Here is a 57,671-nt window from a genome sequence, read left to right on the forward strand (position 1 = left end):
AACCAGATGCTATTCCTTTATTAATGGGATTAGGATTAGATGCTTATTCAATGTCAGCAACAAGTATTTTAAAAGCAAGAAGCATTATGTCAAAACTTACTTTAAAAGAAACACAAGATTTAGCTAATAAAGCACTTGAATGTGAAACATCAGATCAAGTATTAAAATTAGTTAAAGAATTAATGCAAGATAAATAATTTTTAAAAGAAATGATTACTCATTTCTTTTTTTATTGGTTGAAAAAATACAATAATACTATATTTTTATTGTAAAATAGAATTGAGGAGAAAATAATATTATGGGATTATTTACAAAAAATAAAAACTTAGACGTATTCGCACCAGTTGATGGTGAAGTAATCGATCTATCAAAAGTTGAAGACGAAGTGTTTTCAGAAAAAATGTTAGGGGACGGATTGGCTATTGTTCCTGAAAACGGAGAATTTGTAGCTCCAATAGATGGTAAATTAGTAACTGTTTTTCCAAGTGGTCACGCATATGGGATTGCTAATTCAAATGGTGTAGAAATTTTATTACACATTGGTTTAGACACAGTTTCACTAAATGGTGAAGGATTTGATATTAATGTTAAACAAGGTCAAAATGTTAAACAAGGAGACTTATTGGTTGAAGTTGATATTGAAAATGTTTCAAAAAAAGTTCCTTCAATGCAAACACCATTAATTTTCACTACTGATTCAATGAGTGGAAGAAGTTTTGAAATTGTTAAAACTGGAAAAGTTAAAAAAGGTGACTTAATAGCTCAAGTTAAATAAAGGTTAAAAAACCCTACAAAGGGTTTTTTATTTTTTTTATATCTAAATTTAGTAGTAAAATTAAATAAGGTGATTTTATGGAAACAAACTCAAAGAGTTTAAAACAAAAACATAACGAATTAAGAAGTAAAGCCTTTGATTTAAGTGAAGAAAATAAATTTAGATTTGATATATTAAATTATAAGACTGATGGAATGATTTTTGTTGCATCAACCATAATAGTTCCTTTAATATTATCTGTATTTATAGCATTTATAATACCAACATCAACTTCAGAAATAGGTGAGACGGTATTTTTCTCAACTTACACAATTTCTATTTTAGTAGGGTTAGTTTTCAATTGCATTAGAAATAAAGCTGGATTTTTTAAAAATGGATATTCATGAATATATATGTTCATTTTAGCCCCGACGGTTGTGGCTACATTTGTTGGTATTTTTGCAAACCTTATTTTTAAAATAGAAATAAGCAATTCTGAAAATGTAGGGACTCAGTTTGTTAACGTTATTTCAATGCTTATTACAGAAATTGTGATAATAATTTTAGCTTTAAAGTACGATAGAAAATTATTTGGAAGAATAAAAGAGACTTTAAAAAATAAATGAAAAGAACTTATTATAATTACTATTTTAGGCTTTATAATAATGTTTTTAATAGTCAATATATTTTTCTCAGCTTTCATTGAAGGTTATTTAATTGGTGCAAGCCAAAGCGACAATCAAAATACATTAGTTTCAATTATAAAAGGTGAGCACGGTAGTTCGATCAAAATATCATATGCAATACTTCTTTTTGTATTTTCTGTATTGGTAGCTCCTTTATGTGAAGAAATAAGTATGAGAAATAGTTATAATCTAAATGCATCAAATAGATGACTAGGCTTTGTTGCAAGTTCAATGTTTTTTGGATTCGTCCACTATGGTCAATCATTTGATTTTGAACATATGTTAAGTTATACAGCAGCTGGTTTCGTGCTTTCTGGAATATTCTTGTATACTAAAGGTAATATGACTTATTCATGAATTGTTCATACTTTAAATAATTTAGTTGCCTTCATATTGTTGTTTGTAACTACAAAATAAGAAAAGAGGTCACTTATGACAAAAATAAAAGTCAATCAAAATGACGTAGATCAAACAGTTTTTAATTTTATTAAAAAGAACTTTAAATCAACAAACCTATCAATAATCTATAAGTGATTCAGAAAAGGGAAAATCAAAATAAATGAGGTTAGAATAAAAGACACTAAAGTTAAGATAAAATTTGGTGATGAAATAACAATTTATGATAGTAGTCAAGCAGAAAAAAGAGACCAGTTTGAAGAGGTTGATTTTTCTGATTTAGAGATTATTTATGAAGATGAAAACTTATTAATTGTAGATAAACAACCAAATTTAGAAGTGCACTCACCAATAAATGTAAACTTAGATCAGATGGTAAAAAGTTATTTAAAAGACAAAGGTGAATACAAACCAGAAGAAGAAAACAGTTTTGTAATAAGTCATGTACATAGAATAGATAAGTTAACAAAAGGTTTGGTTGTTTATGCTAAAAACAAAATAACTTTAGATATATTATTAAAGGAATTAAATAACAAAAGTAAGTTTGTGAAGCTTTACTTAGCTAAAACAGAAAACCAAAACCTTCAAACAGGAAAAATAAATGGTTATATAAAATATGACAATGATAATCAAAAGGCTAGATTTAGAATTGAAAAATTCAATAATACTAAAAAAGTAGAGCAAATTAATACTTTAATAGATCCTGAAAATAATATATATGAAATACAAATATTAACTGGTAGAAAACACCAAATAAGAGCTGTTTGTGACTTTTACAAAGCTCCAATATGTAAAGATTTTAGATATGGAGCAAAAAGAAGTCATTTAAGAGAAATAGATCTTATTGCATATAAAATAATTTTAGATGGATTTGAAGACCATTTAGCCTACTTAAATGGTAATGAATACAAATCAAAATATACTTTTTAATGTTAAAATAAAAATAATGTAATAAGGGGGTTGGAAAATGGTATCTACAAGACAAGGCATATTTAGTGTAATTGTTGGTACAACAATCTCTACTCTAAATGCCATAATTCAATTTTTAACTATGTACTGAGTTTTAGAAAAATTCGGAACAGAGTTTAACGGGTTTGTGCGTTTGGTAACATCTTTTTCTGCAATTATTGCAACAGCTGAAGGGGCTCTTGGAATAGCAGCATCAATTTTACTTGTAAAACCGCTTGTAAACAATGATTGAATTAGTGCAAATGAAATATACTCAACAGCAAAAAAAAGTTTTAAAAGATCAGCTGTTGTGGGTCTTATATTAGTTACTTTAACAGCTGTAGGATATCCTCTATATGCAGGTATTAATTCAGGTGGTGGAAATTTAATGGACCCTGGTTCATGACATAACCCAGGAATAGGTTTATCTGGAACTGCAAATGGGTTTGCTCCATATTGACAACTAATACTTGTTGCTCTAATCTTTGGTACAAAAAACTTTGTATCAGCATACTGATTTAGTGTTTATGAAACAATAATTGTGGCAGACAATAAAAACGTTATAAGAAGAATAACTATTTTATTTACTGACTTATTGGTTAGTGGTTTAACATTCTTCTTACTTGCTAAGGTAAATAATCCAATTATTCCTTTCATACCAACTCTTTTATATTCACCTGTAAAAGGACTTTTAATATACTTATATGTTAAGAAAAAATACCTATGATTAAAATATTATAAGGACTTTAATAGTTTTAAACTTAATACAACACAAAGTAAAATATCTTGATCAACATTGGGTGGTACACTTCTTTTAAATTCAGATATAGCAATAGTTTCTGTTATTTTAGGATTGAACGTCTCTTCTGCTCTTTCTTTATATCTTGTTGTGGCCTTAAATGTTAGGTTGATAATGACAAATTTCGTTGTTTCATTTAGAGAATTCTTTGTAACTTTAGTTGCAAAAAGAGGAAGAATAAACTGAGATAGTTATGCAAAATATGAGCTTTATACATATTTGATAGCTGCATTTACTTTTATTAATATGGCGATTCTTTCTCCTTATTTTGTTAGTGCCTTATATTGAAAAAATATTGTTCCTCCTGAAAATTATGCAGGTTCAACAATAGACCTACCAAGTTTAAATGCATTTAAATTTATGTTCCATACGCCTAAATTTTCAATATTATATGCTGCTGTAACTGCTTTTGCTATATTATGTGATGGTCAAATGACATTAATTCAGGCAAAAGGAAGGTATGGAGAAGTATCTAAGTTCCAAAATATAATAGGAATAATATATGTAATAACAGCCCCTTTAGTAACTTTCATATTAGTTACAACAGGTGTTGGTGGAGAAATGAAACTTGTTATAGGTATCATTGCTATGTATACAATTAAATTGTTATGTCTAGTTATCAGATATGGATATTTATGAGTTTATGTATGAAAATATGTAACCTATAATTCAAATAAAAAACATGTTTTAAACAACTTCATGATATTGATTGTTCCAACCGTTATGGCAGCTATATTGAATGTTTTATTAATATCTAAAAAAATGGATATTGAACAATCAACAATGGGGACAAATATTGCGCCTCTAGTAGCATTGTTCTTCGGTTCTATTTTTGTATCAATGTTTGTTCTTATCTTATTTTCTTATATATTAAATGCAAAAGCATTTAATGGATTGATAAAAAATCTACCAATAGTGCAAAAAATAATTTTAAAAAGATCAACAGAAGCAAGACAAAAACGTTTTGAAGAATACGGAATAGATGTTGAAGAAATTGTTGATAAAGGTGATCAAATTTCTCAGGCAATGTATGGAATTGAAGAACCAACGCTTTCAAGTGAGATATTAAATGAATCAACAGAAATTAATATAAATCCAAAAAACGAAAAAATATATGTTTTAAAAGGTAAATAAATCAGCAATAGCTGATTTTTTATTTGGTTTTTAAGAATATTTAAAGTGGTGCAAGATGCTATAATTTATAAAGGTGAGAATATGTTAGTAAGTTCGTTATTTATAGCAATTGGAATTTCAATGTTATATCTATTTATGTTTTATACATCTGGTTTGATTACTTTGGAATTATTCAAATTTAAGATAAAAAACTACTTTGTGGCAATTGCTACAGGTTTTTTCAGTTACTTTACATTTTTATCAGTTTGTACATTTCCTTTACAACTTATTTCTGTTTTACCTTATGTTTTCTTCATCTATTATATATTTGCTATATCTGTAATATACTTACTTTTCTGTTTTGTGTTTATGAGATTTTGATTAAATACAAACTTCTTTAAAATGGACTCTTTATTGTTTCTGGGTGTTGTAGCTATTTTCATAACTATAGATTATGTTTCGATGAATTATATTTCAAATGAAAATTTCAGTAGACATAAAAATACACTTGCAATATTATATTGATTGAAAGATAACCCGGTTTCTTTCTTCAATGACTCTACTTTATTTAACTTTTTGGGATTTAGACCTTTCCAAGGATGATATAGTTTTCAATTATCAACAATAATGATGGTAAATGCACAACCTTATCAGTATAAAGATTTACTTGTTCCTATGACTTTGATCTTAGATGCTTTTGTGCTATCTTCTATTTTTGCAACTTTTTATGAATCATTTTGTCAAAAAGATAAGTTTAAAAATAAATCACTTATTTTTGTTTCAAGTTTATTATTATTTGTAATAACAAGAATAGTTCTTTGAAGAATGGACTACTCAATATTTAGTGGTGAAATAATGTTGTTATACTTAATATTGTATGCAACAACTATGCTGTTAAGGTATACAACGTTTAATAACAGGGAAAGATACAATCCTATATTAGTTGGTATTATTTTAGGTGGGTACATATCTTTTTCATGAGACAGTTCATATCAAATTTTATTCTTGCTTTACGCTTTTATTTTTACAATACAAAGAAGATTCACTCAAAACTTCACTAAAGATATTTTGAAAATAGCTTTATTCCCAATGTTTGGATTTATATTCTATAACATTATTTTAAGCTTGTATCTGCAGGTAGTTATATTTGGTGGAATCTTATTTGTTATGATAATAACCACATACCTAATGAATAAAAATTATAGTTTTGTAGTTAAGTTTGAAACATTTTTGGAAAACAGAAATACATTCACTGTATTGTTTGTACCAATTTTCTTTATGACTATATCAACAGCATTCATTTTAGCTTTTAATGAAAACATAATGTCAGAAAGTTATAACTCATTAAATATTTTATACATGTGATTATCTTTTATTAAAAATAATATTGCAAAGCAACTAATTACATTTATTATATCGATGTCATTATTGGCAGCATCTATAGTTTGAGTTTTCTTTAGAAAAAAAATCAAACATGATTTACTTTCAAATATAGTAGACTTATTTTTAATAAGTTATTTAACTTTTTATAATCCAATTTCTGTTAGATTCATAAATACCTTTTATCCAAAAATGTTTGAAACAAATGGTATAGTTCTTCTGGTATTGTTGTTTGTAATGATAAACTCAGTTCCTTATGTGATTAAGACAAAGAAAGAAAAACAAAATACTAGCGAAGTTGTTGTTATAAAAAAATATTCAAGATTAATTTTTTAGTAAGGAGTTCTTATGAAAGACATACAAATTAAAATCAACAAGTTAAAAGAAGATTTAAATAAGTGAGGACACGCTTATTATGTTTTGGATAACCCAATTGTAGATGATGCAGAGTATGATAAAAGTTTGAATGAACTTATAAATTTAGAAAAACAATATCCAGAACTACTTACACAAGATTCTCCATCTCAAAAAGTTGGTGGAATTGTAATGGATAAGTTTGAAAAGTACAAACATAAACAACCTATGTTAAGTTTATCTAACGCATTTAATAAAAATGACTTAATTAATTTTGACGATCAAATTCTAAAAGAAATTGAGAATAAAAATTATAATTTTTTTGTTGAACCAAAAATAGATGGACTATCTATTTCTTTAATTTATAAAAAAGGAAATCTTTTTAAAGGTGTTACTAGAGGTGATGGTGTTTATGGAGAAGATGTTACTTCAAATGTTAAGACAATTAAAAGTATTCCATTATCTATTTCTGATAAAAGAGATTATGTTGAAATTAGAGGAGAAGTTTTCCTTTCAAAAAATGAATTTGAAAAAATAAACAAGCAAAGACAAAATAATGATGAAGAAATTTTTGCTAACCCAAGAAACGCAGCTGCAGGAACTTTAAGACAACTTGACTCATCTATTGCTGCATCTAGAAAGTTGGATGCATATCTATATTATTTTATGGACAGAGAACAATTCCATACACACAGTGAGTCTTTAGATTATTTAGACAAAATGAATTTTAAAGTTAACAAGCTTGGTAAAATATGTAACAACATAGATGAGGTTTATGAACACATTGAATTCATTCAATCACAAAGAGAACTTCTAGATTATGAGATTGACGGAGTTGTAATAAAGGTAAATGATTTTGATCTTTATGAAAAAGTTGGTTACACTGCAAAATCTCCAAAGTGAGCTATTGCTTTTAAGTTTCCTGCAGAAGTAAAAGAAACAAAACTTAATAATATATTTGCAACGGTAGGTAGAACAGGAAGAATTACATATAATGCTTCTTTAGAACCTGTGCAAATCGCTGGAACCACAGTTCAAGCAGCCACACTTCACAATGCTGATTTTATATTACAAAGAGACATAAGAGTTGGTGGTAAAGTAAAAATAAAAAAAGCAGGAGATATAATTCCAGAAGTGATTGCTCCAGTGCAAAATGAAGATTTTTCTAAACTTAAAAAATGAGTTGAGGAAAAAAATTGTCCTGAATGTAATTCAGAATTAGAGAGAGTTGATGGAGAAGTTGATCAATATTGTATTAACTCTCAATGTCCTAGAAAAATAGTTAGAGGTTTAGAACATTTTGTATCAAGAGATGCTATGAACATAGAGGGTTTAAGTATAAAAATAATTGAAAAGCTTTATGAAAATAAATTTATTAATAATGTTGGAGATATTTATAAATTAAACTTACATAAAGAAAAACTAATCCAACTTGATAAGATGGGTGAAAAGTCAGTTAATAATTTATTGGACTCTATAGAGAAATCAAAAAACAATTCATTTGATAAATTATTCTTTGGTTTAGGTATTAGACATGTTGGTAAAAAAACAGCAAAAACTCTAGCTATAAATTTTAAAACAATCGATAATATAGAAAAAGTAGGATTCGAAGAATTAGAACAGATTAACGATGTCGGTCCAATAGTTGCTAAATCTGTATGTGATTGATTTTCAATAAAACAAAATTTACAACTTATAAATGATTTAAAAAATGAAAAAGTGAATATGAATTATTTAGGTAATGAAGGTACAAAAAATAATGATAAAATTACTTTGAAAAGTTTTGTTATAACGGGTACTTTAAGTAAACCAAGAAATTACTTTAAAGATTTATTAGAAGAATATGGAGCTAAAGTAATTGATACTGTTAGCAAGAAAACAGATTTTCTTTTAGCTGGTAAAGAAGCTGGAAGCAAATTAGAAAAAGCTGAGAAGTTAGGAATTAAAATTCTTTCAGAAGAAGAGTTTTTAGAAATGATAGGTGAATAAGAAATGAAAATAAATTTAGAATTATTAAAAGAACTTCAAGAAGATGCAATGTTAAATCTAACTGAAGAAGAATTGAAAAATATTCTTAAGTATGAGAATGATATATTACATAAATTTGAAAAAGTTTTATCAATCAACACTGATGGTGTAGAAGAATTGCATTATCCATTTGATATCCACAACACACACTTAAGAGAAGATGGCGAAGTTAAAGTTTTAGCACAAGAAGATGTTTTAAGAAATGCTCCTAGTGTTGAAGGTGACTTCGTAACAATTACAAAGGTGGTTAAATAAAATGAATTTTAAAAATATTACATTAAAGCAGTTACATGAAAAAATTTCAAAAAAAGAAATAACATTAGTGGATTTAGTAAAAAGTGTTATAGATAATTCTAAAAAAGAAATGGAAAGTAATTTTTTAATTACCTTATCGGATAAAGAGGCTTTAGAAAAAGCAAAAGAACTTGATTTAAATATTGATTCAAATAATGTTTTATATGGTGTTCCTTTTATTCACAAAGACAACATTTCAACAAAAAATATTTTGACTACAGCTGGATCAAAAATTTTATCAAACTATGTTCCTTCTTTTGATGCAACTATTGCTGAAAAATTTAATGAAACTAATTCTATACTTGTTGGTAAAGCCGCTCTTGATGAATTATCAATGGGAGGAACAGGATTATTTTCTTTTAATGGAGAAGTTAGAAACCCACATGATAACAATAGAATAGTTGGGGGTAGTTCAAGTGGTAGTGCCTATGCTGTGGCAAAGGGGATTGTTCCATTTGCAACTGGTGGTGACACTGGTGACTCAATAAGAAAACCAGCAAGTCTTAATGGTATAGTTGGTTTCAAACCAACTTATGGTTCTATATCAAGATATGGAGCAATTCCTTATGCACCAAGTTTAGACCATTTGGGATTCTTTACAAATAATGTAGAAGATCTTGCTTACTTGTGTGAAGCAACTTTTGGATATGATCAAAAAGATTTTACATCAATAAATAATCAACAAAATTTTGTTGAAAACATATCAAGTACAGACAAAAAAATAAAATTCGGTTATATAAAATCTATTGAAGAAATTTTAACTGGTAAGTTAAAAGAAGATTATAAAAAACTTTATGAATTAATAAAAGAAGCTGGCCATGAAGTTGTTGAATATGATTTTGATAAAAAATTATTAGAAGCAATACCTGCAGCTTACATGATGATTTCCTTTGCTGAAGGTGTATCAACACATTCAAACTTAGATGGTATTAAGTTTGGAATAAGAGCAAAAGGAAATGATTACAAAGAAATAATAAAAAATTCTAGAACAGAAGGTTTTGGAGAAACTGTAAAGAGAAGATTTATAATTGGTAGTTACCAATTGAAATCTGAAAATCAAGAATTGCTTTTAGCTAAATCAAAAAAAGTTAGAAGATTAATAGTTGAAGAATTAGATAAACTTTACAAAGAGGTGGATATATTAATTCTTCCACCAACAATCTCTCCAGCTCCTACAGTAAAAAGTGTTTATGGTTTTGATGTAGAACAAAAAGAAGATAATGAAACTGCTTTTATAGAAGATGTTTTAATTCTTGCTAACTTTAATGGAATGCCTTCTGTCACAATTCCTTTTGTAACAGAAGATAATATGCCAATAGGTATAAACTTAAACGCAAAACCAAAATCTGATCTTAAAGTTTTACAAGCAGCTAAATTGTTAGAAGATATAATTTCAAAAAATTTTAGACAAGTAGGTGATGTAAATGAATAACTTTGAAGTAATTATTGGAATTGAAAATCACGTTGAATTAAAAACTAATTCAAAAATGTTTGGAGTTGGTCCTGTAAGTTATGGAGAAACACCTAACTCAAAAGTTTCTGAAGTTGATATGGGTTATCCAGGAGCATTGCCCTCAGTTAACAAAGAAGGTGTTAAACTTGCAATACTTGCATGTAATGCTTTACAAATGGAAATAGATCCCTTACTTAGATTTGATAGAAAAAATTATTTTTATCCAGACTTGGTTAAGGGTTTCCAAATCACTCAACAATTTTTCCCAATAGGTAAAGAAGGAAAAATAAATATTACTTTAGAAGATGGCACAACTAAAACTATAGAAATTGAAAGACTTCATATTGAAGAGGATACAGCAAAACAAACCCACAAAGGAGATCTGACTTATATAGATTTCAACAGAAGTGGTGTTGGTTTAGTTGAGATAGTTTCTAAACCATTTATAAGAAGTGCCAGTGAAGCTGTGGAATATGTAAATCAGCTTAGAGAGATTTTGTTGTTCCTTGGTATAAGTGATGTTAAAATGAACGAAGGTTCATTAAGATGTGATGTAAACATTTCTTTGAGACCATATGGTTATCCAGAGTTTGGTTCAAAAGTTGAAATAAAAAACTTAAACTCACTAAATAATGTTAAGAAATCAATTGAATTTGAAATTAAAAGACAATCAAAAATTCTTCTATCTGGTGGTAAAGTAGATCAAGAGACAAGAAGATTTGATGAATCAATTCAAGAGACTGTGTTGATGAGAAAAAAGGATAATGCAGTTGATTATAAATATTTTAGAGAACCAAATATATTCCCAATAAAATTAGATGAGAATTGAATTAAAGAAGTTATATCTTCATCTCCTGAACTTGCTTCAGAAAAAAGAAAAAAATATTTAGATAATTATCAATTATCTTCAGATGATGCAAATTATATTTTATCTGATTTATCTTTGGTAAAGTTTTTTGAAGAAAGTATTTCTCTTGGATCTGATCCTAAAAAAGTTGCAAACTATTTAATTACAGATATTAAGGCTTTACTAAATAAAGATGGAATTGAGTTAACCCAATCTAAATTGCAACCAAAAGACATTAGTGAAATTATAAAAATGATGGATGAAGGAGTTATTTCTTCTAAACACGTTAAGACAATTTTACCAATAGCTTTTGAAACTGAAAAATCAGTTCAACAAATAGCTGATGAAAATAATTTAAAGTTAATTTCTGATATAAATGAAATCAAAAAAATATTACAACCTATAGTTGAACAAAATATTGAATTGATTAAAGAACAATACGAACAAAGACCAGAAAGGGTAGAAAAAACTCTTATGGGACAACTTATGAAAGAAACTGGGGGTAATGTAAATCCAACAGTGGCGACAGAAGTTATAATAGAAATGATCAAACAAAACAAAAACTAGCATGAGCTAGTTTTTTTAATCTTCTAATTCTTGTTCTCCTCTAATTTTTAGAACAAGATCATTTACTATATTATTTTTTGCATATACTCCAAGAATGTCTCCTTCTTTAAGGACTGTATATTCATCTGGAAGTATTGTTTTACCATTTCTTTTAATTTGGATTATATTAAAGTCTTTGTTTGAAGTTAATCCTGCATCAAAAATTGACTTATCAATTATTTCTTCTTCATTTACTACAATACTTGTAAATACATATTCGTTATCGATTGATTGAACTTCACTTTCAATATCAAATAATGATTTAGTTGCAACCATTTTTCCTGTAATAACGTCGGGAATGATAACTTTGTCTTCTTCTAACCCTAGAGCTAATAGAATTCTTTTATGTCTTTCATCTCTTGCTTTAACTATTATGTTTTCAACACCCAAGTCTAAAAGGTTTAAAACTGTTAAAATACTTGACTCCATGTTTCCACCAAAACAAACAATAACTCCATCATATTGGTTAATACCATTTTTCTCTAAAGCGTTTTTATTAGTTGCATCTAAAACAACTCCTTCAACAGATTCAAATTGGTTTATGTGTAAGTTTAATTTTTCTTCGTCATAATCAAATATTTTAATTAATTGCTTTTTCTCATCTAATGTTTGAGCAACAGATAATCCAAAGTAATTTGCACCAAATATAGCAAAACTTTTCTTTCTAGCCATATGAGCACCAACTTTCTAACTCTTTAAATTATACAACTCTTTTCAGGTTTAATGTATAATTTAATGTAGATTTGAAAGAGGTAGTTTTTTTATGAAAAATTCTTCAGGCGACGAAAAAGAGATTTTAAATACTAAATCTAAAAAACCTAAAAAAGAGCCTAAAAAACCAAATGAAAAATTCTTTTATAAATTAAAGAACTGATGACCTTTTTCTAGAGTTAGTGGAAGGATTATTTCTGCATATCTTTTAGCTATTATTATTGGTGGATTTTTATTATCAATTCCAGGTGTTGTTGTAGATAAAGAAAATCATTGAGACTTTATAACAGGAATGTTTACAGCATCAAGTGCTATATCAGATACTGGTATAACTATGATTCAAACAAACACTGGTTATTCATTCACAGGACAACTTTTAATTATAATAATGTGTCAAATTGGTGGTATTGGAATACTTACTATTAAAATTTCTCTTTTGGTTATGATTGGTAGAAAAGTATCTTTAGACGACCAAAACATAGCTTCTTCTGAAAGAGGTAATAACAGTTTATCAAATACAGTTGAAATGATTAAGGATGCTTTCATATTCTTGATTGGATTGGAATTGGCTGGATCAATAGTTTTATTCTTTGGATTTTATTTCACTCCAATTGGAATCACAGAAGAAAATGCAGTAGGAATAACAAGTCCTTATAATGACTTTGGTAAATCACTATGATTTTCAATTTTTCACTCAATAAGTGCTACAAACAATGCTGGTTTTGATATTTTAAGTGGAAACTCTTTAGTTCCTTATAACCAACCAGGATCTTATGGATATTTAATTCAAATGACATTTTTAATGCAATGAGTTATTGGAGGATTGGGTTATCCAACTTACCATGATATTAAGAAAAAAATTAAAGCTAGAAGACAAGGAAAAACAGTTAAGTTTTCTTTATTTACTAAATTAAACTTTATTACTTATGTGGTTTTATTTGTTTTAGGACCAATTTTAGTTTTCTTAACAGAATGATTAACTGTTGAAGATAGTCGTATTTTATTAAATGGTCATTTTCAAGAAGTAATTTATATCCCTAAACCAGAAAAAAATACTGGCGAAATAATAATTAACAAGTGGGTTACTGACGGAACTTGAAAACCTACACATGTATGGATGATGGATTTAATTTTCAACGTTTCTTCAACTAGAAATGCTGGTTTTGCAACAGTTGATGTTAATAACTTTACTGCAGGAAGTAAGTTTATATTATCTATTTGAATGTTTATTGGTGCAGCTCCTTCATCAACTGCCGGGGGAATTAGAACCACTACATTTGCAATATGTATTTTAGCTATTTTCTCAATTATGAGAAATAAAAAATCGGTTGAAGCATTTAAAAGAAAAATACCAGACGAAACAGTTAAAAGATCATTTGCAGTAGTTTTAATTTCATTCTTTATTGTTGTTACAAGTATATTTGTAGTTTATTTAGATAGCAATGAAATGCTATTCGGAACAGACAATACAGATCACACAGATGCTACAATAATAAAACTTATAATGTATGTATGTAGTGCCTTTGGTACTGTTGGTTTCCAACCATTCCCAAATAGTCAAATAATACAACTGGGTGTTATAAGTAAAATAATGTTGGTTATTACAATGTTTATTGGACAACTTGGAATTTCAAATACCTTATTGGCTTTTGTTAAACCAAAAAATAAACAAAATTATGCCTATTTAGAAGAAGAAGTAACTATAGGATAGAAGAATTTTTAAAATTCTTCTATTTTTGTTTAAAGTCAGTATTTAAGGGTTTATAAACTATTCAAAATTAAAGTTTGTTTGACTTATACTTTTAAAGGAGTAAGATTAGGTGGTTAAGATTTTTAAATCTTTAGAGGTGAAAAAATGAATCTAAATGATAACAAAAAAGAGTTAACTGACTCCGAGACTCTGTCTTCACACGAAGGATGATATAAATTATCAAATAAAAAAATATGCTCAATATTAGAGGTTAATCCCGAAACTGGATTAAGCAATAAAGAAGCGAAGTTAAGATTAGAAAAATACGGTAGAAATAATCTACCAAAATCAAAAAAACCAAACTGATTTATGATTTTTTTAAAGAGTTTTTTAGACCCTTTAAGTTTAATTATGATTTTATCGGGTCTACTATCTGGGTTGGTTTCTATAATTTCGAAAAAAATTGAAGTTGTTGATATAACAGGTATGGTTATTATTGCCATTATTGTATTTACAAATTCAATTATAGCAACAGTTCAAGAAGTTAAGTCTTTAAATCAAGTTTCAAATTTAAATGAAAATAAACAAACAGCAATTGTTCTTAGAGATTCAAAAAAAATTGAAATTGATATTGAAGAACTTGTACCTGGTGATGTAATATTCGTTAACTCTGGTGGTTTTGTACCAGCTGATACAAGAATTATAGATAATCAATTATTAAAAATTGATGAATCAGCTCTTACAGGTGAAAATGAACCAGTAAAAAAAATATCTGATTCTATTAAAGAAAAAAATTTAATGTTAGGTGATCAAAAAAATATTGCTTTCATGTCAACTTTAGTAATTGAAGGTAAAATGATGGGGGTAATTTTTGGAACAGGTAACGAATCTGAGATTGGTAAAATCGCTTCAAAAATAACTGGACACAAACAAGAAAAAACGCCATTAGAAAGAAAAGTTACAAGACTTACTACAATCATAGGTTTAGTATCAATTGCAATGGGTTTAATTTTATTTTTAACTTCATTCTTATTGAGAGATCAATTGGGAGATGGAAGTTTAAAAAATCTTTTATTAATATCTGTTTCTTCAGCTATATCTTTAATACCAGAATCACTAACTATTATAGTTAAGATTTGTTTAATGGTAGCAACAAAGAAAATGGCAAGAAAAAATGTAATAATAAAAAACCCAAAATCTATAGAAACTTTGGGAAATGTTAATGTGATTTGTTCAGATAAAACTGGAACATTAACTCAAAATAAAATGACTGTTGATAAAATTTTCTTAGACTTTAAAGAAGATGACTTTAAATCTTTTGATAAAAATAAATATTCAGAACTAATAAATTGTATAACTCTATGTAGTGATGCGATAGTTGAAAAAGAGAAAATTGGTAGTGCAACTGAAATTGCTACAATCGATTTTGTTAAAAAATTTGATATTAATTACATGTCTATGAGAAAAAAACATGAGAGATTAGATGAAATACCTTTTGATTCAAAAAGAAAACTTATGACAACATTAAATGATGTTGATGGAAGACAAATGGTTTATGTTAAAGGTGCAGTCGATTACTTATTAGATATTTGTACAAATAAACTAGTGAATGGTAAAGTAACTCCTTTAACTGATGAAGATAAAAAAATTATAAATGAACAATTATATAGTTTTGCAAAAAGAGGCCTTAGAGTTTTAGGGTTCTCTCAAAAAGATATAACTGATGGAAAACAAAAATATGAAAGTAACTTAACCTTCTTGGGTTGTGTTGCAATTATCGATCCTCCAAGAGAAGAAGTTAAAGCATCTATTGAAGAAGCTAAAGCTGGAGGGATTCGTGTAATTATGATTACAGGAGATCACAAAATTACTGCATTTGAAATAGCAACAAGACTTGGTATTGCAGATGAAAATTTTGATGGTGTTTTAACTGGTCAAGACATTAATGAATTAACAAATGAACAACTAAAAGAAAGACTTAAAAGAACAAATGTTTTTGCAAGAGTAAACCCTGAACACAAAGCTTTAATAGTAGATTTATTACAAGAAGATAGCAATATTGTTGCTATGACAGGTGATGGGGTAAATGACTCACCAAGTTTAGTTAAAGCTGATGTTGGTATATCTATGGGTATAACAGGAACAGAAGTTGCAAAAGGTGTTAGTGACGTTATATTGGCAGATGATAATTTCAAAAGTATTATCTCGGGAGTTAACTCAGGAAGAAATGTTTATGAAAAAATCAAATACTCAATTTCTTTCTTGATTGCAGCAAACATAAGTCAAATATTAACTATATTATTAATACTTGCTATAAATAAAGATATAGCATTAAATTCAGTTAATATTTTATTCCATATTTTTATAATTGAAACAATAGTTGCAGTTCCTATCGGAATGCAAAAAGAAAGACGTGGAGTGATGAAAAACCCTCCACCTACACACAAAAAAGAGAGTTTACTAAAAGGGATTAGGTCTCAAATAATAATAACAACTTTATTTAACACTTTATTTGCTGTATTGAATTATGAAATTGCTATTTTATGATTCAGTCAAGATTTAGAAAAAGCAAAAGAATTTGGTAAAACAGGAGTTTATATAGCTATTATGTTTTCTCCAATATTTTACTCAATTCTCTACAATAATTTCTTCTTGCCAATTAAGTCAACTAGAAAAAATAAAGATGTTGATAAATATAAACCTAATAAATGGTTATTAATTTTGATGGGTGTTGCTTTTATGGCTACAACATTGACTTTGATGCCTATTGAAACTGTAAATAATTTCTTCGATTTTACAACAGTTGGATTAGATCCTGGTTTAGCAGCAATATTTTGTATAAATGCATTATTGCCAACAATTTGTATTTATGGTACGTATCAATTGATACTTAAAGTAATTTAAAAAAAGAAAAGGGCACTATATTTTAGTACCTTTTTGTTTATAAAAATATATAATTTGAATTAGAGAAAATTTAAAGGAGAAAAAAAAGATGGAAAATATGGAAGATTTTGAGATTTCCACGGGTAAAGGTAAGTTTTTTAGAACTCTTATCTATTATTTTGGAAAAGAATGAAAGTTATCGTTATCAATGTTAGCTCTATGTTTAATGTTTGTTGTGCTTCACTTGTCATTGCCAATATTAACTTATCAAATGACATTAGCTATTACTGAATCTAAACCTTCAGGAGATAACTTAATAACTAGTAAATGAACAGAAGACACATCATTATTAATATATGTGTCAATAGGAATAGTTTTACTATATTGTATACTTTCATTTGTTTATGACTACTTGGCTTATATAATGGGTCGTAAAATTGAAATTAGTTTAAGAAATAGATCGCTTGAAAATTTAGTTAGACAAGACATTTCTTACTATTCAGATAAAAAAATTGGAGAAATTTTAACTAAAATAGTTTCTGATACTCAAATAGTTGGTGATCAAGCTGTTCAAGTTCCTTTACAATTTGGTTTATCTTTCTTTGAAGTGATTGGAGCTTCAATATTGATGTATATCTTAAGTTGACAGTTAGCAACAGTAACTGTTGTAACATTTGGGATAATAATGTTTGCAATGATGTTTTGTTTCTATGCAACAAGAAATAAAGTTATTAAAGTAAGAGAAAGTATTACAGAAATTAATGGTAATGTAACTGATAGAATTGCCACAGTTAGATTAATCAAATCTTCTGGTACAGAAAATTACGAAACAGAAAGATTTAATGAAGTACATAAAGACTTTTACAAAAAATCTAAAAAAGTTGGTACAAGATTGGCACTTATGTTAACTACAATGTGGGGTGGAACTTTCATCTTACAATTTGCAACAGTAATTGCAGCAATGTTAATTTACAAAAATGACAGTAGCTTCATAAATGAAAGATTCACTGCATACAATCTTGCACAAGGGCTTATGATAGCTCCGTTATTCAATGTTATGGCAGCGTTATTTGGTTTAGCTCAAGCATCTGTTGCTGCTCAAAGAGTGGATGACACAATAAAAGCTAAATCTATAATGGATTCTCATTACTTTGATGGAGAAATTATTGAGGAAGTAAAAGGAGATATCTTATTTAAAGGTGTTGAATTTTCATATCCTGAAAAACCAGGTAAAGTTATACTTCCAAAATTTGATTTCAAATTTGAAGAAGGAAAATCATATGCCTTTGTTGGTGAAACTGGAAGTGGTAAGTCAACTATTGCAAAATTATTATTAAGATTTTATGACCCTTCAAAAGGTGAAATAATAATTAACGGAAATACAAATTTAAAAGATGTTAACTTATCAAGTTACTTAGTTCATGTTGGTTATGTAGAACAAGATCCTCAAATATTATATGGAGACGTATTTGAAAATGTTAAATATGGATCATTTAACTCTACAAATGAAGAAGTTATTGAAGCATGTAAAAAAGCTGAACTACACGATCTTGTAATGACATGACCAGATCAATACGAAACTATTTTAGGAGAACGTGGATTCTTACTAAGTGGTGGACAAAAACAAAGACTTATTATTGCAAGAATGTTCTTAAAAGATCCAAAAATCTTAATATTAGACGAAGCAACAAGTGCTTTAGACAATATCGTTGAAAAAGAAATTCAGGCAAAACTAGATGTACTTATGAAAGGTAGAACAACAGTTACTATCGCTCACAGATTAAGTACAATTAAAAATGCAGATGAAATAATAGTTTTAGGTGGAAACGGTAAAGGAATAGTTCAAAGAGGTAAATTCAATGAACTAAAATCACAAGAAGGACACTTTAAAAAACTATATCAAGCTGGTTTAATTGAATAATAGTCTTAAAAATAAACAGAAATGTTTATTTTTTTGTCTTTTTTGTAAAAAAAATAAAAAAAATATTGATTTTAATATTGCTAATATGCTATTATGAATAGGTAGAAATCTATCTATGGCTTTTTAGCTCAGTTGGTAGAGCAACCGGCTGTTAACCGGTTGGTCGCAGGTTCGAGTCCTGCAAAAGCCGCCATTTTAATGGCCTGTTGGTGAAGCGGTCAACACACACGGTTTTCATCCGTGCACACACGGGTTCGAACCCCGTACAGGCTACCATTATTTTTATATTTTATTTTTGGAGTGTTAGCTCAGTTGGGAGAGCTCCTGCCTTACAAGCAGGCGGTCGGCGGTTCGAGCCCGTCACACTCCACCATTTTTTTTGCTGATGTGGCTCAATTGGCAGAGCAACTGACTTGTAATCAGTAGGTTGTAGGTTCAAGTCCTATCATCAGCACCACGCAAGAAATCATCAACCATAAATGGTTGTTTTTTTATTGCTAAATCTATGTATTATATATTTAAGGAGTAAAAGGATGAAAAAAAATCTATCTTTAATAGCCTATGTTTCAATGGGTATTGCTTTATTAAATATGATTTTCGTAATAGCTTTTGTAAAAAAAGTTTATGAAAAACTACCAAATAATTGTCATATGGAATCTTTGGTTTATATATTCATAGTAGGTGCAGTGTTGTTTTTAGTGGCTATTGGAATTGTGGGTTTGGTTTTTCTTATTAAGAACACAACTAAATCTGCTTTTGTAGCATCAATCATATTAATTACTTTAGGTGTATTGTTAATAACAACTATATATTCATTTACATGAATATTTGGATCAATAAACGCAATTTGCGGTGTATTCATGATAGTTGTTGGAGCAATTCACCTAAAATCAACAAGAGAATACTTATAAAATTCAAATAAGTGTTTTAATAAAATAAAAAAAATGTTATTATAAATGTGTTAATTTTAACGTCTCGTTAGCTCAGTCGGTAGAGCAACTGGCTTTTAACCAGTGGGTCATAAGTTCAAGTCTTATACGGGACACCATTCATCCGGAATTGGCGGAATTGGCAGACGCACCAGACTTAGGATCTGGCGTGGTAACACGTGGGGGTTCAAGTCCCTTATTCCGGACCATAAAGAAATTTAATCACGCAAGTGATTTTTTTATTTTTCAATTTAATTCAATTAATTGTTGCAATTAAAACTCAAACTATATATATTGTTTTTTAGGAAATGTTAGGGAAATTATGAGAAAAAATATTTTATTAATAAAAGTAAATAAAATGAAATCAAACAAATCTTTGATTTCTCTTTCTTTTCAATTTTCTGAACTATTTATATTAAATTAATCAACCATTTTTATTGGTTGATTTTTTTTATAAAAATTCAGTAGAGATAAAGGAGAATAATATGGAAGAAAATCAAAAAATAGATCTTGTTCTTGAACCACATCAAAGACCCAAAAGTATTGGGAAATGAGCTACTCTTTCATTGCAACACGTTTTTGCAATGTTTGGAGCCACTGTTTTGGTTCCGATGGTTATAAACCAATTGGCAGCTCCAGATGAAGTCATAAACATATCTATGGCATTATTTTGTTCTGGTGTAGGAACATTAATTTATATAGCTTTAACAATGGCGAAAGTACCAATTTATCTTGGAAGCAGTTTTGCTTACATGACTGTGTTGGGAACTGGTTGAAAGGATTGAGGAAACTCTATATTTATAGCTGTTTTTGCTGTAGGTATAGTTTACATATTAATGGGGTTCATAATTCATTGAACAGGTGTAAAGTGAATTAAAAAAGCTTTTTCACCTGTAGTTGTAGGGCCAATTATCATAACAATTGGTTTAAGTGCTGTTCCAAGTGCTTTAGGTAATATAGGATTTGCTTCAGGTACAGGAAGCAATGGAGCTAATGCTTGAGGTGATTACCCTCAATGATTAGCTATTATAATTGGGGTAATTACATTCTTGGTTGCAACAATTTGTATGTTAAAAGCAAAAAACTTTTTAAAAGTAGTACCAATCTTAATGGCTCTTGCTATTGGTTACTTAATATCAATAATATTGCATTTCAGTTTAACTAAATATGGATATCACATAATGGATACAAGCTACATTACAGATACAAGTAATTGAGAATGATATCCAAGTTTTAAAGCGGTTTGAAAAGTGGAACCCAAAACAATAGGGCCAGCTCTAGTAGCAATCGTTCCTATTGCTATGGTTACAATGGTTGAACATTTAGGAGATCACATAAACATAGGAACAATGACTGGAAGAGATTTTATAAAAGATCCAGGCATTAGCAAAACATTAATTGCAGATGGTGTTGCTATGAGTTTTGCAGGTTTAATAGGTGGACCTGCAAACGCTACTTATGCAGAAAACACAAGCGTTGTAGGATTAACTAAAGTAGCTAGTGTTTGAGTTACTGGTTTAGCTGCTGTGTTTGCCATAATAATGAGCTTTATAGCTCCTGTGAATCAAATAATAAGAATGATACCAGCTCCTGTAATGGGTGGTATAAGTATTATGCTGTTTGGTATGATTGCGTCAAATGGAATCAAAATTATGATGGATGCAAAAGTAGATTTGAAAAATGCTAAAAATTTAGTTGTAATTTCAATTATATTAGCAATTGGAGTTGGAATGTCAATCATGAAAAAAGATATTCAAATATCAAGTTTCAAAATAACAGGATTATTCCTAGCAACACTTTGTGGTGTTTCGCTTAACTTACTTTTACCAAATCATGATAACCTTGGAGTATTGAGTATATTCAAAAGAAAAAACAAGGACAATAAAAAGGTTAAAAAATAATTAAAAAATGATTCTAATAACTAGAATCATTTTTTAATAGATTTCCTAAAAATCACTATTTCCTTTATAATCTATATTAGTAAATCGAGGTGAAAATATGAAATTAAAAGAAAATGTTCTTATTTTTTCTGACTTAGACGGTACTGCTCTAGCAAGTGACCACAAATTTAGTGAAGTAACAAAAGAAATAGTTAAAAAAGTTTATGAAAAAAACTATTATTTCATACCTGTTACTGCAAGATGTACTATGGATACATTTGAACAACAAGCAATTTATTTAGGTTTGGATAAACTTAAAGGAATAGCGGCTGCAAACAATGGTACTCATATATATGACTTTAAAGAAGAAAAATGAATCAAAAAAGAATACATCACAAAAGAATCTTTAAAAGAAGTTTTTGAAACTACTTTTGGAAAAATAGGTAAATATAAAGTTCACTTTATTGGCGATGACATTTATTACGTATATGGTGAGGGTGAAAACTCAAGATACTGAAGTGATATTATGGGAACTGACTATAAAGTTATAGAAAATTTTGAAGATATCCAAAAAGATATAAATCACATAACTGTAATTTTAGAAAAAAACCCAACAGATAAGAGTGTAGATGAATTTTATAAAGATTTCTCTGGTATAAGCAATGAACTTGATATAATTAAATATACAGATAGAGTTTATGAGTTGGCTATAAAGGGAATTCACAAAGGATCTGTAGTTAAAGAAGTCTTAAATCATCTTAAGTTAGATGAATCAAATACAACAACATTTGGATTTGGAGATAGTTTTAACGATTTTGAGTTAGCTGCGCAAGTAGATAACTTCATAGCAATGGAAAATGGCTTGGAAGAGCTAAAAAATAAAGCAACATATGTTACAAAAACAAATGACGAAAATGGTGTTGCTGATTTTATTGAAAAAAATATAATATAAGAGGAGAAAAAAATTATGGCAGTAAAAGTAATTGAAACAGTAGAAGAATTTGACTTAGAAATAGCAAAAGAATCAACAGTTGTTGATTTCTATGCTGAATGATGTGGACCATGTAAAATGATGGCTCCTATCTTTGATTTAACTTCAAATGAAGAAACATCAGTAAACTTCATTAAAGTTGATACAGATAAATTACCAGAAGTGGCAAAAAGATATAACGTTATGTCTATACCAACTCTAATTTTATTTAAAGATGGAGAAGTTACAAAACAAAACAGTGGATTTATGTCAAAAGATATTTTAAAACAATTTGTAAAATAGGAGGAAACAAAAGTGGTTAAATTAATAGCGCTCGATGTTGACGGAACATTAGTTAAAAAGAAAAATTTAGTATCAAAGGTAAATATAAAAGCAATTAATGAAGCTCGTGAACAAGGCGTTAAAATTTGTATTGCAACTGGAAGAAATATATCTAGAGCTATGAAAGTAGCAAAAGCAATCGGAATTGATTTGGCACACGAATATGTTATTACTCTTAATGGTGGAGCTACTTATAAATATGAAGGTACAGCAAAACCAAAATTAATTGAAGAACATTTATTTGAATTAGAAGACTTTAAAATAATTTATGATAAAGCAAAAGAATATAAATTAAGTACTTTTAGTTATGCAAAAGATCCTGGGGTATCTTATGTTGTTAAAAAGAATTTATTCACATATGTTCTTAAAAAAGTATCAGGAAGAAAATTGGTTAAGTACAATAGAGATACAATAACTGATACATCTTACAAAATTATTATTTATGGTAACAAAAAAGGTATAGCTAAAATAAAAGAGGATTTAAAACCTAAAGAATACGAAATGTTTTCTTGAAGTTATGTTCCTCATTCTTCAAATATTGAAGTTAATCCAAAAGGTGTTGATAAACTATACGCTCTACAAAATGTAGCAAAAGAATATGGTATTGACGCTAAAGACATTATGTTCTTTGGGGATGGCGACAATGATATGAGAGCTATAAAGTGAGTTGGTCATGGTATTGCCATGGGTAACTCTAAAAAAGATCTTAAAGAGATTGCAAAAAATCAAACAAAATCAAACAAAAAACATGGTGTAGGTTACTACATTAAAAAAGAATTATTGAAATAGACACATTTTATATGTGTTTTTTTTATTTTCATAATTTTTATAAAAAAAAATAAAAAATATATATAATTATCTTATGTAAAAAACAAAAGGAGAATTACTATGAAATTACAAAGTGTAATAAATATAAATCAATATTTAATTTCAGAATGATTTAATGTAGTAATAACTCGTGTTGAATGATTTGAAAAAGTTTTAGAGACAGAAATGCTCCTCCTGATTGCGTAATCCAATTTTAATAAATTACGCGTTAAAAATTTAATATTTTTTAAAGGAGAACATATTATGAACAACAAAAATAATATTTTAGAGATTAGAAATCTTACTAAAAGTTATGATGGAAAAGTTGTTTTAAAAGGTGTTGGTTTTAATATTAGAGAGGGTGAATTTATCACTCTTTTAGGACCATCTGGTTGTGGAAAGACTACTACTTTAAATATAATCGGAGGAAGAGAAAAACAAGACTCTGGTGAAATATTATTTGAAGGTAAGGATTTAACACCTATACCAAGTAACAAAAGACAGATTAATACAATCTTTCAAAATTACGCACTTTTCCCTCATTATGATGTTTACGATAATATTGCTTATGGATTAAGAATTAAAAAAATGAAAGAAGACTTAATTACAAAAGAAGTTATGCAATATATTAAGAAATTTTCATTAGAAAATATGGAAAATAAAAGAGTTCATGAACTAAGTGGTGGGCAAAAACAACGTGTTGCCATCGCAAGAGCTCTTATTTTGAAACCCAAAATTTTACTTCTAGATGAACCGATGTCAGCTCTTGACGTTCAATTAAGAAAAAGAATGCAAGATGAATTAAAAGAGCTACAAGAAGAAATAGGAATTACTTTCATCTTAGTTACTCATGATCAAGAAGAAGCACTTACTTTAAGTGACAGAATAGTTGTTATGAATGATGGACAAATCCAACAAATTGGATCACCAGAAGAAATTTATAACGAACCTGAAAACAGATGAGTTGCTAACTTCATTGGTGTTTCTAATGTTATCGGTGATGGTGAGTTTGTAAAAGATTTAAAAGTTAAATTCGACGGTAAAGAATTTGACTGTACAGATAAAGGTTTTGGAGAAAACGAAAAAAATATAGATATAGTTTTAAGACCTGAAGACTTACAAATTCAAGGACCTAATAAAGGATTTTTCAATGGTATAGTTGAAAATATTATCTTTAAAGGTGTACATTACGAAATAACTGTTAAAACAGAAAACAGAAACTATGTAGTTCATACAACTGAATTCCATGATTTCGACAAAGAAGTTTCTATTAAATGAAATCCAGAAGATTTACATGTAATGTGAAAAGAGATAGATGAATAATTTAGATAACGAAAAAGACATTATTGAATTACAAAATAATGTTGAAGTTGAAAAAGAATTAGACGATATTGAAAATATTGAATCTGAAGGAACAGAAATAGAAATAGAAATACCAAAAATTAAATTTAAAGATAAAATTGCAGATTTTAAAATAGTAAAAGGTTTAAAAGGAAAAGTTTGACCAATAATGTTACCATTTATGGTTGTTATGGGATTTTTAGTTGTGCTTCCTTTACTTGGGATTATTATTTTCTCAATAGTGGAAGCAACTGGAAATAGTATTAAATTTAAATTAGATTTTACAAACTTTGTGAAACTTTTAACTTCAGGATCTATTTTATATGTAATGTTTTTATCTTTAATGTATGCCTTTGTAGCTAGTTTGATATGTGTTGCATGCGCTTATCCAATCGCACTAGTGATGACTCAACTTAAAAATAAAATGCTTGCAAAAAACGTTTGAGTATTAGTTACTCTACCAATTTGAATAAGCATGATTTTAAAAATACTTGGACTAAGAAGTTTATTCTTAATAATATCTCCAAGCGCTTTAGGAACTCCAATTGCAGTTATTATTGGAATGGTGTATATGTTTTTACCATTTGCCATTTCACCAATTTACAATGCAATTGAAAATCAAGATAGAAATTACTACCTAGCTGCTTTAGATTTAAAAGCAAGTAAGTCAAAAGCTTTTTGACATACAACTTTTAGACAATCATTGCCAGGTGTATTTGCTGGATTTACCCTAGTGTTAATTCAAGCAGCAACATCACTTTTAATTGTTAGATATATGGGTGATGGAAAAATAAATTTAATAACAACAATAATTGAAAATTACTTCTTTAGGGGTACTGACTTTACTTTCGGAGCTACAATTGCAATAGTTTTAGCACTGCTTTTATTTGCAATTATGGGGATTATGAAATTAATCTCAAATAAATTTGAAGTGAAAGGAGCATCAAAAAAATGAAAAAATTCATCAAATCAAGTTACTTCTTAATAATGATGTTATTTATCTATTTTCCAATAGCTATAATGATACTTTTTTCATTCAATGCTGGAAATAGTACAACACAATGAAGTGGATTTAGTTTAGAGTGATATGCAGCTCTTGTACAAAACTCACCATTTATTAAATCAATTACAGTTTCTCTTTTTGTTGCCATGGTATCTACAATTATTTCTTTAATAATTGGAATGATGGCAGTTGTTGGTCTTACAAAAATCAGACCAAAAGCATCAAGAAATTGAGTAAGAATAGCAAATATACCATTAGTAAATGCTGATGTTATTACAGCAGTTGGTTTAATGTTATTATTTGTTCTTGCTGGAGTAAAATTTGGAATTATAACTTTAATTGCAGCTCACGTTTCATTTAACGTGCCCTATGTAATTATTACAGTACTTCCCTTTATGAATAGAATTGATAAAAATATACTTGAAGCTTCAAAAGATCTTGGTGGTAACCAAAGACAAACTTTCTATAAAGTTATTCTTCCAATATTAACACCATGTATTATAACTGCAGCTGCAATATGTTTTGCAATGAGTTTTGACGATTTTATTATTTCTTACTTTACAGGTGGAGGACAAACAAACGTTTCAACTTTTATTTATACTGCAAAAAGAATGCAACCTTACATAAATGCTTTTGGTACATTATTGGTAGCATCTATTGTATTTATTATTTTGGTTTGAAATATAATTCAATTTTCAATTCAAAAATCAAAAGATGTAAAATTACAAATCAAAAAAGGTGAATACAAAATTAAAACTATTAGTAAAATAGAAAATGAAATTAAATATTTACAAAAATGTCTTTCAACTGGAACAAAAATTGAAAGAAGTAAAAATTTAAAATTACTTGCTCAATATAAATTATTAAAATTTCAACTTAAAATATTAAATGCAAAAAATAATAATAAAAAAATAAGTCGACTAGAATGAAAAAAAGAATTAATTAATGATGAGATAAGAAGTGAAAAAAGATACTTTACTGTATTTAAAAAACTTAACATCAAAAAAGCTCAAATTGAATCAAAAATTGAGAAAATGACAAATGATAAAAAAATTAAGAAATTTGAACAAGTTCTAGTTAAGTTGGACAGAAAAATAAACAAATATGAAAAAGAAATAGAATGAATCAATAACAGAAATGAAATGGATAAAGAAAGATCTTTAGAAATAGGACAACAAGTTATTGAATTAAAAGAAGAGCTTGCAGGATTAGAGAATCCAAGTTCAAAATTGGTTTCTTGATATAACAAAAAAATCAAAGCACTTTCAATTAAAAGAGATAGTTTGCTTGAAGGAAGAAACCAATACAAACTTAGAGTTACTCTCGAAAAACTTGCAACAATGCAAAAAGAGAATCAAGAAAAAAGTGAAGCTAAATACAAACAATTTATGGAAATAAAAAATAAAGTATTTAGAAAAATATCTTTAGTAGAATCAATTGATAAACAAATTAGTTTATTAGATAAAGACGAAGCAAATTATGCTGAAAAATTATCTGATCTACAAATATTAAGAGAACAAAAATTAAATGACGCTAAAGATGATTTAAATTCTAAGTTAAATGATAAAGAACAAAAACTAGAAAAAGTAAACAATTATGTAAAAGCTAAAAAGGATAAATACTTCCCGGATGTTTTACAAGAAGACTATGTTCCTAAATCAAATAGATGAATTAAGAGAAATTGAAAACAATTAACAATGGGTTCAGCGCTTTTAGCTTCATTTTCACTTTTAACAACAGCTTATGTTATGAATAATATTTATGACTTAGTTATTGGAAACTGAGGAAGTTATATAGATCCTGCTTTAATTACTAAATTTGAAAAAGAAACAGGCTATAAAGTTAATTATCAACAATATGACTCAAACGAATCACTTTATAACAAAACTTATACTTTTAGTTACGACATTATGGTTCCAAGTGACTATATGGTGGAGAAATTAGCTACAGAAGGTGCTTTACAACCTATAGATTGATGTAAAGTTAATGTTATAGAAAATCCTATTGATAATTACAAGGAATGTAAAGTTTCTGAAGAACAATTAGAAAAAGAATGACCAGAAAAATTAGAATATGTTGATTCTTTAAAAGAAGTTCATAAAGAAAGTAAATTTAAAGATGCAGAAGGTCTAGAATCAGATTTATTAGATTATTCAATTCCTTGATTTTGAGGGGATGTAAGAATAGTTTTCAATCTTGCAGATTATATTGATGGAAACTTTGTTTATAATGCTGAATTGGTTAAATTCTTAGAAGAAGCTAAAGTAATTGAGGAAAATGAAAAGAAAAATAAAGAAAATGAACCTTACTTGGTTCTGGAAGATAACCTTTCATGAGACATTCTTTGACAAGCAGCAGACAAAGGGTTCAATTTAGCTCTAAATGAAGATCCTAAAAATGTATTTATGTATGGATTCCAAAAATTATACGGAAATGTTGAGGCCGAAGAGGGCTTAACTGTTGGTGAAGGAACTAATGAAAAAGAACTTTCAAAAAAAGCACAAGTGGATGCTGTTTCAAAAGAAATTGAAACACTAATAAGCAAAAGAAATGTTGGACTTTATGGAGATCAGTTAATGGATAAAGTACATGATAAGGACTTTGACATAGCTGTAATGTATAATGGTGACTTAATATATGCTGTTTCTGATGATTATGAAGAAAGTGGCGGAGAAGAAGAATCATTATTTAGTGAACAAAAAGAAGGTTTCAAATTTTCTGTAGTATCAGGGGTTCCTGGTAAAGAAATGTCAACTAAAGTCAATGGGAATCTAAACAAAGAATCAACAAACTTATGAAGTGACAATCTAGTTATATCAAGTGGGAACAGACACTTAGATGCAACTTATAAATTTATAAATTTCATTTACGAAAAAGAAAGTCAAAAACAATTAATAAATGAAACAGGTATGCCTACTGGATTTAAGGAAATGATTGAATTTGGAAAAGAACAAGGCAATGAATGATATAAATGATTTGAGCCATCTAAAAAAGGAAAAGCATTTGGTTTCAATGAAAAAATTGACAATTATCTTGTTGATAAATTTAATCAAATAATTTCTACAAAACATTAATATTTAAATAATTTTTTAACAATATTATATTAGAATCTATTTGTATATGATTGAGGGAGAAAATATTGTGAAGTTAACTTTATTGGATGGACAAATTGTTTTTTATGAAGAACCCAGGACTGTTTTGGAAATAGCAAAAGATATTTCAGAGGCGCTTGGTAAAAGATGTGTAGGGGCACTTATAAACTCAAGTTATATTGTTTCTTGTTTTACAGAAATAAATAAGGATTGTAAAATTGAGTTTATAACAGAAAGACATGACCTATATTATCAAATTGTAAATTATACAGCTAAATTAGTAACTATTTTATCTTTGGTTGAACTATATCCTGATCTTGAACCAATCGTTCAAGATGGCGATAATTCAAAACTAGAATTTAATTTATATTATAATGGTAAACATAAAATAGAAGAAGCTGACTTTGAATTAATTGAACAGGGTGCAAAAAAAATCATTAATGAATCCTATTCGATTGAAAATTATGAAGCTAGCAAGTATGAATTTATATCTAAATATAAACAATTAAACATTAGAGGAAATGTAGATGAACTTATAAAAAATGTTGAAAAAAAATATATATCATTTCCAGTATTAAAACTAAATGGAGAATCATTCTTTAGTCTTTGTGGAACTTTAAAAAACACAAGTGAACTTTATGAAATAAAAATAACTAAAGTAGAAGATTACTTATTGGATGATGGAAAAGACAATGTTTTAATTCAACAAATACATGGAATAGCTGCTTCTAGTGAAAAGGAATTTAATGTTCTTAAGAGAGAACTTGAACTAGATAAAGTGGCAATTTAAATATAAAAATTAAAAACCCGCAAGGGTTTTTTTGTTTTATTAATTTCTAGTTTTTGTATTTTTTTAGTATAATCATTTAGGTAATGGTACCATAGCCAAGAGGCTAAGGCATGGGACTGCAACTCCCTGATCGTCGGTTCGACTCCGACTGGTACCTCCAAAATGAAACAAAGAGCAAGAAATTGCTCTTTTTTTATTATTTTCTTAAAAAAGACACATATTCGATTTTAATTTGCTATAATAAATATTGTCAATTTTGTATAAAGTTGATAAAAAAAGAACAAATTGTAATATAATATTTTTGGTTGTTTTCAGACAAAAATGCGCCCTTAGATCAATTGGATAGATCGTTTGACTACGGATCAAAAGGTTAGGGGTTCGAGTCCCTTAGGGCGCGCCATTATTGAGAGCAATCAATGAATATTATTAAATATTCATTACTTCGGGAAGTGGCTCAGCTTGGTAGAGCATTCGGTTTGGGACCGAAGGGTCGCAGGTTCGAATCCTGTCTTCCCGACCATTAATTTAATATTTTTTTATATATGGGCCCGTAGCTCAGCTGGGAGAGCACCTGCCTTGCACGCAGGGGGTCGACGGTTCGATCCCGTTCGGGTCCACCATATATGGCGGGGTAGCTCAGCTGGTTAGAGCGCTCGGCTCATACCCGGGAGGTCAAGAGTTCAAGTCTCTTCCCCGCTACCATATATTTTATTGTTTTTATATTTTGGACCTTTAGCTCAGTTGGTTAGAGCATCCGGCTCATAACCGGATGGTCATTGGTTCGAGTCCAATAAGGTCCACCATCATGATGACTCTATTATGATCATGAGGGGGCAAACAAAATACGGAAGATTACCCAAGCCTGGCTGAAGGGGTCGGTCTTGAAAACCGAGAGTCGGGGAAACCCGAGCGGGGGTTCGAATCCCTCATCTTCCGCCATTTTTATCGCGGGGTGGAGCAGTTGGTAGCTCGTCGGGCTCATAACCCGAAGGCCGTAGGTTCAAGTCCTGCCCCCGCAACCATTTGGCCCCATAGCGAAGTTGGTTATCGCGCCTCCCTGTCACGGAGGAGATCACGGGTTCGAGTCCCGTTGGGGTCGCCATTATCGGTTTTGTAGCTCAGTTGGTAGAGCAATTGATTGAAGCTCAATGTGTCGGCGGTTCAACTCCGTCCAAAACCACCATTAGTGAAAACGAGGCGTCAGTGATTGACGTTTTTTTATTGAAAAATGTATAAAAAAATCTAATTTTTATTGAATTTTAAAAGTTAATATTCTATAATTAATATTGTTTTACGGAGTATAGCTCAGCTGGTTAGAGCGCACCCCTGATAAGGGTGAGGTCGGTGGTTCAAGTCCACTTATTCCGACCATTAAGAAAATATATAACACCTATTGTGGGTGTTTTTTTTATGTTAAGAAGGTATAATTAAAAAGGTTTAGAAAGAGGTGGTAAATATGAGTATTCCTTCCGTCGATCAGTTAGAAATCTTAATAAATATTAATACGGTAAGAAGTATTGCTAATTTACCACCTATTTTTGCGTTGTCAAAATAGGTTTTTAAGTTAGCTTTCATAAATAAGGAGAACGATGTTATGAAAACTAATAAAAAAAAGTTAAATAATAATTATAATAATCAGATTGCTGAGTTTGTAAAATTAGATCAAGCTCAAACACTTAAAAAATTAGAAATCTCAAGTTTTGGTTTAAATGAACAAGAAGTTGAGATTCAAAAAGAAAAACACGGAGATAACAGTTTAAAAGAAAAGAAATTTAATTACTTACTATCATTTATCAAATCATTTTTTAGTCCATTCAATTTAATATTGATTGTGATTGACACATTTAGTTTCTATCAATATGCAACAGGAAAAGATGAACAAGGAAATCCTTCATTAGAATTATCTGATTTAGTAGGTGCTTTGTTGGTTTTAATTATGATTTTAATTAGTGGAACAATATATTTTGTTCAAGAAATTAGATCATTTAATGTTATTAAAAAAATGACATATGAAAATAAGCATATGACAAAAACAATTAGAGATGTTGATTTCAAAGTAAAAGACATTGATAATGCTAACTCAATTAAGTTAATAAAAGAACACGAACAAATTGAGAACTCAGAGTTAGTTCCAGGAGATTTAATTTATGTATCTAATGGAGACTTAATTCCAGCTGATGTTAAAGTTGTTTGATCAAATAACTTATACTTAAATCAATCATCTTTAACAGGAGAATCATTTCCAGTTCAAAAGAAAACCATTAATGAAAAAGAAAGTTATCTAGAATACCAAAATATTTGCTATATGGGAACAGAAGTTGTTTCTGGTTCAGCTTTATGTATAGTTATTCAAACAGGACAAAAAACTTACTTTTCTGCAATTAATGATAAAGTTACAGAAAAAAGAAGTAAAAATTCTTTTGAAAAAGGTATTTGAAGAATAACAATGTTATTAATATCATTTATGCTTGCAGTTACACCAATTGTGTTTTTGGTTTTTGGTTTAAGACCAGGTAACATTGATGAAAAATGATTTAAAGCAGCAATGTTTGCTATATCAATTGCTGTAGGTTTAACACCAGAAATGTTGCCGGTAATTGTTACTGCTAACCTATCAAGGGGTTATTCAAAAATTAAAAAAGAAAATGTTATTGTTAAAAATCTAAATGCTGTTCAAAATATGGGAGCAATAGATATTCTGTGTACTGATAAAACCGGGACAATAACAAGTGGTGAAATAAAACTTGACCACGTATTTGATATTAAAAGTCAAAAAAATGAAATGATAGAACATATTTTATATTTAAATAGTTATTTCCAATCAGGGTTTCAAAATCCTATCGATCAAGCCGTGCTACTTAGCAAAAATATAAGTGCGCCTAATCTTGATGAATACATTAAAGAATGAGAAGTACCATTTGATTTTGAAAGAAAAATCTTATCTGTAATCCTATCTAAAAATGGAGAAAAAGAAATTTTCACAAAAGGTGCTATCGAAGAAGTATTGAAAGTATGTAACCGTATATATATTAATGGAGATATTGTAAAACTTACTCAAGAACATATTGATAAAATAATCAAAAAATCAGATGAGTATAATAACGATGGATTTAGAGTTATAGGAATAGCTCACAATAAATTAAGGGATGAAGATATTGAAGAAGATTTAGTTTTCTATGGGTTTGGAACATTCTTTGATGAACCAAAGAAAACTTCAAAAAAAATAATTAAAGAATTAGCTTTAAAAGGAATAGCTACTAAAGTATTAACTGGAGATAATGAAGTTATTACAAGATCTATTTGTTCTAAAGTTGATTTTAAAATTGACAAACTTTATTCAGGAAAAGAAATAGAAACAATGACAGAAGAACAATTACACAAAGCTGTTCGTAAAGGAAATGTTTTCGTTAAATTAAGTCCGATTCACAAATCAACAATAATTAGAGCCTTAAAAGAACAAGGACACGTTGTTGGATTTATGGGTGATGGAATTAATGACGCTCCTGTTTTAAGAGAATCAGATGTTGCTATATCATTTGATGAGGCATCAAATATAGCAAAAGAAGCTGCAGATATTATCTTAATGGAAGAATCATTACTTCCAATTAGTCATGCAGTTCATGAAGGAAGAGTTTCTTTAGCTAATATTTTAAAATATGTTAAAGTGACTATTGCCTCAAACTTTGGAAATGTACTAAGTGTACTTGTTGCATTGTTCTTAACTTTAGCAGAACCAATGCAACCACTACACTTACTAACACAAAATTTACTGTATGACATAGTTATGTTTGCTTTTATATTTGACAAAGTGGATAAAAATTTTACAGACAAACCAAGACCTTTGAGAACAAAAAACATTATATGATTTACTGTGATTAATGGACCTGTGAGTTCTATATTTGATATTTCAACTTTCCTAGTATTGCTTTATGGATATCACATAGTTGAACCAGGTATTGGAAGTGGAGTTACACAACCGGGAGCAGAACAATTGGCTATATTTAATGGTAGTTGATTTGTTGTTGGGTTAATGACACAAACTGCTGTTATGCAAATGTATAGAACTGAGAAAATACCATTCATACAATCTAATGGTTCATGACAAGTTTCTGTATCAACAATATTTGTATGTGCTATGGCAATAATTGTTCCATATGGATTCATGAGCATTCCTGCAATAAGCGGTGGAATGAGTATGGGTGTTCCAAAATGAACTTTCTTACCAATTGCAATAGGATTTGTTCTTGCATATATGTTATTGGCACAAGCTGTGAAAATGTTGTATATTAAAATTTTTAAAGAATGATTATAAAAACTTAAACTTATGTTTAAGTTTTTCTTTATTAAGCAAATCATTAAAACAAATAAACTTTTAATGTAAAATAATAAGGTTGATAAAAGAGGTAATAAAATGGAATTTTCACATAAAGCAATTGAGAAAAAATGACAAAAATTTTGAGAAGAAAATAATACATATAAAACAACAAGTGATAAAGATAAAAAAGCTTATATTTTAGATATGTTTCCATATCCAAGCGGGGCAGGACTTCATGTTGGTCACCCCAAAGGATATACTGCAACTGATGTTTTTGCAAGAATGAGAAGAATGCAACAATATGATGTTCTTCACCCAATTGGATGAGATGCTTTTGGTCTTCCTGCAGAACAATATGCTTTAAAAACAGGAAATGATCCAAGAGAATTTACAGCTAAAAATATTATCACTTTCAGAAATCAATTAAAAAAACTTGGATTTAGTTATGATTACAATAAGGAAGTTAATACAAGTGATCCAAACTACTACAAAATTACACAATGAATTTTTCAACAACTTTACAAAAAAGGTTTAGCAGAAATTAGAGAAGCTAATGTTAACTGATGTGAAGGATTAGGAACTGTTCTTGCAAATGAAGAAGTAATACTAGAAAACGGTAAAATGGTTTCAGAAGTTGGTGGTTTTGAAGTAATCAAAAAACCAATGAAACAATGAGTTTTAAAAATAACAAAATATGCCGATAGATTACTTGAAGGTTTAGATGATCTAGATTGACCAAGTTCAGTTAAAGAATTACAAAAAAACTGAATTGGTAAATCAGAAGGTGTAATAGTTAACTTTGATGTAAAAGATAGTGAAGAAAAAATCGATGTATTTACAACAAGAGCCGATACTATGTTTGGTGTTTCTTATGTTGTTTTAGCGCCAGAAAATAATTTAGTTTTAAAATTAACTAAACCAGAAAACAAATCTAAAGTAGAAGAATACATTGCTATTTCAAAAACTAAAACAGATGTTGAAAGACAAGACGACTCTAAAGAAAAAACTGGAGTATTTACAGGAAGTTTTGTAATTAATCCAATTACAAAAGAAGAACTGCCTATATGAGTTGCAGATTATGTTTTAAATGATTATGCAACAGGTGCAGTTATGGCTGTGCCTGCACATGATGAACGTGATTGAAAATTTGCAACAAAGTATGAATTACCACTTAAATATGTTTTAGAAACTTCAGATCATTCAAAAGCATTTGTGGGTGAATCTCCATTGGTTAACTCTGACTTTTTAAATGGTTTAAATAGAGTTGAAGCAATTAAATTGGTTGTTGAAAAACTAGAAAAAGAAAATAAAGCTCAAAGAAAAATTAACTACAAATTAAGGGATTGATTATTTTCAAGACAAAGATTTTATGGAGAACCATTCCCCGTACTTTTCTTAGAAGATGGACAAATCGCTTTAGTTGATGAAAAGGACTTACCATTAGAATTGCCAAAAACCGATTACATTAAACCATCAGGAACTGGTGAGTCACCTTTAGCTAATTTAACTGAATGAGTAAATATTGAACATAATGGTCAAAAAGCCAAAAGAGAAACAAACACAATGCCTCAATGAGCAGGAAGTTGTTGATATTACTTGGCTTACATTTTAACTACAAGTCCAAATGAACTTGTTGATATTCAATCAGATGAAGCTATGGAATTATTTAAAAAATGATTGCCAGTTGACTTATATATCGGTGGTCAAGAGCATGCCGTTCTTCACTTGTTATATGCAAGATTCTGACATCAAGTATTATTTGATTTAGGAGTTGTTCCTACAAAAGAACCATTCCAAAAATTAATAAACCAAGGAATGATATTAGCTGATAATGGTGAAAAAATGAGTAAATCAAAAGGTAATGTGATTAACCCAGATGATATCATTGAATCGCATGGAGCAGATACTTTAAGATTATATGAAGTATTTATGGGTCCGCTCGAAGCTTCTCTTCCTTGAAGTTATAAAGGGCTTGATGGAGCAAGAAAATGACTTGATAGAGTGTATAGAATGATTGAAAACACTGAACTAAGTGATCAAAATAATGGTAATTTAGATTTTGTTTACAACGATGTTGTTAAAAAAGTTACTCAAATGGTTGAAGACTGTAAATTCAACACTGCAGTTTCACAATTGATGATGTTTGTAAACGCAGTTTACAAAGAAGAAAAACCAGTTTACAAAGAATACATTTTAAACTTTATTAAAATGCTTTCAATTTATGCTCCTCACTTAGCTGAAGAACTATGGGTTAAGACAGGAAACGCAGGAAGTGTTTGCTTAGAAGTTTGACCAACTCATGATGAGTCTAAATTAACGCTATCTACAGTTACAATAGCGGTTCAAATTAATGGTAAATTAAGGGGAACATTCGAAGCTGATAAAGGAACTGATAAAGATACTTTAATTAAGCTAGCAAAAGAACTAGATAACGTAAAAGAACAATTAAATGGAAAAGAAGTAGTTAAAGAAATAGCTGTTCCAGATAAAATTGTAAATATTGTAGTAAAATAACACCTAAAAAAGGTGTTTTTTTTTTTTTTTTTAATTAAAAAAACATTTATAAATGGAACCATAAAATATTTTAAACCAATAGAATAGGACAATATTAATGGTTGGCTGGGTGGGATTGTGAAGAAAGGTCAAATATGTTTAATACTTTAATTAGTTTTATAGGTGCTGCAAGTATAATTGCAGCACCTATTCTTAATGTTGCTGAGACTAAAGAAAATAAAGTCTTATATAAAAAAGATTCTGGAAATGAGAATGTAGAGTATATTGGAGATGAAATCGTTTTATATTTCGAGTCACATCCAGAGCCTACGATATTAAACTCTGGTAATGCCATTTCTAATAATACTTCAGAAAGTCTTTTTGTTTATAGTTTTGATATGGGTGAAACTCCTGTTTGAGAATATTCTTTAAACAAAAATAATTACCCAAGCAGTGATGGTTCAGTAATAACATGAAAATGGGGAGATGCATATATGTTCCCTGAAAATGAGTTCTATGAAAAACTTAGATGAAGTAAAGATTATCCCTTAACTGATGGTTCTGTAGAAGACATGGATTTTGATGAAGTTGTAGAATTAACAGATATATTGGTAGATGAAAACTGATATAGATTTGAGTCTGAATCAAACATAAAAGTGGGTTCTGCAATAACATACTATTATGATAATCAGAATATAATTTTAGAGTTTGTAGTTTATTTCAGTGTTGGTGTAATCAACTCAGATAAAACAAGCAGCTTCAAACTTAGTTTAGGAAATAGTTTAAGTTTATACAAACCGTTTTAATGGATTAAAAAATATCGGCTAAGTAGTCGATATTTTTTAATTTCCTAAAAATGCTATAATAATAAGAGTGTAAATAGATAGGGGTAAAGAATTATGTCAAATATTATTGAAAATAATGGTGTTAAAGAGATATTTTTAGACTTTTCATTCTTACAAAATGTGCAATTTAAAGAAAACCCCGCAACCCTAGATCAAATAATAGAGCAATTAGACATAAAGGGTGTTGCTACTTATTTGGATTTTCATAATTTCTTAAGAAACTCAATGGCAAAAAAATCTTTTATATGTTTATTGGATGATAAAACTAGACAATTGTCAAAAAAAGATAAAAACAAGTCATCTTACAATGGGATTATAAGAATAGAGTTAGACTCAAAAAGTCAGTCACTTTTACCTGAAGGCACATACTTGGGTTTTTATGTTAATATCGATACAAAAAATGTATCACTAACCATAAGTTCTATTTTTATGACAAGACTTAAACCTGTAGCTCAAGAGTTTGAAACTATAATTCAAGAATCACAATTATTTTTAATTAGAAATCAAGGACAAATAAAAGATGATGAAATAATAAGAAGAAATGTGTTGAATTCCTCAAATATCTCAGAGGTTGGTAAATTACTATCAACCTTTGAAGAGGAAAAAGAAAAATGACTAAATTATTTAGAGTTTAGTGAAGACCTTTTAAAATTAGAAAGAAAAAAATCTTTACCTTATCTTGGAGCTGAATCTTCAAAAGTTATTAAAATAGATAAGATTCATTTCAAAAGTGAATTGTTTGAGTATGAGATTAAGGAATTAAAATCAAAAAGTTTTAAATATTTGATTTTAAACTCAGAAAGTATTTTAAAAAGCAGAGATATTCCTTTTGATAAAACCAATGTCGTAACTCTTGATTTACTAACTGATGATCTAGAAAAAATAAACAAAATTAAAAAAACAAAAGATTTATCACTTGTTCCTGTAAAGAGAAATAAAAACATAACCACCACTCATGAACTTATCAAAAATATTCATGATATTTTTGATTTTGATTTTGAAAAAACAAACGAAACACAAAATATTCTCTCTCTAACTACAATGCTTGGGGTATCTGAAGAAAGTATGAGCTTTGCAAATTACTGATCAAGAAATCCAAAAACTATATTTTTGGGAGAGAGAAATGAATTTGAAACTTTATTAAAGGACAATCCAAATGAAATGGAAAAGTGACTTGTTAAAAAAATTAGTTTTGAAATAGAAAACGATTTTGACTCTTCTTTATTTACTATAAAAAATAATTTAGATTACTTAAGTTCAGGTTACATTGCTTATACAGGTATTGGTGAGGATGTTCTGATAGAAAGATCTAAACAAGTTATAAAAAAAATAGCTGATGGAAATACAAAAAATCCCTATCTTGTAAATTACTTATTCAATACAAGATTGGTTGAATTATCAGAAGTTTCAAATGATATTGAAATTGAAGATAAAAATTTTGAATTTAATTTAAACAATGAACAAAAAGAAGCTGTAAGAAAAGCTGTTAATACAAAAGATATTTTTATTTTACAAGGTCCGCCAGGAACAGGTAAGACTCAAGTTATTTGTGAAATTATAAATCAACTATCAAAACTAAATAGAAAAGTTTTACTTTCAAGTCAAAACCACGAAGCAATTAAAAACGTTGTAGACAGATTGCCAATTGATCCAAACTTAAATAAAGTTAGACTGACTAATCAACTTAATTTAAAAACTCAAGCGGCTAATAATTACTCACCTGATAGAGTTCTTTATAACTACTATAAATCAATTGGGAAAAAAGCTTTTGATGATATGAATAATGACGAAAATTCAATTAAAGAATTTTATAATTATAAAAATGATCTTGAGAGATTAATAAATGCAAACAAAAGTTTTCATCAAAACAATACTCAAATAAGATCAATACAAGAAAAAATCGATGAGTTAAATCAAAAAATAATTTCTTTTAAAGAAAATAGTTTAGAAAAAATAAAAAATAAAAATTTTTTAAAAAAAGAATTAATTAATGTTGAAAACTTAATTGAAATTTTATCTTCTAAAGATTTTGATGCAACAGTTAATATGGGTGAAAAACTTCTGGAATGTTATAAAAATTCTGCTGAGTATGAATTAAATAATTTTATTTACATGAATTTAAACTTTGATCCAAAAGATTTTTCTAACGTCTATTCTTTAATAAAAGAAGTGGCTAATGAAGTTTATTTTAAAAATGAAACTTTCATTGATATAAAAAATGCTAAAATTAATGCCATTAGACTTAGAAAAAATGCTGACTTCGATTTAGCAGAAAAAGAAGAAAGCAGGATAGCTGGATTAGAGCAAATTTTAAAAATGGATTCTAAAATTTTAGAACTAGACAAAATATTTGATACTCTTCTTTCTAATTTAAAAAATCTTAAATTAGAAATAGAAATTAATTTACAAGAAGATACTGCACAAAATAATTCTCAAGTTGATATTAATAAATTAGAAATTGAAAAAAATGAATTAACTGTTACAAAAAATAATTTGAGTGAAAACTCTGGAGCAAACACAAAAGAGTTGAGAGATTTAATTAAAACAGTTAATCAAAAGTTTAACTTAAATCTTGGGTTAACAGATGTTGATTTAGAAGAACAAATAAAAAAAGAATTAAATAATTTAGAAAATAAATTAAAGGAAAGTAAAGAAAGAAAAGAAAACTTTTCAGAAATCTATACTGAAATAATCAAATACTTAAATGATAACTATAAAATAACAGATAATTTTGAAGAAGAGTTGGCATCAAAAGATTTTTCTGGACAAATGTTTAAAGATAGTCAAAGATATATTCAATCAATTCTAGACAACTTGGTTAATGTTTATTCAATGACATTGACTTCAACAAACTTATTTAGATTTAACAAAGACAACTTTGCAACAAAACTTGGTCTAGAAGAATTAAATTTAAGAAATATGGATGTAGATGTTGTAATAATTGATGAAGCTTCAAAAGCCACACTATTAGAAATACTAATGCCATTAATTTATGGTAAAGCATTGATATTGGTTGGAGACTACAGACAATTGCCACCTATATTAAAATTACAACCAAGTGACGTTGAAGATGTAAATAAATATTTTGGAAAAGATTACAATTATAATTTAATGTATGAATTACTTGATGAGTCAGCATTTAAAAAGTTAATTGGAGCTAGAAATAAAACAATAACAACAATTTTGAAAACCCAATATAGAAGTCACGAACAAATAATGGATGTTGTTAATAAATTTTATGATGGAAATTTAAAAGTGGAACCACAAGTAAGTGAACAAAAACGTCATGATTTAAAAATAACTAATCATTTTGGCAAAGATATTATTGATTCAAGAAGTTCTGTTTATTGAGTTGATTCAACTAATAATCTTCAAAATGAAATTAACTTTGAACAAAGTGAAGAGTTTTCAACAAGTTTATTTAATGATTTAGAAATTGAACTAACTAAAAAATTACTTAACGATATTGACAAAGCAGTTGAAATCAAAAAAACAAAAATAAAACCTACTGTAGCTGTAATAAGTTTTTATGGTTTACATGTAAGTAAATTAAAAAGAGAAATCAAAACAAGTAAATTTAAAAATGTTGAAATTGTAATTAATACAGTTGATGATTTTCAAGGAAAAGAAGCTGATTATGTTTTAGTTAACATGGTAAGAAATCCAGAAAAATTATCAACAAAATCAGGAAGAGAATTCTTGAAAAAATATGAGAGAATAAATGTTGCTTTTTCAAGAGCGAGAGAATTACTAATTATCATCGGAGCTCAAAGAACTGTTAATGATATAACTGTAAAAATACCAACTGTTGAAGATCCTAACATCTCAAACAGTCATCAAGTATATGCAGATATTATTGCTAAACTTGATTTTGAAGGTTGCTTATTGCAACCAAATGAAATTATGGAGGACTAGAAAATGATATTTAATAAAATTGAAATTTTATATGATAAAGTTTGTTTACCTTTAAAAATTAAATATTCAGAAATCAGAAAACCTACGTTTATGGAATTTTTGATTTTATTAATTATCATGGAACATCCTAACAAAACAAAAAACTTATCAGATATTTTAAAAGAAGATTTTGATATAAGAAATCAAGCCTTATTTGAAAGAGCGTTGAGAGAATTAATAAATTTTAAAGTTATTGAAATTAACAAAGTTAGAGCCGGTATTGGTGCTTTAAATATGAAAACATCAATAGATAATTTTTATATAGATTTAAAAATACAACAAGAATTTAAAAAAGGAACTTACACAATTTCTCATGACAATAAATTTCAAGATGTTAAATATTTTATTGATCCAATAACTAAAGTTAATGAAATATTAAAAGACTCTAATTGAGCAAAAAGAGTAAGTGATCTAAAATTCAGTTATAGATTATCAATTCCGTTTGATAATTCACAACTAGAAAATAAGGAATTGATATTTTCAAAATCTCAGGCTTTTATGAAAGAAAAGTCAGACATATTTGGTGATGATTCTTTCTTGAAAGATATTTTAGTTGAAGGACAAGAATCAATTAATGAAGTTAATAGATTTAAAGAGTTTACAAAAAATGACACAGCTGCAATTGAAAGTTGAATTGAAATTTTTGACAACGGCACTTTTAAAGTAAAAACTGACAATCAATATTTAGATGACTATCTAAGAATTAATCCTCATGTTGCTGCAGAAATATTAAAAGATGTTTCTACAAAGTATGAAGACAAAATCAAAAAAATATTTAGACCAGAAAATCAATTAAATAACATTCAGAATTTCATCTCATCTCCAGATCTTTTATCCAATTTAAATGTAAAAACTACTTATAACTTAATTTTAATAAATGATCAACATGTTGAATCGGATAGCGAAATTATTAAGAATAAAGATTTAACAAAAAATATTGAAGTTATTATTTTTTACAATTCAAAAAGAAATAACAAAATCATTGAAGTGGTAGATGGTAAAGTTATTTTCTATGTAGGTTTCATTCAAAACGAATTATTACAAGACAATTCATTTATATACTTAGATTCTAAAAATGCTTCAAGTGCATTTTTGGTTGCAGAAAAGAAAATTGAATCTGTAAATCTAAATATTCCAGTTTTGTTTGCCTACAAAAATTCCAATAAAGTTTTAGATTTAGTTTCTTTATTTAAAGATAACATAGATGAAGTAATAGAGAGGTTTGAACAATCACTTCTTGATTCTGATTATGAACTTGCTATGAATATATATTTAATTCTAGAAAGAATAGGATTGGAAGAAAAAGTATCAAAATCTTTAGAAAACTATCTTGGAAAAACAGTTGACAGCGGTACAAACTACAATGAAATGAAAAAATACTTATTAGAAATTGAAGATAGAAAATTATTTTTAATTCTAGAAAAAGTTGCTAAAAATTTAATAGTGAACTCTTCAAAAGAAAGAACTGACGATGAGTTTTTTGAATTAATAAAAAATTATAAATTTGTAGATACAAAAAATATTTTAGATATATTTAATGAAGTAGATATTCAAAATAATATTGATAACATTTATAGGATAAATGACTTTTTAAGAAAGAATTCAATTGATGGATGAAAGTTTAATGTTAGAAACTCATTGGTTGTTTTAACGGATTATTTCAAAAATAATAATAGAGCAGAAATGTTTGAGGAAAGTAAATATAACTCTGATGTTTGAAATCAACATGCAAGCACACTAAATTTAATTGGTAAAATAACAAAAGAATTGTATATGTCTAATTATAAATTTGTTGAAGATAACTATAATTATCTATTAACATCATTACTTGAATTGGTTGGTAACTCATTAGATATAAAAGACTTTGATGCTTACTTAATCAATTTATCAGAATCTTTAATAGACTTTTACAAGTCTTACTACAAATACAAGAGCGAAGAATTTTCAACAATAACAGAAGATATGATTGAATATAAAATTCAAATATTAGCTGGTGGTTATATTAATAAGGTTGAAGATGCACTAAATGAATTTATAGATAAAAAACTATATAATATGCCAATTGAGTTAAAATTAGAGTGAGTTAAAAATGTTGAAAACAACTCATCGGTAGTTGATAAAATATTGAGAAATAATGATAAAAATTACAAACAAGCTTTAAATATTATCTTTGGTAAAAAAAGAGAATATACACAAAGTGATTTATCAAAATACAGCACAATTTTTGGAGGAAAATAATTATGAGCATGACAGCAGAAGAAATTTTAGTTAATTGTGAAAAGCAATTTGGATTTATAAAAAAAGATATTGATGCTTTAATAAAATACATTAAAGAGTTAATTGGACATTGTGAAGAAATTGATCACTCTGGTTTTTACAAAAATCAAATTCAAGAATTATTAAACAGATTAACTAAAGAACAAGAAGATTTGGCTCAAAATACTTATGAAAGAGAACTATCTTCTGATACACATGTTGCTATTGAAACATATCATGAAATTCAAAGATATGCTGAAAGAAAAAGAGATGTCATAGCTGATTTCAAAGCTCAAGTATTTAACTTTAAAAAAGACGTTCTTGCAAAAGAACAAGAAAATATTTTAAAGGCTTTGGATAAAAATTTATTTGAAGACTTAGAAAAATTAAAAAACTCATTAATTGAAAAATATAAAGACGAAGAAGATAAACTTTACATTAAAAAAATGTTTGACGAAAGTGGACACATATTAATAAATAAAAATAGCAATGAAATATATGATTTTGTTTTAGAAGAACTTAAAAAGAGAAAAGCTTCAAACAATGTTATTGCAAAAGAAATTGTATCTGGATCAATTGAGCTATACAGCGAAGACAGAGATCTTGTAGAAGCAATTAGAGATGAAGCTAAAAACTTCATGGGTTTTGGAGAATCAAAAAACTTCCAAGAAAACATGAAGAACTACTTTATTAATTCTTCTAAAATTGCAGAACAAGAAGCTGTAAGAAAAGATAATGTAATAAAAATAGTTAATGCCATCAGAGATGTTGGGTATATCGTTAATGAAGACAATATAAGAAAACTTGAAGAAAAAAATATGATCTTAATACATGGTGAAAAACCAAGTGGTGAAACAGCTGACTTTGCTGTAAAATTAGATGGAAGTTTTATTTATAATTGAGAAGGATTTGATGGACATGAGCATGACGCTGATGCACAAGCATTCTTAAGCAAATTAAAAGAGTTCAACTTGCATTCAAGTGATGAATTCAATAAACAATATAGAGAGCCAAAGTATATTGCTAAAAATAAACAAATGTTAAAAAATAAAAATAGCAATTCAAACTCAAGCAAGTAGGTGGAAATATGAGTGTAAAAAGAGAATTAAGTCAATTAAAAAATTTAATAGGAATTAAAAAAGCAATCATTATTGAAGGTAACATTGATGATATTTATGAATTTGAAGGTAAATACATTAACATCCATGAAATTGTTATGAATATTTTTGAGCAAAAAAATTATTCAGATAAATTTATTTTTGATCAAAACTCAGGATTAAAAGGTAAAAAAATTTCAAATCTTATTTTAACTTCAGCTGATCAAGGACAGGGTGAATCTGCTGCAAATGAATTCGATGAATTGTTTGGTGGTGGAAGTAACGACAAACCAGAGAAAAAAGATGAATTAAAATTAAAAAAACCTATTGATTTTTTTGCTATTTTAAACAAAAACATAAATAGAGAAGATGATAGAAAAATTGGTTTTGTTGCAGACTATACAAACTTTGTATTTAGTGACCAAGGTTTAGATGTTGACGATAGAGCTGTGTTAACTGAATTTTCTAAAACTTTAAAAGAATCGGATTTTTCTATTGCCAAAATCGATGAATTAACAAGTTGCATAATTTTCTTAACTAAAAAAATTAATCAATTACCACCAAGTTTATACTTAGATAATCCAGAAATAATTATCTCTACTTTACCAAAACCAAGTAGAGAAGAAAGAAAAGAATTCTTATCAACAATCAAATCTAGAATTCAAGTTACAGATATTTCAACAGAATTTGAAAATATAGTTGATGCAACCGAAGGTTGAACTTTAAAAGAACTATCTCACTTTGCTAAGTTTAGTTGTAACTTTGAAACGCCAATTACATTTACAAAAATGTTTAACATCTATAACTATGGTGAAAAAACTTCTCCATGAGAAGAGTTGAGCTATGAAAAAATGTTAACAATAAAAGATGAACTTTCTTCAAAAGTAATAGGACAAGATGAAGCTGTTGAAAAAGTGGCTAAAGTAATTTATAAAGCATATACAGGTTTAACTGGTATAACTTATTCTTCAAAAAGAAGTAAACCAAAAGGTACGCTATTTTTTGTTGGTCCAACAGGAACTGGTAAAACTGAACTTGCAAAAGCTATTACCACTTTCTTATTTAATGATGAAGCAAACTTAATCAGGTTTGATATGTCAGAGTATGGACAAGATAATGCAGATCAAAAATTAATTGGAGCTCCTCCAGGTTATGTTGGATTTGAAGGTGGAGGTCAACTTACAAACTCTGTAAAAGAAAAACCATTTTCAGTAATTCTTTTTGATGAAATCGAAAAAGCAAGTCCAAAAATATTTGATAAATTTTTACAAATATTGGAAGATGGTAGATTAACAGATAACACAGGTCAAACTGTAAGTTTTAGTGAGTCATTTATAATATTTACTTCAAACATTGGAGCAGCTGACGTTAATCCAAATCAAAGCACAGAAGATGTTCATAATGAATTTATAAAAAAAGTTCAAGAACATTTCACAAATGAACTAAACAGACCAGAACTTTTGGGAAGGTTTGGTAATAACATTGTTCCTTTTAACTTTATTAAAGACTTAAGTTTAAAATCAAAAATTATACGTCAAAAAGTTAAACCAATTCAAATTGCTATATATGAAAAATATAAAGCAGAACTTCATATTGATTTAAATGATCAAAGTTTAATTTCAATTATGTTAAAAAATGCAGATGAAAGAAGAGGGGGACGTGATGTTCTTAACTCACTAGAAACTAATCTTGTTGACCCTCTTTCAGAATTCATTTTTGAAAACTTACAAAACATTAAACCGGGAACTAAAATTTTAACTTCATCTGGTGAAGGAAAAATAAATTTTACAATAAATGGCTAATTTAAATATTGGCAAGTTTTTAATGAATAGTGAAATAGAAGGCCCTGGAACAAGATTTGTAATATGATTTCAAGGATGTAACATTGGATGTAAAGGGTGTTCTAATCAAGAACTTCTTTCTTTTGAAAAGAAGATGTTCATGCCAAATGAATTCATTTATGAGAAAATATTACAAGCTAAGGAAATGTTTGATATTGAGGGTGTGACTTTAATTGGGGGAGAGCCTTTCTTACAACCTGATGGGTTAAAAGAACTTGTCCAATGATGTCAAAAAAATAACTTAACAGTTATTTGTTTTACTGGGTACATTTACGAAAAAATGCTCGAGGAGCATGAAGAAATTCTAAACAATATAGATATTTTAATTGATGGACCGTTTATTATGAAACAATTAGATAAAAATAGAAGACTGATTGGAAGTAAAAATCAAAGAGTTATTAAAATAACAGATAAATATAAAGATTGTGATTATTTTGAGCAGCCACATTCAGAAGCAGAAATTCAAATTTATAACAATAGAATTTCTATAAATGGTGATGGTGTTATCTTTGATAATGAAGACGGTGAATTCAATTTTAAAATAAAGTAGGAGACTTAAATGATTTATTTAGTTAAGAGTATGACAAATTTTTGATCCATTTTTCCTTTTTAATTTTTAAACAGAAAGGAAAAAGAAATGAAAAATAATAAAAGTAATTTAATTTTCGACATGACAATGAGTGCAATGCTTTTGTCTGTCGGACTATGCTTAAAGTTGATATTTCCTCCACAACTAGGAGTAGATTTAACTCTTCTTGTGATAATAATCACGGGATTATTTTTTAAATCAAAAATATCATTAACATCAACAATAGGTATATCTGGACTAAGTTTTTTAATAATACCAGAACCTTTATTGTGAATATCTACAATTATAATTTATATTCTTTTCAATATTTTTATAGTTGTATTTAAAAAAATTATTCTGAAAAATAAATCAATAATATATATAACAACACCATTCTTTGGTCTTATGATTACAACATTATATTTATTTGCAGCAATGGTTTCTTATGGCAAAAATGAAGGTTATGCCAATTATTTAAAACACCTTCACGAAGCTTATGTAATATTTTTTATGTATTGCATACTAATACCAATAGTTTTAAATCCAATAATAAGATTTATGAAAAAGATGGAGGAAGCACACCCAAGTGTTTTTAATGATCAATTCAAATCTTATATAAAAGAAAGTGAGGCAAATATGAAAAATTTTAGTGATAAAAAAATTAATTATAATGTTCAACTTGCTTCAATGATACTTTCAATGATGTTATTAATATGCTACTTTAGTTTTGTTCCTTACAAAATGGTAATTAAATTGGATAACATAAATTATTTAGCGGCAATAATGATTGTGCCAACTCTTATGTTATTTATAACTCCAATGTGAATGAGAATGGCTAAAAAAATTGGTAACTTAAATGTTCTTAAAATAAATTCAATAGGTATACTTTTTGCAATTATTTTTACATTCAGTTCTTTTGCAACAACTAAATTAACAATAACAATTCCATTTTTATTTGTTGGTTTAATTCTGTTTGGTGTATTTATCGCTGGTTTTTTACCAATAAATATTGAGGCTATCAAAAGTTTTGAAAAAAGAAATAACTTAAAAAATAAAACTTCAAAATATAATTCTATATTTGGATTTCTATTATTACCAGTACCTTTTGTTTTAAGTTATTTTGTAAATGATGTTGCATCTCTAATTTTATTTATGATAATTTCAATTACGGTTGTGTGTTTGGTTTCTTTCAATAAAAATATAATGTCTGAGGGAAATGTTTTAGACATTAAAAAAGGAACTTTCACAACACTAAAATCTAATAAGAAATTTTTTACAGAGATTTTTGTTCAAAACTATTTCATAGGATTCTTTAAGTTTTTAGATTGATCACTTGTGCTGTTCTACTTTATTTGTTTTACAAATAAAGGTATTCAAATAAAGTGAAAAGAAAATGAAATGATGATACTGATGTTTTTAGTTGGTGGATTTGTATTAAAATATCTGGCACAGGCAATTTTTAGTAATATTAAGTTCAAAAATAAAAATGTAAATAGAATAGCTATGCTAACAACAATACTTCCAGTTATTTTATTCATAGGATTTTTAACTACTAATTTATTTATTAATTATGAATCTGTAAATATAGTTTATTACTCATTGCTAACCATAATGATGTTTATTTTTGGAGCATCATATTCATTAATAGAAAAAACAAAAGCACAAAGATTTAGAGATATGGTTCAACCAGAAGAATTTTCTTTGGCTATGATAATAGATCATGTTATGGGGAACGCATTCTTTTCTTTAATCATAGCGGGGGCATTCTTCACAACTATTTTATTAACAAAAACATCTTTAATTGGTTTAATTATATTAATGGGTATATTTGTTTTTATAGCCACTGTCTTATTGTTGGTAAATTTATGTTTAAAAAATAAAAAAGAGAACTAAAAGTTCTCTTTTTCTTTATATAAATTAAATGTATTCTCTAATAAACAAGCTATAGTCATTGGACCAACTCCACCAGGAACTGGTGTAATAAATTTTACAATATTAGATACTTCATCAAATTTAACATCACCACAATATTTTCCATCAACGAAGTTTGCCCCAACATCAATTACAGTCATGTTGGGGTTTACAAAATCTTTTGTTATTAAATTTGCAACTCCAGCTGCACTAACCAAGATGTCTGCTTTGCTACAAATATCGCTAATGTTTTTAGTTTTTGTATTACATATTGTCACTGTAGCTGATCTGTTTATTAACATATTAGCTAAAGGTTTACCAACTATGTTACTTCTTCCTACTATAACAACATTTGCACCAACCAAATTAACTTCTTTTCAATCCAAAAGTTTAACTATTCCAAAAGGTGTTGCAGGATAAATGTTTGAATTATTTAACATAACATTTCCTAAAGTTACAGGACTGAAACCATCTGCATCTTTATTTGGTGAAATTAAATCTGTAATTTCTTTTTCATCAATATTTTTTGGCAAAGGTAATTGAACAATTATTCCATCTACACTTTGATCGCTATTTATTTTTATTATTTCTTCTTTTAAGTTATTTTGTTTTATATCTTCTTCAAATTTTATAAGTTCACCAATTATGCCAACCTTATTACAAGCATTTAACTTGTTCTTAATATATTTATTACTTGCTGGATTATCACCAACTTGTATAATAACTAATTTAGGTTTTCTTTTTCCCTCTAATTGCTCTATACTATTTTTGAGGCTAGTATTTAGGTCTTGAGCATATTGTTTTCCATCAATAATATTGTTCATGATTTAAATCCTCTCTAGAAAAGATATTCTAAAGGTGATTATAATGGAAAAAATATTAAAAGCATTAGATATGCTAAAAATTAATGAAAATGATTATGAGTTTTATGGGAAAAATATAGCTAAAATCAATTATGAAAAATATTTAAATAATAATAAGGGCAAACTAATTTTAATGACTTCAATAAACCCAACTCCAGCTGGAGAGGGTAAAACAACAACTGCGATTGGACTTGCAGATGGTCTAAATTACATAGGTAAAAAAGCAATTCTTGCTTTAAGAGAACCAAGTTTGGGTCCTGTGTTTGGAAGAAAAGGTACAGCAACTGGTGGTGGCGAAAGTGAAGTAATACCAATGGATGAAATTAACTTACACTTTACAGGAGATTTTCATGCAATCACAACAGCGAATAATTTAATTTCTGCTCAAATAGATTCAGAAATATATTGAAATACTAATTTAAAAATAGATCCAAATAAAGTTATTTGAAAGAGATGTTTAGATTTAAATGACAGAGCATTAAGAAAAGTTGAGATTAAAATTAGTAGTAAAATTAGCAGAACAGAAGAATTTACAATTACAGCAGCAAGTAATATGATGACAATTCTAAGTTTGTCAAAAAACTTAGAGGACTTAAGAAATAGATTAGATAATTCATTGATTGCTTACAATAATGATGGAAAAGAAATATATTTAAAAGAATTAAATATAACTGGTTCTTTAATGGCATTATTAAAAAATGCCATCAAACCAAATCTGGTTTTAACAAAATATGATACACCAACTTTAATACATTGTGGTCCTTTTGCAAACATAGCAACAGGAACTAACTCGATTATTTCAACAAATTTAGGTTTAAGCTTAGGAGATTATTGTATAGTTGAATCTGGTTTTGGAAGTGACTTAGGATTTGAAAAATACATGAACGTAGTTAACCAAGACAATGACCTAATCCCAGATTGTACTGTAATGGTTGTTACTTTAAGAGCTTTAAATTTACACAATGATTTCAATAATAATTTTGATCACTTAAATAAACACCTAAAACATGTTAAACAATATAACTTAAACTTAATAGTTGCAATCAACTTCATAGAAGGTGATGATGAAGAACAACTTAATACACTAAAAAATTGATTAGATGAAAATAATTATGTTTGAGAAATGAATGAAGCATATATAAAAGGTGCTGTTGGAGCTGAAAAATTAGCTCAAAGAGTTTCTGAATTATGCGAACAAAAACAAGATTTTAAAAAGTTAATAAACCCAAATGATGAAATAGAAAATAAAATTGAAAAATTAGTTAAAAATTTCTATTACTTAGAAGAATTTAAAATTAGCGATAAAGCAAAAGAAAAAATAGAGTCTATCAAAAAAACACAATATGCAAAATTACCAATATGTATGGTTAAATCTTCAAACTCAATCGATGGAAATGATTCAAAAGAAGAGAATTACGAAATGATAATAAAAGATGTTAACGTTAACACAGGAGCTAATTTTATATTGGCATATACAAATAATGTTATGAGTATGCCTGGATTAAACAAAGAACCTAACTCAAAAGATATAGATTTAGAAAATGGTTTAGTTACAGGATTAAAATAAAAAAAATGGAACTTTTGTTCCGTTTTTTTAACTATTTTTTAAAGTAATTTAACCCTAAAACTTCTAAACTAGCCAATGTAATAAAGTTGTATGGTTTGTTAAAGTGAGGCAAGAAGAAGATATCAACTAATGGTAATTCATCAATTGTTAATCCTTTTTGAATACCTAAAGCAAACATATACATTACTTCTGTATGGTTATTTACTGATGCAACTTGTGCTCCAATAATTCTTCTTGATTCTTTTTCTCAAATAACTTTTAATCAAACATCTTTATATGTTGACATAAATTCTGGTCTATCTGAATCTTTAAACATAACTTCTTCAGCATCAATTCCAAAACGTTTACATGCTTCCATTTAAATACCAACTGAAGCCATTTTTCAACCAAATACTTCGATACCATTTGCTCCAGTAAATCCTGGACTTTGTAATTCATTACCTTTAACAATATTTGCTGCAGCTAAGATACCTGTTCTAACAGCTGTAGTTGCTAAAGCGATTTGTGTATCTTTTTTCATTGAACAGTTATAAACTTGTGCACAATCTCCAACTGCATAAATGTCTTGATTTGAAGTTTGCATAAATTCATTTGTTTTAATTGCTCCTCTTTCATCAAGATCAATAACTCCTTTTAATAGAGTTGTTTGAGGAGTAACTCCGACTGAGAATACAACGTAATCTACATCAATTTCACTTTTATCTGTAATAACTTTAGTTACCTTACCATCTTGTCCTTCAAATTTAACAACTTTTTGTCCAAGTGCTAAGTTAACTCCTTTTTCTCTCATTGTCTCTTCAACTAAACCAGTAAATTCACTATCGTAGTAAACTGGCATAATTCTATCAGCAATATCAACTAATGAAACTTCTTTTCCGTTTCTTACAAAAGCATCTACCAATTCAACACCAATATATCCAGCTCCAACTACAGCAATTTTTTTGATTGCTGGGTTTTCATTTGCAGCTTTAATAACTTTGGCATGGTGGAAATTTTTACAAATTTGAACACCTTCTAAATTTATTCCTTCTATTGGTGGGAAAATCGGTCAAGTTCCTGAAGCAATAACTAATTTGTCGAAATTATCATCAAACTCTTCACCTGTTTTCATGTTTTTAACTCTAACAGTTTTTTTGTCAGCATCAATCCCAATTCATTGGTGCTCCATTTTTACATTGATATTTTCTCCAGCAAGAATTTCTGGTGAAGCATAGAATAATCCGTTTGGATCTTTAACTTCTCCAGCAACTCATAATGCTATTCCACAACCTAAAAATGAAATGTTATCATTTTGATCATAAGTTGTTATTTCCATGTTTGGATCTAATCTTCTTAGGGTTCTTACAGCTGTTGTACCAGCATGATTTGTCCCTATTACTATAGTTTTCATTTATTTTGCTCCTTTGTGTTTTTACATTATAATAATATATGAATTAAACAACTATGATTAAATTATTGAAAAAAAATTTCATAATTTTGAATTTAAATGGAAATTTTAAAAAGGTGGTGAGTTAATGTTTTTAAGATTAAATGGGGATGTTAACTACTACCTTAAAAGATCAAGTTTTGTTAGGTACTTTGATGAACACAATCTTTCAAGAAAAAGTAAATGATATATTAGGAAAGTTGAAAAAAGGGTAAATGATAAAAATACTTTTACCTATTTCAAATATTGAATTCTATGAAGATGAATTAATTTAAATTTTAAATTATCAGAAAACTTTATAATTAAACTTAATAAAAATATTAAAAAACTTAATCTTACACTTAACTCTAAAGAGGAAAGGTTTATAAGGGATTTAGAAGAGTTAGTTTTTAACTCTTGAAGGCCTCTAAAACAACTTCCTGTTAAATTTGAATTAGGTAAAAGAGAAAGAATAAATTTAATACAAACAAATGTAAATATTCACGACTATAAACCTGAAAATCATGAAAAAAAAATAAAACTTGTTGGAAAATACGACTGCTATTTTTCTAATCAAAATATATATTTAACTGATAATAATCAAAAAGTTAAAAAGATAATTAAAAATGACTCAATACAGGAAGCTTATATTGAGACGTTTGGAGTTGTTATAGTAACCTCTAAAAATAAATATTTATTTAGAGGTAAAAATAGATTACTGACTTTTGTTTTAATACAAAGGATGATACCAAGATTAAACCTAAGATTAGAATCAACAGAAGAGTTATACAATTATTTTGATTTTTGAAATAAATTAATTTCAAAAATTAGTTAATATATAGATAGATGAGGAAAAAAAATATGAAAATTATAAGAGTAAAAGATAACAATGAAGCAGGAAAAATAGTAAGTGATTTGATTTTAAATGAAGTTAAAGAAAACAATAAAGTAGTTCTAGGGTTAGCTACAGGAAGCTCTCCAATAACAACTTATGAAAACATTATTTCAAAAACAAAAGAACAGAATATAGATTGAAGTGAAGTTAAAACTTTTAACCTAGATGAATATAAAGGTTTAGAAGCATCACATAATCAATCATATAGATATTTTATGAATGATAAATTATTTGATCACATAAATATAAATAAAGAAAACACTTTTGTACCTAGCGGTATGATTGAAACAAACGAAGAAGCAAATAAATATGATAATTTAATTGCTCAACACGGAGGAATAGATTTACAACTTCTAGGTCTTGGTATAAATGGACACGTTGGTTTCAATGAACCAGGAAGTGATTTTGAAGGTCTAACTTCAATAGTTAATTTAACAAAATCTACAATTGAGGCAAATTCAAGATTTTTTGAAAATGAAAGTGATGTTCCAACTCAAGCTATATCTATGGGTTTGAAATCAATTATGAACGCAAAAAAAATAGTTTTAATTGCAACTGGAGAATCTAAAGCGGAAGCAGTTAAAAACTTAGTAGAAGGTCCAATCTCAAGCGAATGACCTTGTTCTGTTCTTTTAAATCATAAAGATGTAACAGTAGTTATTGATGGAGAAGCTGCTAAGTTATTGAAATAATTTTAATCATTTCAATAATATTTAGTTTGAATTATGTAATAAAAATAATAATAGGAGAATTATAGTAATATGAAAAATTTTATTTTAGGTTCAAAAACCTTACTTAAAATGGGTCTAAGTCTTTCTGCGATTTCTGTTGTTGCAGTGTCACCGTTAAGTGTTGTTTCTTGTCAAAAAACAATGCCGGAAGGAGATCATTTCGATCGTCCCGTTAATTGATATAGTCCATACAACTCTGTTCGTGGAAACTCGGATGCATTTGCAAACGACTCTTGTTCGATATTGTGAGATGAAGAGCAACAACTATTCTATAGTTGAATGTTGTTTAGAGACAATAAAGGTTTTCCTTCTGGTTGAATAGAAATGACATCACCAGATTTAAACAAATGAACACAAGGTAAGTACAGAATTAAACAAGGAGAACAATTTAATACTTTAAATGGAAAAGGTCAAACATCAGCTTTAGGTGGTTCTGTTTGAGTGGATACAGAAGGTAAATTCTTCGAGCCTGGAGATGTTGTTTTTGTATTATCTATGCAGCCATCAGTTATTTTGAATCAAGGTAGTTCAGAAACTATAGGAAGATCAAGTAGTTATTCAAATGACAAAACCACAGATGAAAGTGGTATTGCATATTTTGTTTCACATGGTTTAGGTCAAGATTTTTATACTTCAGGAGTACTTTCTAAAGAGTGTCTAAATAAAGATGGAACAATGAATTGAAGAGATACAGCTGTTTTTGAAACTGATGATGGTGTGTATTTTGCAATATCTGCAAACAACAGGTTAGAATTTTGAAAAATAAATCACTTTGGAAATAAAAAAGAAAATATAAATAAACCAAAAATAGAAAAAGTAAACGAACTTTTCGTTAGAAATATTGGTGTTGAAGTACCCAATGTTGTAAGGATGGGTGAAAACCTTTGATATGTTTCTGCATCTGTACAAGATAATCCTTTTGGTGGTCCTTTCCAATCATCTTGATACTCATTTTGTGAATGAGATAAAGAAAAAGGTTTCACACCTCTAAAAAATGAAAATGGAAAATTCACTCCATATAATTTAGAAGAATTACAAAGTGTTGAGGCAGCTAAAGAACTTCAAAAACTACAGCCAAATAATAAGGTTCTTGATTGAAAAAATAGTAAATTTAGTCATTTAATAAATCCTTGAACTGCAAATGAGTATGGAACAGAAGGTTATGCGCAAAGGGTTGTAAATCTTTATCAAACACAAGAAAAAATAAAGAATTCAAAATCAAATACAAATAAGGAGTATGCAAAGTTTGCAATTGCTCGCTCAATGACTTCTAATTGAGCATACGACACAGATATATGAACTTGAAAAGGTGGTTCTTATGGAAGTGAAAAAATAGAATTATCAGAAAATGGTAATTTAACTTTCTCTCCATATGATAAGATTGCTGGTTTTTCTGATAACGGAACAGCGGTATACCAATTAAAAGGTAAAGATCTTGAGAATGGATATGATTTATTTTTTAATAATGAAAAATTCACATTTAAATTACAAGAAAATAAAATCACTTGAGAAAACAATGTTAATACGGGTCTAAAAAAATGAACCAAAGAGGGTGGACCTGCCGATTTAGATGATGACATAATAATTGTTTGAAATAAATGTACACTAACTTTTTATGATAAAACAAAAAATTGAAATGCTCACTTTATGCTGCCTCAAAAGACAGTACATAAAATAAATAGTGGAGCAAAATCTATTGTTTAAAAATCAAAATAAATTACATAAGCTAATTTTTGCAACAAAAAAATATTTTGTTGCTTTTTTTATTTTAAAGATTTCTCTACATTGTAATATGGTGTAAAATCAAATAGTAAAACACTAAAGGAGTATATAAACATGAGAAAACAAATTATTGTAGGGAACTGAAAAATGTTCAAAACAAACTCAGAAGCTATTGAATTTATTAAATCAGTAGATTCAAAAGTAAAAGCAGATGAAAACATTATCGCTGGTATTGCTGTACCTTCAATTATGTTAAGTGACGTTCAGAAAGTTGCTAAAAACATAGTTATTTCAGCACAAAACTGTTATTTTGAAAAAGAAGGAGCATTTACTGGTGAAATATCAGTTCCAATGTTACAAGATTTAAACGTTAAATACGCTGTAATTGGTCACTCAGAAAGAAGAGATATCTTTGGAGAAACTGATGAAATGATTAATAATAAAGCTAAATCTTTATTAGCATCAAACATCACACCAATTTTATGTTGTGGAGAAAGCTTAGAAACATACGAAGCTGGAAAAACAATTGAATGAGTTAAAGCTCAAATTACAAAAGATTTTGCAGGAATTTCTGCAGAAGATGCAAAAAAAGTAGTTATTGCATATGAACCAATCTGAGCAATCGGAACAGGTAAAGTTGCAACTCCTGAAATTGCACAAAATGTATGTAAAGAAATTAGAGATATTATAAAAGGTATCTATAATGAACAAGTAGCAAATGAAATATTAATCCAATATGGTGGAAGTGTTAAACCAGAAAACATTAAAGATATTTTAGATCAAGCTGATATTGATGGAGCACTTGTTGGTGGAGCATCATTAATCGAAGATTCATACTTAGGATTAGTTAACTACAAAGGTTAATTATTTAAAAAATGAGTTATAAGATTTTAGCTTTAGATATGGATGGAACCACTTTCAAATCATTAGATGATATAGTAATGGAAAATGTCGAACCTATCAATCAAGCAATCAAAAAAGGAACAAAAGTTGTCTTCGTAACAGGAAGACCTATTCATACAAAATTGAATAGACTTGAATTATTTGATTTTTCAAATGATGGAGCAATTTTTGCAGCATTCAATGGAGCTTTAATTTGCGATTTAAAAAGTAAAAAAGCTATTGATGCTAATCCAATTGATAAAGAAACTGCTTTAAAGGCTTTTGAGCTTTTAAACAGTGATGAAGATT

Annotated in this window: 39 protein-coding genes, 17 tRNA genes and 1 pseudogene (2 of these 57 running past the window's edge); 54 read left to right on the forward strand and 3 right to left on the reverse strand. The window is 27.9% G+C overall.

From position 1 onward, the window contains the following. The 10 genes from ptsP to gatB form a co-directional block, all read left to right on the forward strand. Positions 1–197: the end of a phosphoenolpyruvate--protein phosphotransferase gene (ptsP, locus tag AACL10_RS00530; protein WP_338985290.1), read on the forward strand. The gene continues 1,522 nt to the left of window position 1, outside the view; 197 of the gene's 1,719 nt are visible here — the last part of the coding sequence; its start codon lies off the left edge, out of view; it ends in the stop codon at positions 195–197. Between the two features lie 101 nt (positions 198–298). Next, positions 299–775 carry a PTS glucose transporter subunit IIA gene (locus tag AACL10_RS00535; protein WP_338985291.1) on the forward strand — a complete coding sequence of 159 codons (477 nt, stop codon included), beginning with the start codon at positions 299–301 and terminating at the stop codon, positions 773–775. Between the two features lie 77 nt (positions 776–852). After that, complete coding sequence (locus AACL10_RS00540) at positions 853–1,857, forward strand: CPBP family intramembrane glutamic endopeptidase (protein WP_338985293.1); 1,005 nt, start codon at positions 853–855, stop codon at positions 1,855–1,857. A 15-nt stretch (positions 1,858–1,872) separates the two neighbouring features. Beyond that, entirely contained in the window at positions 1,873–2,766 is an 894-nt protein-coding gene (locus tag AACL10_RS00545; protein ID WP_338985295.1) for a pseudouridine synthase, read from the forward strand. A 37-nt stretch (positions 2,767–2,803) separates the two neighbouring features. After that, a complete protein-coding gene (locus AACL10_RS00550) occupies positions 2,804–4,717 on the forward strand; it encodes a hypothetical protein (RefSeq protein ID WP_338985296.1) in 1,914 nt (637 codons plus the stop codon). 81 nt (positions 4,718–4,798) lie between these two features. Continuing rightward, complete coding sequence (locus AACL10_RS00555) at positions 4,799–6,412, forward strand: hypothetical protein (RefSeq protein WP_338985298.1); 1,614 nt, start codon at positions 4,799–4,801, stop codon at positions 6,410–6,412. Between the two features lie 12 nt (positions 6,413–6,424). Beyond that, positions 6,425–8,419 carry an NAD-dependent DNA ligase LigA gene (ligA, locus tag AACL10_RS00560; protein ID WP_338985300.1) on the forward strand — a complete coding sequence of 665 codons (1,995 nt, stop codon included), beginning with the start codon at positions 6,425–6,427 and terminating at the stop codon, positions 8,417–8,419. Between the two features lie 3 nt (positions 8,420–8,422). Continuing rightward, positions 8,423–8,713 carry an Asp-tRNA(Asn)/Glu-tRNA(Gln) amidotransferase subunit GatC gene (gene gatC, locus AACL10_RS00565; protein ID WP_338985302.1) on the forward strand — a complete coding sequence of 97 codons (291 nt, stop codon included), beginning with the start codon at positions 8,423–8,425 and terminating at the stop codon, positions 8,711–8,713. 1 nt (position 8,714) lies between these two features. Beyond that, positions 8,715–10,184 carry an amidase family protein gene (locus AACL10_RS00570; RefSeq protein WP_338985303.1) on the forward strand — a complete coding sequence of 490 codons (1,470 nt, stop codon included), beginning with the start codon at positions 8,715–8,717 and terminating at the stop codon, positions 10,182–10,184. Beyond that, positions 10,177–11,619, forward strand: coding sequence for an Asp-tRNA(Asn)/Glu-tRNA(Gln) amidotransferase subunit GatB (gene gatB, locus AACL10_RS00575; protein ID WP_338985305.1), 1,443 nt, complete (start codon positions 10,177–10,179; stop codon positions 11,617–11,619). Before AACL10_RS00570 ends, gatB begins: the two co-directional genes overlap by 8 nt. Before the next feature lie 15 nt (positions 11,620–11,634). Here the strand turns inward: gatB and AACL10_RS00580 are convergent, their stop codons facing one another. Further along, entirely contained in the window at positions 11,635–12,330 is a 696-nt protein-coding gene (locus tag AACL10_RS00580; protein WP_338985307.1) for a TrkA family potassium uptake protein, read from the reverse strand. Positions 12,331–12,421: 91 nt separating this feature from the next. Between AACL10_RS00580 and AACL10_RS00585 the strand changes: the two genes are divergently transcribed. From AACL10_RS00585 to AACL10_RS00770, 38 genes are all read left to right on the forward strand, one after another. Further along, positions 12,422–14,080 carry a TrkH family potassium uptake protein gene (locus AACL10_RS00585; protein ID WP_338985309.1) on the forward strand — a complete coding sequence of 553 codons (1,659 nt, stop codon included), beginning with the start codon at positions 12,422–12,424 and terminating at the stop codon, positions 14,078–14,080. 144 nt (positions 14,081–14,224) lie between these two features. After that, a complete protein-coding gene (locus AACL10_RS00590) occupies positions 14,225–16,963 on the forward strand; it encodes a cation-translocating P-type ATPase (RefSeq protein ID WP_338985311.1) in 2,739 nt (912 codons plus the stop codon). 88 nt (positions 16,964–17,051) lie between these two features. Next, positions 17,052–18,863, forward strand: a complete 1,812-nt coding sequence (locus AACL10_RS00595) for an ABC transporter ATP-binding protein (protein ID WP_338985313.1) — start codon at positions 17,052–17,054, stop codon at positions 18,861–18,863. Between the two features lie 117 nt (positions 18,864–18,980). Next, positions 18,981–19,056 (forward strand) — tRNA-Asn (locus tag AACL10_RS00600). 7 nt (positions 19,057–19,063) lie between these two features. Next, positions 19,064–19,139, forward strand: a tRNA-Glu gene (locus AACL10_RS00605). A 21-nt stretch (positions 19,140–19,160) separates the two neighbouring features. Continuing rightward, positions 19,161–19,236: transfer RNA gene (locus AACL10_RS00610), tRNA-Val, on the forward strand. Positions 19,237–19,244: 8 nt separating this feature from the next. Then, positions 19,245–19,320, forward strand: a tRNA-Thr gene (locus AACL10_RS00615). 76 nt (positions 19,321–19,396) lie between these two features. After that, positions 19,397–19,774 carry a hypothetical protein gene (locus AACL10_RS00620; protein WP_338985314.1) on the forward strand — a complete coding sequence of 126 codons (378 nt, stop codon included), beginning with the start codon at positions 19,397–19,399 and terminating at the stop codon, positions 19,772–19,774. 61 nt (positions 19,775–19,835) lie between these two features. Then, positions 19,836–19,911 (forward strand) — tRNA-Lys (locus AACL10_RS00625). A gap of 5 nt (positions 19,912–19,916) precedes the next feature. After that, a tRNA-Leu gene (locus AACL10_RS00630) sits at positions 19,917–20,001 on the forward strand. Between the two features lie 276 nt (positions 20,002–20,277). Next, on the forward strand, positions 20,278–21,693 hold the full coding sequence (locus AACL10_RS00635; RefSeq protein ID WP_338985316.1) for a uracil-xanthine permease family protein: 1,416 nt from the start codon (positions 20,278–20,280) through the stop codon (positions 21,691–21,693). 97 nt (positions 21,694–21,790) lie between these two features. Then, on the forward strand, positions 21,791–22,624 hold the full coding sequence (locus AACL10_RS00640; protein WP_338985318.1) for an HAD-IIB family hydrolase: 834 nt from the start codon (positions 21,791–21,793) through the stop codon (positions 22,622–22,624). 15 nt (positions 22,625–22,639) lie between these two features. After that, complete coding sequence (trxA, locus tag AACL10_RS00645; protein WP_338985319.1) at positions 22,640–22,945, forward strand: thioredoxin; 306 nt, start codon at positions 22,640–22,642, stop codon at positions 22,943–22,945. Positions 22,946–22,957: 12 nt separating this feature from the next. After that, positions 22,958–23,773: a Cof-type HAD-IIB family hydrolase gene (locus AACL10_RS00650; RefSeq protein WP_338985321.1), complete on the forward strand. Its 816-nt coding sequence runs from the start codon at positions 22,958–22,960 to the stop codon at positions 23,771–23,773. Between the two features lie 282 nt (positions 23,774–24,055). Beyond that, positions 24,056–25,114, forward strand: a complete 1,059-nt coding sequence (potA, locus tag AACL10_RS00655; RefSeq protein WP_338985323.1) for a spermidine/putrescine ABC transporter ATP-binding protein — start codon at positions 24,056–24,058, stop codon at positions 25,112–25,114. Further along, positions 25,107–26,117, forward strand: a complete 1,011-nt coding sequence (potB, locus tag AACL10_RS00660; RefSeq protein WP_338985325.1) for a spermidine/putrescine ABC transporter permease — start codon at positions 25,107–25,109, stop codon at positions 26,115–26,117. The genes potA and potB overlap by 8 nt, the downstream gene beginning before the upstream one ends. Beyond that, positions 26,084–29,209 (forward strand): spermidine/putrescine ABC transporter permease/substrate-binding protein, encoded by a 3,126-nt coding sequence (gene potCD / locus AACL10_RS00665; protein WP_338985327.1) that lies wholly within the window; start codon positions 26,084–26,086, stop codon positions 29,207–29,209. The genes potB and potCD overlap by 34 nt, the downstream gene beginning before the upstream one ends. A 67-nt stretch (positions 29,210–29,276) precedes the next feature. Then, positions 29,277–30,017, forward strand: coding sequence for a TGS domain-containing protein (locus AACL10_RS00670; RefSeq protein WP_338985328.1), 741 nt, complete (start codon positions 29,277–29,279; stop codon positions 30,015–30,017). Between the two features lie 85 nt (positions 30,018–30,102). Then, positions 30,103–30,177: transfer RNA gene (locus AACL10_RS00675), tRNA-Cys, on the forward strand. Between the two features lie 163 nt (positions 30,178–30,340). Next, positions 30,341–30,417, forward strand: a tRNA-Arg gene (locus AACL10_RS00680). Positions 30,418–30,460: 43 nt separating this feature from the next. Next, positions 30,461–30,537: transfer RNA gene (locus AACL10_RS00685), tRNA-Pro, on the forward strand. A 24-nt stretch (positions 30,538–30,561) separates the two neighbouring features. After that, a tRNA-Ala gene (locus tag AACL10_RS00690) sits at positions 30,562–30,637 on the forward strand. 5 nt (positions 30,638–30,642) lie between these two features. Continuing rightward, positions 30,643–30,719 (forward strand) — tRNA-Met (locus tag AACL10_RS00695). A 24-nt stretch (positions 30,720–30,743) separates the two neighbouring features. Further along, positions 30,744–30,820 (forward strand) — tRNA-Ile (locus AACL10_RS00700). Positions 30,821–30,863: 43 nt separating this feature from the next. Then, positions 30,864–30,956: transfer RNA gene (locus AACL10_RS00705), tRNA-Ser, on the forward strand. Between the two features lie 7 nt (positions 30,957–30,963). Continuing rightward, positions 30,964–31,039 (forward strand) — tRNA-Met (locus tag AACL10_RS00710). Positions 31,040–31,042: 3 nt separating this feature from the next. Next, positions 31,043–31,119 (forward strand) — tRNA-Asp (locus tag AACL10_RS00715). A 5-nt stretch (positions 31,120–31,124) separates the two neighbouring features. Beyond that, a tRNA-Phe gene (locus tag AACL10_RS00720) sits at positions 31,125–31,200 on the forward strand. 111 nt (positions 31,201–31,311) lie between these two features. After that, a tRNA-Ile gene (locus tag AACL10_RS00725) sits at positions 31,312–31,388 on the forward strand. 223 nt (positions 31,389–31,611) lie between these two features. Beyond that, the gene (gene mgtA, locus AACL10_RS00730) at positions 31,612–34,329 is read left to right on the forward strand and encodes a magnesium-translocating P-type ATPase (protein WP_338985330.1); all 2,718 of its coding nucleotides are present in this window, start codon (positions 31,612–31,614) and stop codon (positions 34,327–34,329) included. Positions 34,330–34,428: 99 nt separating this feature from the next. Beyond that, complete coding sequence (gene leuS, locus AACL10_RS00735) at positions 34,429–36,846, forward strand: leucine--tRNA ligase (RefSeq protein WP_338985331.1); 2,418 nt, start codon at positions 34,429–34,431, stop codon at positions 36,844–36,846. 134 nt (positions 36,847–36,980) lie between these two features. Continuing rightward, positions 36,981–37,631, forward strand: coding sequence for a hypothetical protein (locus AACL10_RS00740; RefSeq protein WP_338985332.1), 651 nt, complete (start codon positions 36,981–36,983; stop codon positions 37,629–37,631). 93 nt (positions 37,632–37,724) lie between these two features. Continuing rightward, positions 37,725–41,585 (forward strand): AAA domain-containing protein, encoded by a 3,861-nt coding sequence (locus AACL10_RS00745; protein WP_338985333.1) that lies wholly within the window; start codon positions 37,725–37,727, stop codon positions 41,583–41,585. 3 nt (positions 41,586–41,588) lie between these two features. Then, the gene (locus AACL10_RS00750; protein WP_338985334.1) at positions 41,589–43,862 is read left to right on the forward strand and encodes a hypothetical protein; all 2,274 of its coding nucleotides are present in this window, start codon (positions 41,589–41,591) and stop codon (positions 43,860–43,862) included. 2 nt (positions 43,863–43,864) lie between these two features. Continuing rightward, entirely contained in the window at positions 43,865–44,959 is a 1,095-nt protein-coding gene (locus tag AACL10_RS00755) for a hypothetical protein (protein ID WP_338985335.1), read from the forward strand. 8 nt (positions 44,960–44,967) lie between these two features. Beyond that, positions 44,968–46,779, forward strand: a complete 1,812-nt coding sequence (locus AACL10_RS00760; protein WP_338985336.1) for an AAA family ATPase — start codon at positions 44,968–44,970, stop codon at positions 46,777–46,779. 22 nt (positions 46,780–46,801) lie between these two features. Next, a complete protein-coding gene (locus AACL10_RS00765; protein ID WP_338985337.1) occupies positions 46,802–47,368 on the forward strand; it encodes a 4Fe-4S single cluster domain-containing protein in 567 nt (188 codons plus the stop codon). A gap of 87 nt (positions 47,369–47,455) precedes the next feature. Next, entirely contained in the window at positions 47,456–49,279 is a 1,824-nt protein-coding gene (locus AACL10_RS00770; RefSeq protein ID WP_338985338.1) for a hypothetical protein, read from the forward strand. Here AACL10_RS00770 and AACL10_RS00775 read toward each other — a convergent pair. Continuing rightward, a complete protein-coding gene (locus AACL10_RS00775; protein ID WP_338985339.1) occupies positions 49,276–50,121 on the reverse strand; it encodes a bifunctional 5,10-methylenetetrahydrofolate dehydrogenase/5,10-methenyltetrahydrofolate cyclohydrolase in 846 nt (281 codons plus the stop codon). The two genes, AACL10_RS00770 and AACL10_RS00775, sit on opposite strands and share 4 nt — an antisense overlap. A gap of 43 nt (positions 50,122–50,164) precedes the next feature. On the opposite strand from AACL10_RS00775, the gene AACL10_RS00780 reads away from it, so the two are divergent. Continuing rightward, positions 50,165–51,727 (forward strand): formate--tetrahydrofolate ligase, encoded by a 1,563-nt coding sequence (locus AACL10_RS00780; RefSeq protein ID WP_338985340.1) that lies wholly within the window; start codon positions 50,165–50,167, stop codon positions 51,725–51,727. A 31-nt stretch (positions 51,728–51,758) separates the two neighbouring features. On the opposite strand, the pseudogene AACL10_RS00790 reads toward AACL10_RS00780, so the two are convergent. Then, positions 51,759–53,117: pseudogene (locus AACL10_RS00790) on the reverse strand (FAD-dependent oxidoreductase). A 124-nt stretch (positions 53,118–53,241) separates the two neighbouring features. Between AACL10_RS00790 and AACL10_RS00795 the strand changes: the two are divergent. The 5 genes from AACL10_RS00795 to AACL10_RS00815 form a co-directional block, all read left to right on the forward strand. Then, positions 53,242–53,967: a hypothetical protein gene (locus tag AACL10_RS00795; RefSeq protein WP_338985343.1), complete on the forward strand. Its 726-nt coding sequence runs from the start codon at positions 53,242–53,244 to the stop codon at positions 53,965–53,967. A gap of 26 nt (positions 53,968–53,993) precedes the next feature. Further along, a complete protein-coding gene (nagB, locus tag AACL10_RS00800; protein ID WP_338985344.1) occupies positions 53,994–54,719 on the forward strand; it encodes a glucosamine-6-phosphate deaminase in 726 nt (241 codons plus the stop codon). A gap of 69 nt (positions 54,720–54,788) precedes the next feature. Continuing rightward, on the forward strand, positions 54,789–56,462 hold the full coding sequence (locus AACL10_RS00805) for a hypothetical protein (protein ID WP_338985345.1): 1,674 nt from the start codon (positions 54,789–54,791) through the stop codon (positions 56,460–56,462). A 132-nt stretch (positions 56,463–56,594) separates the two neighbouring features. Beyond that, positions 56,595–57,344, forward strand: a complete 750-nt coding sequence (gene tpiA, locus AACL10_RS00810) for a triose-phosphate isomerase (RefSeq protein WP_338985346.1) — start codon at positions 56,595–56,597, stop codon at positions 57,342–57,344. A gap of 11 nt (positions 57,345–57,355) precedes the next feature. After that, positions 57,356–57,671, forward strand: the 5' end (the start) of a protein-coding gene (locus AACL10_RS00815; RefSeq protein ID WP_338985347.1) for a Cof-type HAD-IIB family hydrolase. The gene runs 503 nt beyond the window's last position; only the first 316 of its 819 coding nucleotides appear in the window; the start codon lies at positions 57,356–57,358; the stop codon falls past the right edge of the window.

This window comes from Spiroplasma endosymbiont of Diplazon laetatorius (assembly GCF_964019625.1).
Classification (GTDB): Bacteria; Bacillota_I; Bacilli_A; order Mycoplasmatales; family Mycoplasmataceae; genus Spiroplasma_A.